The 56,429-nt window shown below is 71.6% G+C and carries 51 protein-coding genes and 1 pseudogene (2 of these 52 running past the window's edge); 23 read left to right on the top strand and 29 right to left on the bottom strand.

Annotated elements, in window-relative coordinates; all coding sequences use genetic code 11:
• A protein-coding gene (locus OG959_RS34275) for a GntR family transcriptional regulator (RefSeq protein WP_326664739.1) crosses the window boundary here: on the bottom strand, window positions 1-92 show its start. 676 nt of this gene lie to the left of the window's left edge; 92 of the gene's 768 nt are visible here — the first part of the coding sequence; the start codon lies at window positions 90-92; its stop codon lies off the left edge, out of view.
• A 621-nt stretch (window positions 93-713) separates the two neighbouring features.
• On the opposite strand from OG959_RS34275, the gene OG959_RS34270 reads away from it, so the two are divergent.
• Complete coding sequence (locus OG959_RS34270) at window positions 714-1,544, top strand: alpha/beta fold hydrolase (protein ID WP_326664738.1); 831 nt, start codon at window positions 714-716, stop codon at window positions 1,542-1,544.
• A gap of 489 nt (window positions 1,545-2,033) precedes the next feature.
• On the opposite strand, the pseudogene OG959_RS38785 reads toward OG959_RS34270, so the two are convergent.
• Window positions 2,034-2,450, bottom strand: a pseudogene (locus OG959_RS38785) (EamA family transporter); the annotation flags it as partial.
• A gap of 47 nt (window positions 2,451-2,497) precedes the next feature.
• Between OG959_RS38785 and pdxR the strand changes: the two are divergent.
• From pdxR to OG959_RS34250, 3 genes are all read left to right on the top strand, one after another.
• Window positions 2,498-3,955 (top strand): MocR-like pyridoxine biosynthesis transcription factor PdxR, encoded by a 1,458-nt coding sequence (gene pdxR, locus OG959_RS34260; RefSeq protein ID WP_326664736.1) that lies wholly within the window; start codon window positions 2,498-2,500, stop codon window positions 3,953-3,955.
• A gap of 164 nt (window positions 3,956-4,119) precedes the next feature.
• Window positions 4,120-5,700, top strand: a complete 1,581-nt coding sequence (locus tag OG959_RS34255) for an alkaline phosphatase D family protein (protein ID WP_326664734.1) — start codon at window positions 4,120-4,122, stop codon at window positions 5,698-5,700.
• Between the two features lie 190 nt (window positions 5,701-5,890).
• Window positions 5,891-7,285 (top strand): GNAT family N-acetyltransferase, encoded by a 1,395-nt coding sequence (locus OG959_RS34250; protein ID WP_326664732.1) that lies wholly within the window; start codon window positions 5,891-5,893, stop codon window positions 7,283-7,285.
• Here OG959_RS34250 and OG959_RS34245 read toward each other — a convergent pair.
• Window positions 7,221-8,462 carry a trans-sulfuration enzyme family protein gene (locus tag OG959_RS34245; RefSeq protein WP_326664730.1) on the bottom strand — a complete coding sequence of 414 codons (1,242 nt, stop codon included), beginning with the start codon at window positions 8,460-8,462 and terminating at the stop codon, window positions 7,221-7,223. The genes OG959_RS34250 and OG959_RS34245 overlap by 65 nt on opposite strands.
• 59 nt (window positions 8,463-8,521) lie before the next feature.
• Between OG959_RS34245 and OG959_RS34240 the strand changes: the two genes are divergently transcribed.
• Window positions 8,522-9,043 carry an Lrp/AsnC family transcriptional regulator gene (locus OG959_RS34240; RefSeq protein ID WP_148015214.1) on the top strand — a complete coding sequence of 174 codons (522 nt, stop codon included), beginning with the start codon at window positions 8,522-8,524 and terminating at the stop codon, window positions 9,041-9,043.
• A gap of 35 nt (window positions 9,044-9,078) precedes the next feature.
• Window positions 9,079-10,764: a DUF885 domain-containing protein gene (locus OG959_RS34235; protein ID WP_326664726.1), complete on the top strand. Its 1,686-nt coding sequence runs from the start codon at window positions 9,079-9,081 to the stop codon at window positions 10,762-10,764.
• 51 nt (window positions 10,765-10,815) lie between these two features.
• Here the strand turns inward: OG959_RS34235 and OG959_RS34230 are convergent, their stop codons facing one another.
• Window positions 10,816-11,307, bottom strand: a complete 492-nt coding sequence (locus tag OG959_RS34230; RefSeq protein WP_326664725.1) for a rhodanese-like domain-containing protein — start codon at window positions 11,305-11,307, stop codon at window positions 10,816-10,818.
• A gap of 93 nt (window positions 11,308-11,400) precedes the next feature.
• Between OG959_RS34230 and OG959_RS34225 the strand changes: the two genes are divergently transcribed.
• Complete coding sequence (locus OG959_RS34225; RefSeq protein WP_326664724.1) at window positions 11,401-11,847, top strand: Lrp/AsnC family transcriptional regulator; 447 nt, start codon at window positions 11,401-11,403, stop codon at window positions 11,845-11,847.
• Here OG959_RS34225 and OG959_RS34220 read toward each other — a convergent pair.
• The 3 genes from OG959_RS34220 to OG959_RS34210 all read right to left on the bottom strand — a co-directional run bounded on the left by OG959_RS34220 (window position 11,837) and on the right by OG959_RS34210 (window position 16,889).
• Window positions 11,837-14,884 (bottom strand): SMC family ATPase, encoded by a 3,048-nt coding sequence (locus OG959_RS34220; protein ID WP_326664723.1) that lies wholly within the window; start codon window positions 14,882-14,884, stop codon window positions 11,837-11,839. The two genes, OG959_RS34225 and OG959_RS34220, sit on opposite strands and share 11 nt — an antisense overlap.
• Complete coding sequence (locus OG959_RS34215; RefSeq protein ID WP_326664721.1) at window positions 14,881-16,047, bottom strand: exonuclease SbcCD subunit D; 1,167 nt, start codon at window positions 16,045-16,047, stop codon at window positions 14,881-14,883. Before OG959_RS34215 ends, OG959_RS34220 begins: the two co-directional genes overlap by 4 nt.
• Before the next feature lie 215 nt (window positions 16,048-16,262).
• Window positions 16,263-16,889, bottom strand: a complete 627-nt coding sequence (locus tag OG959_RS34210; protein ID WP_326664719.1) for a YigZ family protein — start codon at window positions 16,887-16,889, stop codon at window positions 16,263-16,265.
• A 59-nt stretch (window positions 16,890-16,948) separates the two neighbouring features.
• Here OG959_RS34210 and OG959_RS34205 point away from each other — a divergent pair, with 59 nt between their 5' ends.
• The 3 genes from OG959_RS34205 (at window position 16,949) to OG959_RS34195 (ending at window position 19,228) form a co-directional block, all read left to right on the top strand.
• A complete protein-coding gene (locus OG959_RS34205; protein WP_326664716.1) occupies window positions 16,949-17,359 on the top strand; it encodes a CoA-binding protein in 411 nt (136 codons plus the stop codon).
• Window positions 17,360-17,448: 89 nt separating this feature from the next.
• The gene (locus OG959_RS34200; RefSeq protein WP_326664714.1) at window positions 17,449-18,258 is read left to right on the top strand and encodes an aminoglycoside N(3)-acetyltransferase; all 810 of its coding nucleotides are present in this window, start codon (window positions 17,449-17,451) and stop codon (window positions 18,256-18,258) included.
• 106 nt (window positions 18,259-18,364) lie between these two features.
• Window positions 18,365-19,228: an alpha/beta fold hydrolase gene (locus tag OG959_RS34195; protein ID WP_219570146.1), complete on the top strand. Its 864-nt coding sequence runs from the start codon at window positions 18,365-18,367 to the stop codon at window positions 19,226-19,228.
• Window positions 19,229-19,297: 69 nt separating this feature from the next.
• On the opposite strand, the gene fxsT is transcribed toward OG959_RS34195, so the two are convergent.
• The 5 genes from fxsT to OG959_RS34170 all read right to left on the bottom strand — a co-directional run bounded on the left by fxsT (window position 19,298) and on the right by OG959_RS34170 (window position 28,900).
• Entirely contained in the window at window positions 19,298-23,257 is a 3,960-nt protein-coding gene (gene fxsT, locus OG959_RS34190) for an FxSxx-COOH system tetratricopeptide repeat protein (protein ID WP_326664712.1), read from the bottom strand.
• Complete coding sequence (locus OG959_RS34185; RefSeq protein ID WP_326664710.1) at window positions 23,241-24,611, bottom strand: TIR-like protein FxsC; 1,371 nt, start codon at window positions 24,609-24,611, stop codon at window positions 23,241-23,243. The genes fxsT and OG959_RS34185 overlap by 17 nt, the downstream gene beginning before the upstream one ends.
• 149 nt (window positions 24,612-24,760) lie before the next feature.
• On the bottom strand, window positions 24,761-27,190 hold the full coding sequence (locus OG959_RS34180) for an FxsB family cyclophane-forming radical SAM/SPASM peptide maturase (RefSeq protein ID WP_326664708.1): 2,430 nt from the start codon (window positions 27,188-27,190) through the stop codon (window positions 24,761-24,763).
• A gap of 538 nt (window positions 27,191-27,728) precedes the next feature.
• Window positions 27,729-28,283: a YbaK/EbsC family protein gene (locus tag OG959_RS34175; protein ID WP_326664706.1), complete on the bottom strand. Its 555-nt coding sequence runs from the start codon at window positions 28,281-28,283 to the stop codon at window positions 27,729-27,731.
• 44 nt (window positions 28,284-28,327) lie between these two features.
• Window positions 28,328-28,900, bottom strand: coding sequence for a helix-turn-helix domain-containing protein (locus OG959_RS34170; protein ID WP_326664704.1), 573 nt, complete (start codon window positions 28,898-28,900; stop codon window positions 28,328-28,330).
• A 93-nt stretch (window positions 28,901-28,993) separates the two neighbouring features.
• Here OG959_RS34170 and OG959_RS34165 point away from each other — a divergent pair, with 93 nt between their 5' ends.
• A complete protein-coding gene (locus OG959_RS34165; RefSeq protein ID WP_326664702.1) occupies window positions 28,994-29,860 on the top strand; it encodes an EamA family transporter in 867 nt (288 codons plus the stop codon).
• A gap of 34 nt (window positions 29,861-29,894) precedes the next feature.
• Here the strand turns inward: OG959_RS34165 and OG959_RS34160 are convergent, their stop codons facing one another.
• Complete coding sequence (locus OG959_RS34160) at window positions 29,895-30,632, bottom strand: acyltransferase (RefSeq protein ID WP_326664701.1); 738 nt, start codon at window positions 30,630-30,632, stop codon at window positions 29,895-29,897.
• Between the two features lie 169 nt (window positions 30,633-30,801).
• Between OG959_RS34160 and OG959_RS34155 the strand changes: the two genes are divergently transcribed.
• Window positions 30,802-31,332 (top strand): gamma carbonic anhydrase family protein, encoded by a 531-nt coding sequence (locus OG959_RS34155; protein WP_326664700.1) that lies wholly within the window; start codon window positions 30,802-30,804, stop codon window positions 31,330-31,332.
• A gap of 132 nt (window positions 31,333-31,464) precedes the next feature.
• On the opposite strand, the gene OG959_RS34150 is transcribed toward OG959_RS34155, so the two are convergent.
• The gene (locus tag OG959_RS34150; protein WP_326664699.1) at window positions 31,465-32,115 is read right to left on the bottom strand and encodes a DedA family protein; all 651 of its coding nucleotides are present in this window, start codon (window positions 32,113-32,115) and stop codon (window positions 31,465-31,467) included.
• A gap of 181 nt (window positions 32,116-32,296) precedes the next feature.
• Window positions 32,297-32,734, bottom strand: coding sequence for a DUF4442 domain-containing protein (locus tag OG959_RS34145; RefSeq protein ID WP_326666792.1), 438 nt, complete (start codon window positions 32,732-32,734; stop codon window positions 32,297-32,299).
• Between the two features lie 155 nt (window positions 32,735-32,889).
• On the opposite strand from OG959_RS34145, the gene OG959_RS34140 reads away from it, so the two are divergent.
• A complete protein-coding gene (locus OG959_RS34140; protein ID WP_326664697.1) occupies window positions 32,890-33,999 on the top strand; it encodes a hypothetical protein in 1,110 nt (369 codons plus the stop codon).
• A 51-nt stretch (window positions 34,000-34,050) separates the two neighbouring features.
• Window positions 34,051-35,358: an MFS transporter gene (locus tag OG959_RS34135; protein ID WP_326664695.1), complete on the top strand. Its 1,308-nt coding sequence runs from the start codon at window positions 34,051-34,053 to the stop codon at window positions 35,356-35,358.
• Here OG959_RS34135 and OG959_RS34130 read toward each other — a convergent pair.
• The 4 genes from OG959_RS34130 to OG959_RS34115 all read right to left on the bottom strand — a co-directional run bounded on the left by OG959_RS34130 (window position 35,320) and on the right by OG959_RS34115 (window position 39,321).
• Window positions 35,320-36,165, bottom strand: coding sequence for a spermidine synthase (locus tag OG959_RS34130; protein ID WP_326664694.1), 846 nt, complete (start codon window positions 36,163-36,165; stop codon window positions 35,320-35,322). The genes OG959_RS34135 and OG959_RS34130 overlap by 39 nt on opposite strands.
• Before the next feature lie 22 nt (window positions 36,166-36,187).
• Complete coding sequence (locus OG959_RS34125) at window positions 36,188-37,033, bottom strand: patatin-like phospholipase family protein (protein ID WP_326664693.1); 846 nt, start codon at window positions 37,031-37,033, stop codon at window positions 36,188-36,190.
• A 76-nt stretch (window positions 37,034-37,109) separates the two neighbouring features.
• Entirely contained in the window at window positions 37,110-38,279 is a 1,170-nt protein-coding gene (gene tuf / locus OG959_RS34120) for an elongation factor Tu (RefSeq protein WP_326664692.1), read from the bottom strand.
• A 304-nt stretch (window positions 38,280-38,583) separates the two neighbouring features.
• On the bottom strand, window positions 38,584-39,321 hold the full coding sequence (locus OG959_RS34115; RefSeq protein ID WP_326664690.1) for a DNA alkylation repair protein: 738 nt from the start codon (window positions 39,319-39,321) through the stop codon (window positions 38,584-38,586).
• Window positions 39,322-39,370: 49 nt separating this feature from the next.
• On the opposite strand from OG959_RS34115, the gene OG959_RS34110 reads away from it, so the two are divergent.
• The 3 genes from OG959_RS34110 to OG959_RS34100 all read left to right on the top strand — a co-directional run bounded on the left by OG959_RS34110 (window position 39,371) and on the right by OG959_RS34100 (window position 43,646).
• Window positions 39,371-40,090 carry a TVP38/TMEM64 family protein gene (locus tag OG959_RS34110; protein ID WP_326664689.1) on the top strand — a complete coding sequence of 240 codons (720 nt, stop codon included), beginning with the start codon at window positions 39,371-39,373 and terminating at the stop codon, window positions 40,088-40,090.
• 181 nt (window positions 40,091-40,271) lie between these two features.
• Window positions 40,272-41,144 (top strand): undecaprenyl-diphosphate phosphatase, encoded by an 873-nt coding sequence (locus OG959_RS34105; RefSeq protein WP_326664687.1) that lies wholly within the window; start codon window positions 40,272-40,274, stop codon window positions 41,142-41,144.
• A 579-nt stretch (window positions 41,145-41,723) separates the two neighbouring features.
• The gene (locus OG959_RS34100) at window positions 41,724-43,646 is read left to right on the top strand and encodes a pentapeptide repeat-containing protein (protein ID WP_326664685.1); all 1,923 of its coding nucleotides are present in this window, start codon (window positions 41,724-41,726) and stop codon (window positions 43,644-43,646) included.
• 125 nt (window positions 43,647-43,771) lie between these two features.
• On the opposite strand, the gene OG959_RS34095 is transcribed toward OG959_RS34100, so the two are convergent.
• Window positions 43,772-44,227: a hypothetical protein gene (locus OG959_RS34095; protein ID WP_326664684.1), complete on the bottom strand. Its 456-nt coding sequence runs from the start codon at window positions 44,225-44,227 to the stop codon at window positions 43,772-43,774.
• A gap of 266 nt (window positions 44,228-44,493) precedes the next feature.
• Between OG959_RS34095 and OG959_RS34090 the strand changes: the two genes are divergently transcribed.
• Window positions 44,494-44,718 carry a hypothetical protein gene (locus tag OG959_RS34090; RefSeq protein WP_136326307.1) on the top strand — a complete coding sequence of 75 codons (225 nt, stop codon included), beginning with the start codon at window positions 44,494-44,496 and terminating at the stop codon, window positions 44,716-44,718.
• A gap of 101 nt (window positions 44,719-44,819) precedes the next feature.
• Here the strand turns inward: OG959_RS34090 and OG959_RS34085 are convergent, their stop codons facing one another.
• The 3 genes from OG959_RS34085 to OG959_RS34075 all read right to left on the bottom strand — a co-directional run bounded on the left by OG959_RS34085 (window position 44,820) and on the right by OG959_RS34075 (window position 46,275).
• Window positions 44,820-44,978 (bottom strand): hypothetical protein, encoded by a 159-nt coding sequence (locus tag OG959_RS34085; protein ID WP_187284883.1) that lies wholly within the window; start codon window positions 44,976-44,978, stop codon window positions 44,820-44,822.
• A 211-nt stretch (window positions 44,979-45,189) separates the two neighbouring features.
• On the bottom strand, window positions 45,190-45,810 hold the full coding sequence (locus OG959_RS34080; protein ID WP_326664681.1) for a flavin reductase family protein: 621 nt from the start codon (window positions 45,808-45,810) through the stop codon (window positions 45,190-45,192).
• Between the two features lie 78 nt (window positions 45,811-45,888).
• Window positions 45,889-46,275, bottom strand: coding sequence for a hypothetical protein (locus OG959_RS34075; protein WP_326664679.1), 387 nt, complete (start codon window positions 46,273-46,275; stop codon window positions 45,889-45,891).
• A gap of 231 nt (window positions 46,276-46,506) precedes the next feature.
• On the opposite strand from OG959_RS34075, the gene OG959_RS34070 reads away from it, so the two are divergent.
• The 3 genes from OG959_RS34070 (at window position 46,507) to lnt (ending at window position 49,762) form a co-directional block, all read left to right on the top strand.
• Window positions 46,507-47,373, top strand: a complete 867-nt coding sequence (locus OG959_RS34070; protein ID WP_326664678.1) for a universal stress protein — start codon at window positions 46,507-46,509, stop codon at window positions 47,371-47,373.
• 122 nt (window positions 47,374-47,495) lie between these two features.
• Window positions 47,496-48,005: a nuclear transport factor 2 family protein gene (locus tag OG959_RS34065; protein WP_326664676.1), complete on the top strand. Its 510-nt coding sequence runs from the start codon at window positions 47,496-47,498 to the stop codon at window positions 48,003-48,005.
• 122 nt (window positions 48,006-48,127) lie between these two features.
• Entirely contained in the window at window positions 48,128-49,762 is a 1,635-nt protein-coding gene (lnt, locus tag OG959_RS34060) for an apolipoprotein N-acyltransferase (RefSeq protein WP_326664674.1), read from the top strand.
• A gap of 9 nt (window positions 49,763-49,771) precedes the next feature.
• Here lnt and OG959_RS34055 read toward each other — a convergent pair whose 3' ends face one another.
• From OG959_RS34055 to OG959_RS34045, 3 genes are all read right to left on the bottom strand, one after another.
• Complete coding sequence (locus OG959_RS34055; protein ID WP_326664672.1) at window positions 49,772-50,131, bottom strand: hypothetical protein; 360 nt, start codon at window positions 50,129-50,131, stop codon at window positions 49,772-49,774.
• Between the two features lie 154 nt (window positions 50,132-50,285).
• Window positions 50,286-51,185, bottom strand: coding sequence for a Gfo/Idh/MocA family protein (locus tag OG959_RS34050; RefSeq protein ID WP_326664671.1), 900 nt, complete (start codon window positions 51,183-51,185; stop codon window positions 50,286-50,288).
• A gap of 19 nt (window positions 51,186-51,204) precedes the next feature.
• Window positions 51,205-52,449, bottom strand: a complete 1,245-nt coding sequence (locus tag OG959_RS34045; protein ID WP_326664669.1) for an FAD-dependent monooxygenase — start codon at window positions 52,447-52,449, stop codon at window positions 51,205-51,207.
• An 84-nt stretch (window positions 52,450-52,533) separates the two neighbouring features.
• On the opposite strand from OG959_RS34045, the gene OG959_RS34040 reads away from it, so the two are divergent.
• Together OG959_RS34040 and OG959_RS34035 are read left to right on the top strand one after the other, a co-directional pair.
• Window positions 52,534-53,184, top strand: coding sequence for a TetR/AcrR family transcriptional regulator (locus OG959_RS34040; protein ID WP_326664667.1), 651 nt, complete (start codon window positions 52,534-52,536; stop codon window positions 53,182-53,184).
• Window positions 53,185-53,303: 119 nt separating this feature from the next.
• The gene (locus tag OG959_RS34035; RefSeq protein ID WP_326664666.1) at window positions 53,304-53,747 is read left to right on the top strand and encodes a hypothetical protein; all 444 of its coding nucleotides are present in this window, start codon (window positions 53,304-53,306) and stop codon (window positions 53,745-53,747) included.
• 95 nt (window positions 53,748-53,842) lie between these two features.
• Here the strand turns inward: OG959_RS34035 and OG959_RS34030 are convergent, their stop codons facing one another.
• The 3 genes from OG959_RS34030 to OG959_RS34020 all read right to left on the bottom strand — a co-directional run.
• A complete protein-coding gene (locus OG959_RS34030) occupies window positions 53,843-54,328 on the bottom strand; it encodes a hypothetical protein (RefSeq protein ID WP_326664664.1) in 486 nt (161 codons plus the stop codon).
• 163 nt (window positions 54,329-54,491) lie between these two features.
• A complete protein-coding gene (locus tag OG959_RS34025) occupies window positions 54,492-55,175 on the bottom strand; it encodes a uracil-DNA glycosylase (RefSeq protein WP_326664661.1) in 684 nt (227 codons plus the stop codon).
• A 114-nt stretch (window positions 55,176-55,289) separates the two neighbouring features.
• On the bottom strand, window positions 55,290-56,429 hold the 3' portion of the coding sequence (locus tag OG959_RS34020) for an ABC transporter substrate-binding protein (RefSeq protein WP_326664659.1). Its footprint extends 441 nt past the window's final position; only the last 1,140 of its 1,581 coding nucleotides appear in the window; its start codon lies beyond the right edge, outside the window; its stop codon occupies window positions 55,290-55,292.

The following is a 56,429-nucleotide window of genomic DNA, read 5'->3' as shown; positions in this document are numbered from 1 at the left end:
ACCGCAAAGTCCGAGTCGAGTGCCTCACTGAGCACGGTCTTGAGGTGCCAGTACTTCGGCTCCTGCACCGATTCCAGCTGCGTGGTCCCCACCCTGTCCTCCGCAATCGCCCAGCGGCTTTTCCGCGACGTTATTTATTAAAGGTTCCTGTCTTAACGTTGAGACCATAGGACGGCGCACCCCCTTGGTCAAGACCAATCCTCGGGCCACGGGGCCGCGAAGCGGCGATCCGCCGTGCAGCGTTCACAGGACGTTCGCGGAAGGCGAGGCGCAGGACAGCACAAAGCCCCACGTCCGGGAGGGTGCGCGGGGCTTCCTTGCCTGACTTGGCGACGCTCCGGCGCGGGCGGCCGGGAACGCCGCCCGCGGAATCCAGCCCATCGGCTGCTCGGCAAGCAATGCGGAGATTTCATTAACAATACTGACTATATGTTCATATCGGGCAACTCCGTCCCGATATGCATATCGGTCGACACCGTCCCACGCATCCATCCGGAAGGCGAGGCACCGGCCGCCCTGTCGCCACGCATCCATCCGGAAGGCGAGGGGCCGGCCGGCCTGTCGCCACGCATCCAGCCCGCCGGCCCACCCACGTGTCCGGTTCGCGCCCCCGCCCTCTTGAACTGCAAGCTACCTGACGGTAATTGTTGCTGACGGAATGTCTAAGCCGCTTGGCACGGGCCCCTCGTGTCGCCTCACCCGGGAGCAACTCCATGGCCACCACGGTCTCGTTCACCGTCGAGTCACCCCGAGGACCGCGGACCGTGTCCGTGGCGTACGAGCGGTCGGGTTCCGGTGAGCCCCTGCTGCTGCTCCACGGCATAGGCCACCACCGGCAGGCCTGGGACCCGGTGATCCCGGTCCTGGCCCTGGAGCGGGATGTCATCGCCGTGGACCTGCCCGGTTTCGGCGCCTCTCCGGGATTGCCCGATGACGTGGCGTACGACCTGGCGACCGTGGCGCCGCTGCTCGGGACCTTCTGCGAGGCGATCGGGGTGGAGCGCCCCCATGTGGCGGGGAACTCGCTCGGCGGGCTGCTGGCCCTGGAGCTGGGCCGCGAGAAGCTCGTACGCTCGGTGACCGCGCTCTCGCCCGCCGGCTTCTGGACGGATCCCGAACGCCGGTACGCGTTCGGCACGCTCCGCGCGATGCGGCTCGCTGCGGAGTCGATGCCGCTGCCCCTCATCGAGCGGCTGTCCCGTACCGCCGCCGGTCGCACCGTCCTGACCAGCACCATCTATGCCCGGCCCGGACGGCGCTCACCGGAGGCGGCCGTGTCCGAAACCCTCGCCCTGCGACGGGCGACCGGCTTCCACCGGACGCTGACCGCCGGAAGGACCGTCCGGTTCGCCGACAACGTGCCGGGGCTACCGGTGACCATCGCCTGGGGCGGCCATGACCGGCTCCTCCTGCGGCGCCAGGGCATCCGGGCCAAGCACACCGTCCCCGGTGCCCGGCTGGTCCGGCTCCCCGGCTGCGGTCACGTCCCCATGAACGACGACCCGGCTCTGGTGGCCCGGGTGATTCTCGACACCAGCCGCTGAATCCGCCATCCGCTCGCGGCTCCGCCGGCTCAGGACCCCCGAGCCGATCGCCACGCCGGCCCCGACCAGGCAGCTGCCCGCCGCCTGTGCGATGCCGTACGAGCCGGAGCCGACGAGCGGGGCGGTGAGCGCGGCGGCCACGGGGATCAGCCCGAGGAACAGCGTGGCGCGCTCCGCTCCGATGCGCTGCATCCCCCGGTACCAGCAGACGAAACCGATCACCGTCACCACAGCGGCCTGCCAGAGCAGCGCGGCCGCCTCACCTGTCGTCGGCACCCGCACGAATCCCGCACCGTCGACCAGCAGCCCCAGAACCGTGGACTCCGCCGCGGCGATCGCGCACACCGTGGCAGACAGGAGCTTGGGTCCCAGCGGGCGCAGCACCGGCACGGCGATGACCGCGAAGCCCACCTCACCGGCCAGCGCACCGACGGAGAAGATAATGCCGGCCGTGTCGGTCTGTCCCCAGCCCTGAACGGTGAACGCGCCGACCGCGACCAGCGCCGCGGCGCTGAGAACGGCGCGGGTCGGCCTGCGCCCGGCCGCCAGTGGCACGAGGACGGCAACGAGAATCGGTGCGCACCCGACGAACACGCCCGGAACCGCCGGCTCCGCGGACCGTTCGGCTGCCAGGACGGCGAGGTTGAAGCCGACCATCCCCACAGCGGCGAGCAGGGCCAGCCTGCCCCATTGCCTGGCGGTGAGCCCACGGAGCACGTCGGCCGGCCGGGGCTCACCGGCCCGGCTCAGCAGGGGCAGGAGCAGCAGGGCGGCGAGGCCGTAGCGCAGCGCCTGCCCGCCGGCGTACGGATAGTCGCCGAGGACACTGTTGGCGGTGAAGGAGGCACCTACGAGGACGGAGGCGAAGGCGGCAAAAAACGCGCCACGCAGATAGGTCACATTCATGGTTTCGACGCTAGGCGCCCGGGCGGTCCGGTTTAAGGTCCACATTTATGACGTCTTCGGGGACCACTTCGACGCCCGGCGCGGAAAGCGGTGCGCGGGAGTCCGTCTCGGCCGCCTGGGAGCTGCTCCTCCCGGCCGCTTCGGCTCCGGCACGTGGACGCGGGCGGGCGCTGCAGTCCGCGCTGCGTGACGCGGTCCGTTCCGGCCGCCTGGCGCCGGGGACACGACTCCCGTCGAGCCGCGCGCTCGCCGCGGATCTCGGTGTCTCGCGCGGCCTGGTCACCGAGGCCTACGAGCAGCTGACCGCCGAGAGCTATCTGCGCAGCGGGCACGGGGCGGGCACATGGGTGAGCGGCTCGGTGCGGGCGGCCAGGGGCGGTGCCCGCGATCTCGCTCCCCGCGCCCCCGGCACACGTGTCGACTTCAGACCGGGTACGCCCGACCTCTCGCTCTTCCCGCGCAGCGCCTGGGCAGCCACCCACCGTTCGGTTCTCGGCCGGCTGCCGCACAGCGCACTGGGCTATCCGGACCCGCGCGGGCTGCCGGAACTACGTGACGCGCTGGCCGCGCTGCTGACCCGGCGCCGCGGGGTGGTGGCTGACCCGGAGCGCCTGCTGGTCTGTTCCGGCGTGGCCCAGGCAAGCACCCTGCTCGGTTTCGTCCTGCACGGACGGGGACTGACCACCGTCGGTGTCGAGGATCCCGGGAGTCCGGAGCACGCCGCCCTCTTCTCGTCGGCCGGCCTTGCCACGGCGCGGCTGCCGCTCGATGACGAAGGGCTGTCGATCGGGCCCCTCGTGCGCTCCGGCATACGAGCCGTCGTGACCACTCCGGCCCATCAGTTCCCCACCGGAATCGCATACTCCGCGGCCCGTCGCAGCCGGCTGCTGGACTGGGCCCGGGAGGCGGACGGCGTCATCGTGGAGGACGACTACGACGGCGACTTCCGCTACGACCGCGCGCCCGTCGGCGCCCTCCAGGGCCTCGACCCCGAGCATGTCGCGTACACCGGCTCGGTGAGCAAGTCCCTGGCTCCCGGGCTGCGGCTCGGCTGGCTGCTGGCACCGGCCTCGATGACGGACGAGATCGTCGACCGCAAGCGGACCATGGACATGGGTAATCCGTCCGTCGACCAGGCCGTGCTCGCCGACTTCATCGTCCGGGGAGGATACGACCGGCAGTTGCGCCGCTGTCAGCGCGCCTACCGGGAGCGCCGTGACGTCCTGACGACCGCACTCGCCGAGCACTTCCCGGGCGCCGAGGTCAGTGGTATCGCGGCGGGACTGCACGTCATCGCCCGGCTGCCCGAACGGTACGGCCCCGAGGACGAGTTCGTGCGCCGCGCGGCCGAGGCCGGAATCGCCCTGAGGCCCCTCGACGACTGCCGCGACGTACGGTCCGCCGACGCCTCCGTGAGCCTGGTGATCGGCTACGCGCACCTGCCACCGGCCGACATCTCACACGGCGTCCGCCTGCTCGCGGCATGCCGGCGGGACGGACGCTGACCGGACTCCGGGGCAGGCGTGGGCCGGGCTCCGGTGCGGGCGCGAACGGACTCCGGGGCAGGCGGGCCCGGTATTCACCTGGTGTTGGTGTGTCCGCCTCCGTCGGGCGCGAGGGTGGGCCGGTCGCTCAGCAGTCCGTACGCCCGACCCGCCGGAGGCTCCCGATGCCGTACCGTCCGCGAATCCCGTCCCCCGACCGCCGTACCGTGCTGCGCGGTTCGCTGGTGGCCACGGCCGCTCTCACCCTCCCCCTGGCGGGCGCGGCCGCTCCGGCCTTCGCGCGGTCCGGCCGCCCGGACGCGGCCTGGGGTGTACAGGTCGGCGATGTCACCGCGTCCTCCGCTCTGGTGTGGGTGCGTTCGGACCGGCCGGCCCGGATGGTGGTGGAGACGTCAGCGACCGAGTCGTTCCGGCGCGCCCGTACCTGGCACGGCCCGCTGCTGGGTGCGGGGATGGACTTCACCGGAACGACGCCTCTGTACGGGCTGCCGCCCGGCGAGCAGGTGCACTACCGGGTGACGCTCGCCGCCCCGGACGACCCCCGCCGTACCGGCGAACCGGTGTACGGCACGTTCCGGACCGCGCCCGCACGCCGGCGCGACGGTGTGCGGTTCCTGTGGTCCGGCGACATCGCGGGCCAGGGGTGGGGCATCAACCCGGACATCGGGGGCTACCGGGTCTACGACGAGATGCGTCGCCTCGACCCCGACTTCTTCCTCTGCAGCGGGGACAACATCTACGCCGACGGGGTCATCGAGCCGAGTGTGACGCTGCCCGACGGGCGTGTCTGGCACAACGTCACCACCGAGGAGAAGGCGAAGGTCGCCGAGACACTCGCCGAGTACCGGGGGAACTTCCGCTACAACCTGCTGGACGACAACGTCCGCAGGTTCAACGCACAGGTGCCGTCGGTGATCCAGTGGGACGACCACGAGGTGCGCAACAACTGGTACCCCGGGCAGATCCTCGACGACGCCCGGTACACCGAGAAGAACGTGGACCTGCTGGCGGCACGCTCGATGCGGGCGTTCGGGGAGTACTTCCCGGTGTCGACCCTGCACGGCTCCGCGGGCGGCGACAGGGTCCACCGGGTGGTGCGGCACGGTCCGCTGCTCGACCTGTTCGTCCTGGACATGCGGACGTTCCGCAACGCCAACTCCCCCGGCAGGCAGCCCGACGACAGCACCGGAATCCTGGGCGCCGAACAGTTGGCCTGGCTCGAGCGGGAGCTGTCCAGGTCCCGGGCGGTGTGGAAGGTGATCGCCGCGGACATGCCGTTGGGACTGGTGGTCGCCGACGGTACGACGGACTTCGAGGCCGTGGCACAGGGCGACCCCGGGGCCCCGCTCGGCCGCGAACTGCAGATCGCCGAACTTCTGCGGTTCATCAAGCGCCGCAGGATCACCGGCACGGTGTGGCTGACGGCGGACGTGCACTACACCTCGGCCCAGCACTACACCCCCGAGCGGGCGGCGTTCAAGGACTTCGCGCCGTTCTGGGAGTTCGTCACGGGACCGCTGGCGGCCGGCCAGTTCCCGTCGAACGCGCTCGACGGCACGTTCGGGCCCGATCAGGTGTTCGTCCAGGCTCCCGACCGGGCGAACGTCTCGCCGATGGAGACACCTGCGCTGTTCGGTGAGGTGGACATCGACGGCGACAGCGGGGAGTTGACCGTACGCCTCCGGGAACAGGGCGGATCCGTCCTGTTCAGCAAGGTGCTCCAGCCGGGGCGCGTGGGGCAGTGAGCGGGGCGGCTCGGCCCGACGGCGTCGCAGGGCCGAAGTGCGGTGTCCCGCGATCGTTCCCGGCCCGAACCTCGCTCGAAATCGACTTGCCAACCGACCAAAAACAGACGATAGGCGACTAGATCCACACTTAACCCATCGGTCACAAGGCGTTCGTGATCAGGCAACACCGCTCGGTCACAGTGAAGCCATGACTGATGTGACCTCCGCGAAGAGCGCCCGCCGCCCCCACCACTGGCGGCGGGACCTCATTGAGCTTGCCGCCCTGTTCACCGCGGTCGCCGTCGCCGACGCGATCGCCAACCTGATCGGGCACCAGCCCGACGGTCCGTATCTGCTCATCGCCTCGGCGGTGGCGCTGACCGCCACCGCCGCGTTCCACACCTGGTGGGCACGCCGGCACAGTCACGCGCCACCGCCGGATGCGGAGGGCTTCACGGCCTCGGACGCTCCGGCCGTGCAGGCCGACGCGTCGCCGGACTCCGCCGCCGCCGAGACGGTGCTGTGGCGGATGCGGACCACGGTGCGGGACGCTCCCGGCAGCCTGGCCGCACTCTGCATCGTGCTGGCGCGCCACCGGATCGACATCCTGACCCTGCAGACCCACCCGCTGGCCGAAGGAACCGTCGACGAGTTCCTGCTGCGCGCCCCCGCCTCGCTGCCCGCCGCCCAGCTGACCCGCGCCATCTCGGACGCCGGCGGCAGCTCCACCTGGATCGAGCGCGCCGACGCCCACGATCTGGTGGACGCTCCGACCCGGGTGCTCGGCCTCGCGACCCGCACCGCCCTGGACGCGGCCGAACTCCCCCTCGCTCTGCGCCAGCTTCTCGGCCGCTGCACCATCCACTCGCTGCCCGCCGTGTCCATCACCGGACGCGCCACCGGTGAGACCGCGCCCGTGGAAGGAGTGCTGGAGGAGACGGTGATGCGGCTGCGCGATCCGTCGGGCGGCGTCATCACCGTCGAGCGCCCCTATCTGCCCTTCACACCCACGGAGTTCGCCAGGGCGCGCGCCCTCGTCGAGCTCGATGCGCGGCTCGGCCCCCGCATCCCGCGCAGCGAGCACGTGCTCACCCTGCCCGAGGGCAACGCGATCACCGTGCGCCGGGCGGACGGGGGCGACCTGGAAGCGGCCCGGGCCATGCACGACCGCTGCTCGGAGCAGACCCTGCGGCTGCGCTACCACGGACCGGTCCGCGATGCCGACCGCTATCTCGAACACCTGCTGAGCCCGCGCTTCGGGCGCACCCTCGCCGTGCAGACGGCCTCCGGCCGCACCGTGGCTCTCGGCCATCTCCTCTGGGACGGCAACGAGACCGAGGTCGCCCTGCTCGTCGAGGACGACTGGCAGCAACGGGGCATCGGCTCCGAACTTCTGGGCCGCCTGGTGGCCCTCGCCATCAAGGCGGGCTGCGAGAGCGTCTACGCCGTCACCCAGGCGTCGAACACCGGGATGGTCGCCGCCATGCGCGCGCTCTCGCTGCCGCTCGACTACCAGATCGAGGAGGGCACGCTCGTGATCACAGCCCGGCTGAGCTCGGCCGCGGCGCGCTCCCTGCCGCCGCACGAGCGGGCGAAGCGCTGACCGTCCGACGTACGGGCTGCTCGCCGCTCAACGCCTGACACAGGTCGGCCCACAGGTCCTCGACGTCCTCCAGCCCGACCGACAAGCGAAGCAGCCGGTCGCCGACGCCCGAGGACCGGCGGTCTCCCTCATCCACAATGCGGTGGCTGATGGAGGCCGGGTGCTGGATCAGGGTGTCCACACTGCCGAGACTGACCGCGGGCGTGATCAGCCGTACGGCGGCGATCACCCGGTGCGGGTCCCCGTACACCTCGAAGGAGACCATCGCGCCGCCCAGCGCCGGGTAGTGGACGCGGGCGATCCGCGGGTCGGCGGAGAGCCGGCGGGCGAGTTCCGCGGCGTTCGCGGACGCGGCCCGGACGCGCACCGGCAGCGTGGCGAGACCGCGCAGCAGCAAGTAGCCCGCCATCGGGTGGAGCACCCCGCCGGTGGCGAAGCGCACCTGCCGCAGCCGGGCCGCGAACTCCTCGTCGCAGGCGACGACTCCGCCCATCACATCCCCGTGGCCCCCCAGGTACTTCGTCGCGCTGTGCAGCACGATCCGCGCCCCGTGCTCGACGGGCCGCTGGAGAACCGGCGTGGCGAAGGTGTTGTCGACCAGCAGCGGCACCGAGCCGCAGGAGTGGGCGACCGCCCGGATGTCGACCTCGGCAAGGGTCGGGTTGGCGGGCGTCTCGACGATCACCAGCCCGGTGTCGGGACGGATCGCCTCGGCGATCCCCGCAGGATCCGTCCAGGTCACCTCCGTACCGAGGAGCCCGGCACCCAGGAGGTGGTCGCTGCAGCCGTACAGCGGGCGGACGGCCACCACATGACGCAGCCCCATGCTCGCGCGGGCCAGCAGAACGGCGGTGAGCGCCGCCATCCCACTGGCGAACGCCACGGCGCTCGCGGTCCCTTCGAGCCGTGCCAGGGCCGTTTCGAACCGGGCGTTGGTCGGGTTGTCGAGCCGGGCGTAGACCGGCGGCCCGTCGAGCCGGGCGCCCGTCGCGGCGAAGGAGTCGATCCGTTCCGCCTCGGCCCTGGAGTCGTACGAGGGGTAGGTGGTGGACAGGTCGATCGGCGGGGCGTGCAGACCGAGGGCAGCGAGGTCGTCGCGCCCGGCGTGCACGGCTTCGGTGGCCTGCGCCCGGTACGGGAGTGTCGTCGGGGGCGCCGTCGAGGATTCGTTGTCCATGGGCTCACTCTGAACAACGGCCGGGGCAGGCTGGAGAATGTCCGTGCTACGTTCGGCGAATGACCGATTCTGTCGCTCTCGACACGGTGGATCTGCATATTCTGCGGCTCCTGCAGAACGATGCCCGGACCACGTACCGAGAGCTCGCCGCCGAGGTCGGGGTGGCCCCGTCGACGTGCCTGGACCGGGTCACCAGGCTTCGCCGCACAGGCGTGATTCTCGGCCATCAGCTGCGCCTGGACCCGGCCAGGCTGGGCCGCGGTCTGGAGGCACTGCTGTCCGTACAGGTCCGGCCGCACCGCCGGGAGCTCATCGGCCCGTTCGTCGACCGGATCAGGACGCTGCCCGAGTCGCGTGCGCTCTTCCATCTGACCGGCCCCGACGACTATCTGGTCCATGTGGCCGTGACCGACACAGCCGATCTCCAGCGTCTGGTCCTGGACGAGTTCACCTCGCGGCGTGAAGTGGCCCGTGTGGAGACGCGGTTGATATTCCAGCAGTGGGAATGCGGTCCGCTGCTGCCGCCCCCGTCCCGGACGGCCGAGGACGGTCGAGGTCAGGCCCATACTGCCGATCGGTAGTGACGCGGAGGCCCTCCCCGTACGAGGATGTCCACATGTCAGACACTCCGAGCAGCGCGCTGCCCCGCCAGGTCGCCGACACCTATGTCGACGCTTTTATCGAACTCGACCCGATCTCCGGCACGTATCTGGGTGTCGCGGAGAGCTCGCGCCGCCTTCCCGACTTCTCCCCCGCCGGCCAGGAAGCCCTGGCCGCACTGGCCCGCACCACGCTCGCGCGGCTCGACCGCGCGGAGCAGCTTCCCGGCGCGGCCGAGGACGCCGAACGTCGTTGCGGCCGTCTCCTGCGTGAGCGCCTGACGGCCGAACTCGCCGTGCACGAGGCCGACGAGGCGTTGCGGGCCGTTTCCAACCTGCACTCCCCGGCCCACTCGATCCGTGAGGTGTTCACGGTGACGCCCACCGAGACGGACGAGGACTGGGCGGCCGTCGTGGAGCGGCTCCAGGCGGTTCCGGGCGCCCTGTCCGGCTACCGCGAGTCGCTGGCGCTCGGTCTGGAGCGGAAGCTGTACGGCGGTCCGCGCGCCACCACCACCTTCATCGGCCAGCTCGACGAGTGGGTCGGGGACGGGACGAAGGGGTTCTTCCTGGACTTCGCCGCCGCCGGGCCGGGGGCGCTGCGCACCGAGCTGGACGCCGCCGCGGCACAGGCCACCCGGTCGCTGGAGGAACTGCGGGACTGGATGCGGGAGGTGTACGCCCCCGCGATCGAGGGTGAGCCGGACACGGTGGGCCGCGAGCGTTACGCCCGCTGGTCGCGCTACTTCAACGGAACCGACCTGGATCTCGACGAGGCGTACGCGTACGGCTGGTCGGAGTACCACCGGCTGCTCGCCGAGATGCGGACCGAGGCCGAGAAGGTACTGCCGGGCGCGGGCCCCTGGGAGGCGCTGGCCCACCTCGACGTCCACGGCAAGCACATCGAGGGCGTCGACGAGGTCCAGGCGTGGCTGCAGGGCCTGATGGACGAGGCGATCGAGTCCCTGGACGGCACGCACTTCGAACTCGCCGAGCGGGTCCGCAGGGTGGAGTCCCGGATCGCCCCTCCCGGCGGTGCCGCCGCGCCGTACTACACGGGTCCGTCCGAGGACTTCTCGCGTCCCGGCCGCACCTGGCTGCCGACGATGGGCGAGACCCGTTTCCCGGTGTACGACCTGGTCTCCACCTGGTACCACGAGGGCGTACCCGGCCATCACCTCCAGCTGGCCCAGTGGGCCCATGTCGCCGAGAGCCTCTCCCGCTACCAGGCCTCCATCGGCATGGTCAGCGCCAACGCCGAGGGCTGGGCGCTGTACGCGGAGCGGCTGATGGACGAGCTGGGCTTCCTGCCCGACGCCGAGCGCCGGCTGGGTTACCTGGACGCCCAGATGATGCGGGCCTGCCGGGTGATCGTGGACATCGGCATGCACGCGGAACTGGACATCCCGGCCGACTCGCCGTTCCACCCCGGTGAGCGGTGGACGCCGGAGCTGGCCCAGGAGTTCTTCGGCAACCACAGCGGCCGGCCCGCCGACTTCGTGGAGAGCGAGCTGACCCGCTATCTCTCGATGCCGGGTCAGGCCATCGGCTACAAGCTGGGAGAGCGTGCCTGGCTGCTCGGCCGGGAGAACGCCCGCGCCGCGCACGGGGACGCCTTCGACCTCAAGTCCTGGCACATGGCCGCACTGTCCCAGGGGCCGCTGGGTCTGGACGACCTGGTCGACGAGCTGTCGAAGCTCTGACCGTGACGCCGGCCGGTCCCGGGGATGGTGCCCGGTGCCGGCCGGCCGGTGTCAGCACCCGCAGTCGCCGGATGCGTCCGGCGCGGTGAGCGGATCGGCGGTGCGCCGCTCGCTCCCCTGCCAGGTCTCGAATTCGAAGCCCTCGCGCACCCAGTACTCGAACCCGCCGAGCATCTCCTTGACCTGATAGCCCAGTTCGGCGAGGGCGAACGCGGCACGGGTGGCGCCGTTGCAGCCGGGGCCCCAGCAGTAGGTGACCACGGGCACGGCGGGATCGAGCAGGTGACGTGCCTGCCCGGCGATGAGCGCCGTCGGCAGGTGGACGGCCCCGGGGACGTGCCCCTGGTCCCAGGACGCGGTGGAGCGGGAGTCGAGGAGGACGAAGCCGGTGTCGTCGTCGGATGCGAGTGCCGCGGCGACGTCCGAGACGTCGGCGTGGAAGGCGAGCGAGGCGCCGAAATAGGCGGCGGCCACGGCCGGAGCGGCGGGCGGAACGCGCAGTACGGCGTTGGTGACGGTCGTGGCGGTGGGCTGAGTGGTCATGGGGAAGAATCTACGAGCGCCGATCGCACTCCGGAAGATGAGATCCCCGGCACACCTCTTGATCCTCCGGGGAATCCCCTGTTTCCTCTTCCCATGACCGAATATTCCCCGGACGACACGGACTGGCGGATTCTCGACGTCCTTCAGCGCGAGGGGCGCGCGACGTTCGCCGAGCTGGCGCGGGCCGTCTCGATGTCGTCGAGCGCCGTGACCGAGCGCGTGCGCCGGCTGGAGGAGGCCGGGATCATCAGCGGCTACGCGGCTGTGGTCGATCCGGAACGGCTCGGCCTGCCCGTGCTCGCCTTCGTGCGGCTGCGCTATCCGAACGGCAACTACAAGCCGTTCCACGACCTCCTCGACGGCACTCCGGAGATCGTGGAGGCCCATCACGTGACCGGCGACGACTGCTTCGTGCTGAAGGTGACCGCCCGTTCCATGCGGCACCTGGAGGCGGTCTCGGGGAAGATCGGCGCCCTCGGATCCGTCACCACCAGCGTCGTCTACTCCTCGCCGCTGCCGAGGCGGGCGGTCAGTCGCTGAACCCTTCGGTCACCCGGTGCCGTACCGCCGACCCGCCCCGCTCCTTCACCACTTCGAGCTGGGCGGGGATACGGCGGCGCAGATCGCCGACGTGACTGACGATGCCGACGCTGCGGTCCCGCTCGCGCAGCGAGTCCAGCACGTCGAGCACCTCGTCGAGGGTCTGCTCGTCGAGACTGCCGAACCCCTCGTCGATGAACAGGGTGTCCAGCCGTACGCCGCCCGCCTCGTCGGTGACCACGTCGGCGAGGCCGAGTGCGAGAGCGAGCGAGGCGAAGAACGTCTCGCCGCCGGAGAGCGTGGCCGTGTCGCGTTCGCGTCCCGTCCAGGCGTCGATGACGTGCAGGCCGAGGCCGGCCCGGCGGCCTCCCGTCCGGGCATCGGAGTGGACCAGCTCGTAGCGGCCGGACGACATCCTCCGGAGGCGGGCGGTGGCGGCCGCCGCCACCTGTTCGAGACGGGCCGCGAGCACGTACGACTCCAGCCGCATCTTGCGTTCGTTGTCCGCCGAGGTCCCTGCGGTGAGACCGGCGAGCCGCGCGACCCGCTCGTGCTCCTCGCGCACGGGGCCCAGGCCACGGACCTCCTCGGCTGCGCGGCGCGAGAGCCTGCCGAGCTCGGCGCAGCGTTCACGTGCCGAAGCGAGGGCCGCCGAAGCGTCCCGCAGCAGGCGCTCCGCCCTGTCGTGCGCCTGCTGCGCGGCATCCGGCGCGGCAGGAGCGCGCTCCGCGGCGGCTCGGGCGCCGGTCTCGGCGAGCCGGTCGGCCACCGCGGCCGCCTCGGCCTGCCAGGCGTCGATACGGTGCTGGAGCGCTCGCTGTCCCGAGTCGCCGAGCAGCGTGTCCGCGGCGGCCTGCGGCGTGTCGAAGCCGGCCCGGAACGCGGCGTCGGCGAGCCGGTCGTCGGCCTCCTTGAGCCGCGCCGCCGCGCTCTCCTCCTCCCGCACGGTCGTGGCCGCCTCGGCGAGCAGGACGACCCTGTTCTGCAACAGGGCAGCGTGCTCCGTGACGCTGTCCGACCCCCCGCGCGCCTGTACCAACACCTCTTCCAGGGAGGCCTGTTCCGTGTCGAGTCCCTCGCGACGGGACATGCGGGCCGATACCCGCCGCTCGGCCTGCTGACGGTCCTCGGCGCGCTGCGCCTGCTCCCGTTCGGCCGTGGTCAGGGCCTCGCGCGCGGTGTGCGTCCCTGCCGCGGTCCGGTACGCCTGGGCGTGCTCCCGGGTCAGGGTGTCCACGAGGGCGGCGAGCGCGGCGACCGACGGGTCCGCCGCCGCACCCTCGGCGCCGGCCACGTCCGCGTCCTCCAGGGCCTCCGCGCGGGCTGCCGCGTACCGCTCGCGTACGGCTCCGAGCGCGCGCTCCGCCTCGGTACGCGCGTGCTCGGCGCGCCGATGGGCGGCCTCCGCGACGTCCTCCGCCGCCTGGTCGACGTGTCCGTCCCCGGCACGGGCCGGCCGCGGGTGGTCGGCCGATCCGCAGACCGCGCAGGCCTCGCCCTCGACGAGTTCCCGCGCGAGTTCGGCCGCGATGTCACGCAGCCGCCGCTCACGCACGTCGAGCCAGTGCTCACGGGTGCCCAGGGCATGCTCGCGGGCCTCGCCGAGCCGGTCATCGGCGCCCGCCGCCTCGGCCGCCAGCGCGTCCCGCCGACGGGCCGCGTCCAGGCGTCGCCGGGCGGGGTCCAGCCGGCCGGCCAGCGACTCGGCCCGGGTCGCCGCCTCCTGCGCCGCCTCGATCCGGGCCAGCAGACCGGTTCGGGTGTCCTCCCAGCCCGCCAGCCAGCCCTCGGCCTCGCGGATCAGTTCGTCGTCCGCCCGGGCCTGGCGCTCCAGCGCGGTGCGTTCGCTGTCGATCTCCGCACTGCGCCGCTCGGCACGGCGTGCGGCGTCGAGGCCACCGAGCTCCTCGCGCAGTCCGCGTTCCAGAGCCGCCAGTTGCTCGGCACCGGCGTCGGCCAGGGTGTCCGGCAGCCGGCTCCGGGAACGGTCGCGGGCCGCGCTCGCCCGTCGGTACGCCCGCTCGGCTTCGTCGCGGAGCTCCAGCGCCGGTGCGACACGGTCCGCCTTGCGGGCGCGCCTCAGCTGTTCCCGGTCCTCGTCGTGTCCGGACCGGCCCGCTTCGGACGCGGCGGCCCTGCGCCGGGTCTCGGCGTAGCGCTGCTGGAGCGCGGCCAGTTCCCGTTCGGAGTCCAGCGCGGACCTGGCGGCGGCGTGGCGGCTCTCGGCCGCCGTCAGGACCTGGGCCGCGATGTCGAGCCGTTCCCGGGAGCTGCTGCGGGCCGTCGCGGCCCAGGCGAGTACGGCGTCCGCCAGCCCCGGCTCGCCCGGCTGGACCTGTGGCATCGGGTATTCCGCCCCGGCCGGGCCGGCGGCCTGGGCGATCCGCTGGGCGAGGGCGAGGATCTGGTCGTCCCCGGCCCTGACCTGGTTCTCGGCAAGGCGGCGGAGGTCGGCGAGGCGCTCCTCGACGGCGGCGAAACGACGGGTGTCGAAGAGCCTGCCGAGCAGCTTGCCCCGTGCCTCCGCGTCGGCCCGCAGGAAGCGGGCGAAGTCACCCTGCGGCAGGAGCACCACCTGGCAGAACTGCTCCCGGCTCATTCCGATGAGCTGGGTGATCTCCTCACCGATCTCCTGGTGCGAGCGGCTCTGCGCCTGCCAGCCATGCTCGGGGTGGTACACGCGCAGCAGGCTCTGCGCCTTCTCCGTGGTGTGGCCACCGCCCCGCTTCTTGGGGCGGGGCTGAGCCGGGCGGCGGGTGATCTCCAGGCGGCGCCCGCCGACGGTGAGTTCGAGCCGGACCTCCGTGGGCAGGTCCGCGGGTGCGTGGTCGCTGCGCAGCGAGGTGCCGGGGCTCTGCCGGGCTCCTGGCACGGCCCCGTACAGGGCGTAGCAGACGGCGTCCAGCACCGAGGTCTTGCCGGCGCCGGTCGGGCCGTGCAGGAGGAAGAGTCCGGCTGCGGAGAGCGCGTCGAAGTCGATCTCCTGGGTCGCGCCGAACGGGCCGAAGGCGGTGATGTCGAGCCGGTGGAGTCTCATCGGTTCACCTCGCGCACGGTGTCGTCGACCCGTACGTGGTCGAAGGCGCTGCGCAGCACCGTGCGCTCCTGTTCGTCGGTGCCGTACCCGCCCCGGACGTGGGCCACGAAGTCCTCCGCGATGCTCTGGTCGTCGCGTCCCCGCAGCCGCTCGGCATAGGAGGTGTGCGGGTCGTCGGGTGCCCGGTCCGGTTCGAGGACGAGGCTGAGCGTGTGCGGGAAGCGTTCGACGAGCCGGGCCATCGGCTCGGCCGGGCGGACCGGGTCGGTGAGGGTCGCCTCGACCCAGGAGTGCTCGTGCCGGTCGAGGGCGGGGTCGTCGAGGAGGGCGTCGAGCCGGCCGCGGAGCCGGGCCAGAGGGCGGGGCACCGGGCAGTCGATCCGCTCCGCGCTGATCGCACCCGCGGCGTCGAGGTCGATCAGCCACATCGTCTTGCGGTGGTGGACCTCCGAGAAGGAGTACGCCAGCGGGGAGCCGGAGTACCGGACGCGCTCGGCGACGGTCTGGCAGCCGTGGAGGTGGCCCAGCGCCACGTAGTCCACGCCGTCGAAGACCCCGGCGGGAACGGCCGCGACGCCGCCGACGGTGATGTCGCGTTCGCTGTCGCTGGGCTCGCCGCCCGCGACGAAGGCGTGGGCGAGGACCACGGACCGGGTGGCGTCCGGCCGCTCGGCGAGATCGGCACGCACGCGGTCCATGGCGGCGGACAGCACGGCCTCGTGTCCGGCCCGTTCCGTCTTGAACACGTCCTTGACCAGGGCGGGTTCGAGGTACGGGAGGCCGTAGAACGCCACGTCACCGTGCGCGTCCGGGATAAGGACGGGGGTGGCGCAATGGGCGGGGTCGGTCCGCAGGTGGATGCCGGCCCGCCCGATGAGCCCCGCGCCGACACCCAGGCGCCGGGCCGAGTCGTGGTTGCCGGAGATCATCACGGTGGGCACACCGGCGGCGGCGAGCCGGTGCAGTGCCTCGTCGAAGAGCTCCACGGCGAAGAGCGGCGGCACCGCCCTGTCGTACACGTCACCCGCCACGAGCACGACGTCGACCTCGTGCTCGCGGACGGTGGCCACCAGGTGGTCGAGGTAGGCGGCCTGCGCCTCGCGCAGGGAGACCCGGTGAAGGGAGCGGCCCAGGTGCCAGTCCGATGTGTGCAAAATCCTCAAGAGCCGGCTCCGACCTGCATGTTTCGCTTCCTCGTCCCCCGAGCCCTGTGCGGCCGTGCGCCGGCCCTGCCCGGGGCCCCGGTGCCGGTGTCCGCCCCACCTGCGCGCCCCTGCCCCTGTTCCCTCACGCACCACAGTCTCCCACCACCGGGGACTCCCCCGGGGCCGCAGCCGGGAAGACGCCCCCGGGCGGCCCGCCGGGGCCGTTCCGCCACTCAGGCGTCCCCGTACGCCTCGTCGCCCAGTTCCAGTTCCGCCTCGCCCGCCGTGGCGTCGGCCAGCCAGCGGCGGAAGTCCTCGACCTCGGCGTCCGGCAGCCCGATCTCGATGCGCACGGCCTCCGCGTACCGGACCTCGCGCACGGTGCGTCCGGTGGCCCGCAACTCGTTCTCCAGCCGGCCGGCGCGCTGATGTCCGACGGTGACCGTCACGATCCGGAACCGCTGCCGGGTGAGCGTGCCGAGGGCGTCCAGGGCCTCGCCGACCGCACCCCCGTAGGCCCGGATCAGTCCGCCGGCGCCGAGCTTCACGCCACCGTAGTAGCGGGTGACGACGGCGACGACGTACCGCATCTCGCGGCGCGTGAGCATCTGCAGCATGGGGACGCCGGCGGTGCCCCCCGGCTCGCCGTCGTCACTGGCCTTCTGTACGGAGGCGTCGGCGCCGATCACGTACGCGAAGCAGTTGTGCGTGGCGGTCGGGTGCTCCCTGCGAACGCGTGCGACGAAGTCCTGGGCGTCCTGCTCGGTGGCGGCGGGGGCGAGCGCGCAGATGAAGCGCGATCGGTTGATCTCGGTCTCGTGCTCGCCCGCGCGGGCGACTGTCCGGTACTGCTCCTGCATCCGGCCAGCCTATGCGCAGCCGCGGGAATGGTCCGGGGCGGCCGCCCGTTGTGCGGATCATGTACGCAGACACGGAGACGATCCGCAGGATTCTCAAGGACACGGGCGACACCTGGGCGGTGGTGGGCCTGTCCGGCAACCGTTCGCGCGCCGCCTATGGGGTGGCCGAGGTGCTCCAGCGCTTCGGCAAGCGGGTGGTGCCCGTCCATCCCAAGGCGGAGCGGGTGCACGGCGAGGAGGGCTACGCCTCGCTGGCCGACATCCCCTTCCCGGTCGACGTGGTGGACGTCTTCGTCAACAGCGAGCTGGCCGGTGCGGTGGCGGACGAAGCGGTGACGATCGGCGCCTCGGCGGTCTGGTTCCAGCTCGGCGTGATCGACGAGAAGGCGTACGAACGCACCAGGGCGGCCGGGCTCGACATGGTCATGGACCGCTGCCCCGCCATCGAGATACCCGCGCTGAACGGCTGAGCGCGCCGGGGCGGCCGTATGTGCGGGGTATCACGCGCCGCTACGGGCTGGGATGATGGCCCGCTGTGAGTACTGCCCACGCCACGAGCGTGTCCGCTGCCCCCCACAGCCGCGTCCGTCTGTCCGGACAGCTTGCCGCGCTCGGCGTCGAGCGCGGCGGCGTCCTGATGGTGCACGCGTCACTGAGCGCCGTGGGAACGGTGGACGGGGGTGCGGACACGGTCGCCGCCGCACTGCGGGAGGTGCTGGGTCCGGAGGGCACGCTGGTCGTCCCGTCCTTCACCCCGGAGAACTCCGACACCTCCCCCCAGTACCACGCCCGGGTCCGCGGCCTCGACGAGCGGGAGCGGGCGGCCGTCCGGGCGGCGATGCCGGCGTTCGACCCGGTGACCACGGCGGCCCCGTCGATGGGCCGGCTCTCCGAAACGGTGCGCCGGTCCCCCGGCGCCGCCCGCAGCGCGCACCCGCAGACCTCCTTCGCCGCCGTGGGGCCGCTGGCCGGCCATGTGGTGGCGGACCATCACCCCGACTGCCACCTGGGCGAGGACTCCCCCCTCGCCCGCCTGCACGGGCTGCGGGCCCAGATCCTGCTGCTCGGCACCGGATTCGGCCGCTGCACCGCGTTCCACCTGGCCGAGTACCGCGTGCCGTCCCCGCCCCGCCGCGCCTACCGCTGCGTGGTGCGGGACGGCGGCAGGCGCCGGTGGTGGCAGTACGAGGACGTGGCGCTGGACGACAGCGACTTCACGGAGCTGGGCGCGGACTTCGAGCGCTCGGCCCGCGGTGCGGCGGTCCGCGCCGCCCCGGTGGGCTCCGCCACGGGCCGTCTGTTCCGCTTCCCGGCAGCCGTTTCGTTCGCCACGGGGTGGCTGACGGCGCACAGGGGGGCGCACTCCTGACGGCGCTTCGCGCCTGCGCGGCAACCTCCTGGCCGGTGCATCTATATCCAACTTCCCTTGTGGCACTCATACTTACCGCGTATCGGCCCCGAGGGGAAGGCACCGGATGGAGCAGCTGATCCGCACGGAGGACGGCCGGGACCTGGCCGTGGAAAGCTTCGGAAATCCGCACGGCAGACCGGTGTTCCTGCTCCACGGCACCCCGGGCAGCCGGCTCGGTCCGGCCCCGCGCGGGTCCGTTCTGTACCGGCTGGGCATCCGCCTCATCGCGTACGACCGCCCCGGCTACGGCGCGTCCGACCGGCTGCCCGGCCGTTCCGTGGCCCATGTCGCCGCCGACGTCGTGACCATCGCCGACGCCCTCGGCATCGGCGAGTTCGCGGTGGTGGGGCGGTCGGGCGGGGCCCCGCACGCACTCGCGTGCGCCGCTCTGCTACGGGGCCGCGCCGCCCGCACGGCGGCGCTGGTGGGTCTGGCGCCCCGTGACGCGCAGGGGCTCGACTGGTTCGAGGGCATGACCGAGTCCAATGTCCGTGAGTACATCAACGCCGCAGCGGGGCGGGGCAGACTGACCGCCGCCCTGGAACGCAGGTCGGCGTCGATCCGGGCGGACCCGATGGGCTCGGTCGTCGACATGCACCGAGGGCTGTCGGCGTCCGACCGAGGAATCGTCTCCGACACCGGCATCCGCGCCATGCTGGTGCGCAACTTCGCCGAGGGACTGCGCAGTTCGGCGGACGGCTGGGTCGACGACGTCATGTCCTTCAGCAGCGACTGGGGGTTCCGGCCCGAGGACATCGCCTCGCCCGTGCTCCTGTGGCACGGCGAGGACGACGTGTTCGCACCGGCACAGCACACCCGTTGGCTCGGCGAGCGCATTCCCGGGGCGGAGACGGTGGTGGAGCGCGGGGCCGCGCACTTCGGCGCGCTGCGCGTCCTCACCCGCGTACTCGGCTGGGTCACCAGATGACCGGACGGCCGCGCCCACCGCGGGCGGGGAGGCCGGCCCGTACCGGCCGGCCTCCCCGCCCGAGCGGACTCAGACCGGCTGCGGTTCCAGATCACGGTTGATGCGCCGCCAGGCGCGGGCCGCCACGGCGATCGGATGGTCCATGCCCAGGTGCTCGACGGCCAGCGGGACGACTTCGGCCCGCAGCCGCTCGGCCTCCCTCTCGCGGTCCATGGAGCGCAGGGTGACGGCCAGGTTGGAGCGGCAGGCCAGTACGTCGGGGTGCGCCGGACCGTACCGGTCCAGCAGACCTTCGAGAGCGGCCCGTTCCCAGCGCTCCGCCAGTTGCAGCCGGTTCAGGTCGCCGTAGGCGTTGGCCAGGTTGATGGCGGCACAGAGCGTGAAGGGGTGCTGGGCGCCCAGGCTGCTCTCCAGTGCGGCCCTGACCTCTTCGCCGGCCTCCGCCGCCGACCGGGCCGCGCCCATGCCCCGCAGATAGATGGCGACGTTGTTGCGGCAGGCCAGGGTGAACGGATGGTCCTCGCCCAGCGTGGCCCGGTAGCCGTCCAGGGACTGCTGGGCCAGGTCCAGAGCCGCCTGCTTGTCGCCGACCGCGGAGAAGTCCGCCGCGAGGTTCAGCCCGCACGCGAGCGCGTCGGGCACCTTGGTGCCGTACCGCTCCCGGTAGCGGTTGTACGTCTCCTCCGTCAGGAGCTTCGCCTCGTGCGGGTGGCCCGCCTTGCGCAGCGACACGGCGAGGCTCTTGGCGGTACGCAGCGCTTCGGGCACGTCCGCGTTGAGGACCCGCTCGAAGGAGGCCTTCACCTCACGGAGGATCTGCACCGAGGACTCGTACTCCCCGGTCTCCCGCAGGTCGCGCCCCAGGTGCCCCTTGGTGGTCAGCGTGTACGGGTGGTCCTCGCCGAGCAGCGTACTGCGGCGCTCCACGGTGAGGTCGTCGAGCCTGCGCGCCGCTTCGCTGTCGCCGGTCAGCCGGTAGTCGATGGCGAGGTTGTGGGCGGCGACGAGGGTGCGCGGGTGGTTGTCCCCGAAGGTCTCGCGCATCACGTGGTGGATCTTCTGGTCCCGTTCCAGCGCCTCGTCGAACCGGCCCAGGGCCCGCAGGTCCGCCGCCAGACTGCCCGTGGTGATCAGCAGGCTGGGATGGTCCCTGCGCAGCAGGCGGGTCTGCCGGGCGAGGGTGTCCTCGTCCATCCGGCGGGCGTCCTGGTACCTGCCCTGGGCGCGCAGGGCGTTGGCCAGCTCGAAGCGCAGGTTCAGTGTCTGCAGATCGTCCTCGCCGAGTTCCTGGGTCCAGGTCTTGTTGAGCTGGGTGCCCAGCGCCCTGGCACCCTCCAGTTCGCCGCGCTTGAGGAGGTAGCGGATGCGGTCGACCATCAGCTGACGGGCCTCGGCCTCGTCGCAGTCGGCGACACCCGACGGCCCCAGGTGCGGCCAGATCAGTTCGAAGGCCGGCCAGCTCCGGGGGTCGTTCACCGGATTGTCCTGGTCCGCGCCCTGCGGGGGGCGGGCCTCGGCGAGGATGCGGTGCACCTCGTGGACGGCCGTGTCCCGTTCCTCGGGCGACAGCCCGGCACGGACCGCGGCCTGGACGAGCCGGTGGACCTGGATACTGTTGTCGGCCGGTTCCACCTTGGCCAGCGCGAAGCGGTTGAGCGCCTGGATGACCCGCCCCAGCATGTACCGCTCGCGGAGATCCGAGTCGTAGGGCAGGAGCGACCGGAACATCGAGTCGCTGCCGATGAGTGTCATCGATATCGGTTCTGCGGAGAAGAAGGAGCACAGTTCCAGCAGCCGGACCGCGGCCTTGGACTCCTTGCGCAGCCGGGCGATGGAGATGTTCCAGGTGGCGCCGATCTGGAGGGCGTAGTCCTCGGGCCGGCCGAGGGAGAGAACCTTGGTGCTCTGCTCCCTGAGCTGTTCGACGTAGGCGTCGACGGGGGTCGCGGTCTCGGCCAGCCAGGCGGCGGCGACCTCCACCGCCAGCGGCAGGTCGCCGACGGCCTCGGCCACCCGCTCCGCGTCCCTGGCCGGCAGCTTGCGCACTCTGCGGCACAGGTGCTCCACGCTCTCCGAGCGGGTGAAGACCTCGACCTCCACCGGCTCCACGCGGCCGGAGATCGGCTTGTTGCGGCAGGTGGCGAGAATGTGACCGTAGAGACCGGTCATCAGCGGTCCGGTCTCGTCGGGGAAGAGCTCCAGCGCCTTGTCGAGGTCCTCGACGTTGTCGAAGATGAGCAGCCAGCGCGCGTACGGCGTGCCGCCGCGCAGCGCCTGGAGCGCCGCCCTGGCCGCCTCGGCGACCACCTCGCCGGCGCGCAGGCCCATCTTCTCCGCGAGTTCCGCCAGGGAGGACACGACCCGGTCGGGCTGCTCGGCCTCGACCCACCACACCAGGTCGTAGTCGGCCCGGAACCGGTGCGCGTACTCCCGGGCCACCTGTGTCTTCCCGACCCCGCCGAGCCCGTAGAGGACCTGCGGGAGATGCTGTGCGGACCGGCTGCTGCCCCGTAACTGGTCGCGCAGCCGCACCAGTACGGATCCACGGCCGGTGAACTCGGTGTGCCGGGGCCGTACGTTCCACACTCCGGGGACCGTGCCGGGGAATCGCGGGCCTCCGGGCGCGGCCGGCATCGTGTCGAGGGCTTCGGGCCGGTCCAGCGCCGTCAGCACGGCGGCGGTGGCCTCCCGTTCGTCCAGCCGGGCGACGTCGACGATGCCCCTGCTGTTGAGCGGCATCGTCAGCCGCACGTCGCTGACCCGCACCGGGACGAGCTGGCGCCTGCTGCCCGACGGATCGAGCCCCAGCGCGGACTCCCACAGGCTGCGGGCGCGCCGCGAGTTCTGGTAGGCCTGGGAGACGACGGGGACGACGCGGAAGGCACCGGCCGCCGCCCATTCGGCGTCGTTCCAGGCCTTGTGGGAGCTGCGTACGTCCACGGGCATGACGTGGAAGCCGGCGCGGGTGAGGACCGACTCCAGCCAGTCCGCCCACATCTGGTCCTCCGCCACATGGGTGAGGACGATGTTGGACGGCGGAACGGGCCTGCGCCGGGTGTAGGCCGCCACGTAGGCCAGCCGTTCCGCCTCGTCCATCGCGGGCAGCGCGGTGACCCGGCCCTCGGTGAGTACCGCGGTCAGCCGTTCGCAGGAGGTGAGCATGGAACTCGATATGTTCGGGGCGTCACCGAACGTGGCGAGGATCTCCTCGTAGGCGTAGAAGGGCCGGTAGGGGATCTCCACCGTGCCCCAGTAGTTGGCCAGTTCGTCGTTGGAAAGACCACTGGGGAAGCCGGGGAAACTCTCTCTGGCCAGCGCGCGTCCCGCGTCCGCCTTCTCCTTCTCCCCGTCGTCGATGCGCATCGGCACGGGCAGGATCCGGATGTGCTGATCGTGGAACCGCTCCTCGATGTCGCGGGCCACGGCGGACGCGCCTTCGATGCTCTGGTCGCTGAGGGTGAAGCAGACCACCAGCACCTGGGGCATCTGGACGGTACAGATATCGGCGATGTCACTCAGCCCGGTCCGGCTGTCGATCAAGGTGAAGTCATAGTGTTTCTGCATGTCGGCCCGCATGGCGTCAAAGAAGTGACCGCCGCCGTAGCGTTCGTAGAAGTCGTCCCAGTCCATCCGGCCCACGGTCGAGGAATAGTCCCGGTTTCGGCGTCCGGCGGACAGGAAATCGAGGCTTCCGCCTCGTGGGAACGACCAGTTCAGTGAGGTGGCGTGCGGCCTCACGCGGGCGTATTCGCGGTGCCATTCCGGATCACGCGCCGCGGGCCTGCGGGCTTCTTCCTGGTATTCGGTGATCAGATTGATCAGCCCGGGCGTGGCGGCCAGGTCGGAAAGATCGAGAAAAGGGTGGAAGAAGCGGTGCAGACCGGGGGCTTCGAGGTCCCAGTCGACGGCGAGTACGCGATAGCCGTTCGCGGCAAGGATCCAGGCGGTGTTGGCCAGCGCCATGGTGCGGCCGGTTCCGCCTTTGTAGGAGTAGAAGGTGACGACGGTACCGTCACGGTTCTCGGTCATCTGCTGGGTCCTCCCCCTCGGGGGCGTCACCGTCGCCGGGATCGCCCGTGTCATGGTCCGTACCGGTGACGGGTGGAGCGGGATTGCTGGGTCCGTAGCCGACGCCGTCGATCAGCAGTCGCGGCAGGGCGCCGCTCGAACCCGCGGGCGGGAAGGTCTCGGCGTGGGCGGCGTAGTGGCGCTCCGCGGCCTTCACCGCTCCGGGGAGTTCCTGGCTGAAGGCCTCCAGGGTCGGGACGCCTCCGCTGTGCGACCGATGGCCGAATTCGGCCGCGGGCCCGGATTCGAGCACCCCCTCCAGCACGGCACGGAGGTCGGCCTCACGCTGGCCGGAGTCGGGGTCGTCCCTGTTCCACGGGACCATGACGCTGATCCAGGGCCTGCTGTTCTCACTCAGCCGTCTCAGCAGCTCCTGGCGGTGCGGGGTGTCCAGGGCCCACCGGTCCAGCAGCAGCAGCCCCGGCCCCTGGGGCCGCTCGGTGCCGAGCAGGCGCTCGGACTCCGCCTCGAACTCCCCCACCCGCACCTGGTAGTCGAGATTGCGTACGAGGTCGACGGCGTGGTCGGCCAGCGGCCTGGACGATTTGGGGTGGTACGGATTCCAGTCGCGCTGGGCCGGCCCGTAGCAGTCCGGCGCACGGCCCGGGGGCAGATCGGAGCGGGAGCAGGCGAGGACGGAGATCTCCATCTGTCTCGCTCTGCCGGGCGGCCCGAAGGCACTCGGCACCGCCGCGTAGTCCTGCTGCGGGTCCCCTTCGGGCATCCGGCTCTGCTCCGCCACCTTCACTATCCGCTTGGCCAGCAGATACACGGCTCTTTCGTACTGGTCCCGCAGATAGCGCAGTTTGATCAGCCCGTAGAAGCCCTCGTCGGCGTACTCCTCACCGAAGGCGGCGTGATTGAACTGCAGCCGCTCCGCGGGCTGCGGCAGCTGCCGGGGCGGTACGGGTACCCAGAGCGCGGGCACGATGCCGGACATCTGGCCGCCGTTGCTGCGGGCCGCCTGATAGTGCACCGCGCGGCTGGAGAAGGCGTACCACTCCCGGCCGCACTGCTCGCTCAGGAAATAGCGCGGCGAGTAGAGCGGTACGAAGACCTTGCAGTACGCCAGGGATTCGGAGAGGCGCTCCTGCCACCCCTCCCCGGGCTGCATCTGCTGATCCAGGAACCCGGCCGGAACCCCGGCGGGCAGGGACGTCAACTGCAGAACGTGGGCGCACAGGTCCCGGTAGAATCTCTCGACCCAGAGATTCGGATCTTTGTCCTTCGGATCATTCCTGGGTGTATGCGCATAGCTGAGGAAGAAGTACGGTCTCGGCTCATCTCCCTGTGCTCCGGCAGCTTCAAGATCCAACGTCTCCCCCGGTCCACGTGTGGGACCTCAGTCTAGGAAGTATCGAATCTTCGACGGAACGGCAGGAACGCGCCTATTTATTGAGCCTGCTCCTCCGTTTTCGGTACGGGACAATCAATTGCTGCCATAACCGCCAATTCCGAAAAGGATCAAGGGCCGAGCTGCGCAGCGTGCACCGGATTGCGAGCCGTCCAGTCGGCGCGGTGCCGTTCGGCCGAACTCCGCGCCCGGTCCAGGGCCGCGGCAGAGACCTCTTCCGCCTCCCACGCCTCGGCCGTATGGCCCATTCCGGCCACGAACCGTTCACCGAGAGGCGTCAGCAGCCCCGATCCGGCCAGCACCCGCACGGCCCGGGTCGTCTGCTCGCGCCACCGGGCGAACTGCGCCTCGGCGGTGTCCGCCGCCGCGCCGCGCGCGGAGTGCCGGCGCACGCGCCAGAAGTCCGTGACGGCGATGTGGGCGTACGTGCCCTGGAGCAGGCCGTCCAGGGGGCGTGGATCTGGGCGCCAGGGTGCGTAGAACAGCCTGCCGTCGACGACGGGTTGATGCAGGTCGAAGCTGTCCATGACCGCGCCCAGCTTCACGTGCTGGAACTCGTGGACGATCAACAGGGCCAGCAGTTCGGGGGTTTCGGGCCGGGCCGCCCCGATCGCCCCGAACGCGTCACGGGAGGCCGCACTGACATCGCTGCCGCCCGGCGCGTGCAGCGGTGTGACGACCCGGAGACCGGCCGACACTCCGGGGGCGTATGCCGGGAGTTCGTCCTGGACCAGCGCCCAGGCCTGGGCCAGGTCCTGCGCCCACAGCTTGGCCTCGCCCGCGGAGAGCCGCCCGGTGACGGGCCACTGATGGCGGTCGCGCAGGGGGTCGGTGTCCTCCAGCGCGACCGACCAGCCCGGAGGTTCGACCACCCGCACCGGATGCCAGTGCGGAGTGAGCCCGTCCACCCCTTCCTCCCGGTCGATCCGCACATGGCGGCCCGCAGCCCGTACCGAGAACCCCTCGGCGTCCGCGGACACCTCAGCGAGTGCCGCGTCCCCGGGCAGGATCACCGCGCCGAGGCCGGGAAGGCGGAGCAGCCCTTCCCGCACGGGGACGGCGACGGTGTCACCCCGGCCGGCCCGCACCGCGGCGGCGGCCGCGATCTCGGCCAGTCCCGTGGCGGCGGACCACTGCGGCCCGCCTTCGAGCACACGCAGCGCCCAGGGGCGGGTGTACGGGTGCGCCAGCACCGCGTCCAGCGCCTCGGGGGCTCCGGTGTCGAGGTCGATGAGCAGTTCCCAGGCCTGCATCGCCGTACGGTCGCCGCGCGGGGCGCGTTCGCCGACGGCGGCCAGCAGTTCGTGGTTGATCTCGGCCTGGGCCGCGACGAGCCGGCCCACGGTCGCGGCGCCGCCGAAGCCCCGGGCCAGCTCGTCGAGTCCGGCCGCGTCGAGCGGTTCCGGGGCACTCACCATGGGCACCGCCGCCTCCCGGTCACGGATGTTCGTGATCAGTTCCATCAGATCGGGACAGAAGACCGAGGGGTTGAGGAAGCCGCTTCCGGTCCGGTAGCGATGTGCATAGAGACCGCCTCCGCAGGAGCTGACCACCGGACAGGCCCGGCACTCGTCACTGAGCTGCTCCAGCCCTTGCTGGCGGGCGAGCATGCCCGGATGGGCGAGCACGTCGTCGAGGCTGTGATCGACGAGGTTCATCCCCGTGGCGGGTGCCGCGTCGTAGGCCGTCTTGAGGCTGTCGGCCTGTTCGAACGTACCGTCCGTCTCGATGACCACGAGGTCCGCCGGTGCCAGGCCCAGCGACTCGGTGAGGCTGCTCTCGCCGCGCAGCGTCCGCAGCACGGAGTCGAAGATCCGTACCGGCACCGGCCGCCCGGCCGCGGTCCATCGCCGGTGGATCACGTCGAGCCAGTCGGCGTAGGGCGTCGCGGATCCGTGCGGACGGGGCGGGGGCACGTCCCAGGTCGCGTGCGGGAGCAGGAAGTCGATGCGCGGCGGGTCGAGGGCCACGAGGGCGTCGTACACGGCGACCGGATCGTTCTCGACATCGATGGTGCAGAGCAGTCCGGCGAAGAGTCTTCGGTAGCCCGGACGGTTGAGCAGCGAGACCGCGCGCAGGACCTGGGGGTGACTGGTGCGTCCGTCCGCGTAGCGGCGATGCCGGTCGTTGGATGCCCGGTCGCCGTCGAGCGACACCCCGACCTTGATGCCCAGTTCGGCGAAGAGCTCGCAGAACTCCTCGTTGAGCAGAACGCCGTTGGTGTGGATGCGCAGATCGAGTGCGCTGATCCCGTCGAGTGCGCGCGTGAGCTCCTCGGCCGCGCATCGGATCCTCCCGGGGCCCGCGAGCAGCGGCTCGCCGCCGTGCAGGACCACGTGGACCATGGGAAGACCGTGTGCCAGGGCGTGTTCGGCGATGCGATCCGCCGCCCTGGCCAGGGTCTGCTCGGTGACTGCCCGGGGCCGGCCACGCCAGCTCGTGTCCGCGTGCTCGTACACGTAGCAGTGATCGCAGGCGAGATCACAGCGGCTGTGCATCTTCAGCACGAATTGGCTCAAAGAAGGGGGTGGCCGGTCCATGACGAGTATCTGTTCGGCTACTCAGACGGACGACTGAAAGGCTGCGATCACCAACGGACTCGCCCCGGCGTCGGTCGACAGGAGTCGACTGATCGAAGCGGGCAGGGCCCCGCCGCCCTGGACAGCGGCTCGCTGAGCGAGCGGCACCCGGGGCACGGCCTGGCTGCGGGGAAGGATCCCCGGCCGGACGGCCGCCGAGACGAGAGTAGTTTTCATTTAAAGCCCTTCATGTTGAGGACGTCCACGATCGCTGCGAACCCCGATATGGACAGGGATGGAAAATCCCTAGCTTTCCTTATAAATAGGACAAACCATCAGAGATGGCCACTCGGACACGCGAGGGAGCGCCGCGCTCCAGGAACGCGCGTGCCTGCCTCGCGGTTTCGGCCGTGTTCACGCACACCCCCCGGATGGGCTAAGGCATGACCCGCCCGGCCCAGCCGGGGCCTGCTCGGGCATGCCGCAGCCAGCCTCCCGCAGAGCGGGGGCCTGAGCCAGGAAATGCACAAAGAGAGCCGACACCCGAGACACGATTCGGTCAAACCCCGAGACCGTCGACCACGACCGCCCCGGGCAGCGCCGCCAGCGCCTTGCCCGGCATGATCAGCTTGCCCCGGCGGGTACCACTGCCGATCAGGACCCACTCCTCGTCGACCACGGCGGAGTCGATCAACAGGGGCCAGCCGGTGGGGAGTCCGACCGGGGTGATGCCGCCGTACTCCATTCCCGTCTCGCCGACCGCCGTCTCCATCGGGGCGAACGAGGCCTTGCGGGCGCCGAGATGCTTGCGTACGGCACCGTTCACGTCGACGCGTGAGTGGGACAGTACGAGGCAGGCGGCCAGGGTGACCTCGCCCCCGCGCTTGCCCGCCACCACGACGCAGTTGGCGGACCGGCGCAGCAGATCGGCCCCGTGGTGTGCGACGAAGGCCGCCGTGTCGGCGATCTCCGGGTCCGTGTCGACGTGGATGATCTGCTCGGCGGGAACACCGCCCCAGCCCTCCCCCACCACTCGGGCCACCGGAGCCGTGAGGAGTTCGAGACGGTCGGCAGCAGGGCAGGCATCCTCGAAGGAGCCGATCGGGGCGCGCATGCGCGCAACGCTAACAGCCCCTGGCCCGTTGCTGGTTGAGTGTCTCACCTGACGGGCGGGATCGACACGGCCATCGTGATGCGGACGGGCTCGGAGCCCTCGTTGCGGTAGGCGTGCGGGTGGTGCGCCTCGAAGGCGGCGGAGGCCCCGGCGGGCACGGCGTACGGAGCGTCGTCGACCTCCAGGGTGAGTGTGCCCGCGGTGACGTGGAGGAGCTCCACGGTGCCTTCGGGGTGCGGGTCGGACGTGCTCGACTCGCCGGGCATCAGCTGCCAGGACCAGAGCTCCAGCGGGCCCCGGGCCTCGGTTCCGACCAGCAGGGTGGTGGAACTGCCCGCTTCGGTGGACCACATGCGGACGGCCTGGCTCTCGGGGACCAGACGGACTGGCGCGCCCCGTTCGTAGTCGAGCAGCGTCGTGATGCTGACCCCGAGGGCGTCGGCGAGCTTGACCGTGGTGCCGACGCTCGGGTTGGTGCGGGCCTGCTCGATCTGGATGATCATTCCGCGGCTGACCCCGGCACGGGCGGCCAGCGCGTCCAGGGTGAAACCCCGCTCGCCGCGCCAACGCTTGAGGTTCCGGGCGAGGGACTGGGTCAGCTGGTCGAGATCCGTCACATTCCGTCCAATATTTTGGATGCCTCGGTAGCGAATACTGCACTACGGTGTGCTGTACTCACCGTTCACCGCACTGTACTGCGAGGCCCGCCCATGACCGCACTGTTCGCCCTGGCCACCAGCCTGCTGTGGGGACTGGCCGACTTCGGCGGCGGGGTACTGACCCGGCGCGCCCCCGCGCTCACCGTGGTGGTCGTCTCGCAGGTGATCGCCGCGGTCGTGCTCGGCGTGATCGTGATGGCGACCGGCGGCTGGAGCGAGGCCGGCCCACAACTCTGGTTCGCCGTCGCGGCAGGTGCGGTGGGTCCGGTGGCGATGCTGAGCTTCTACAAGGCCCTGGCACTCGGCCCGATGGGTGTGGTCTCGCCGCTCGGTTCGCTGGGGGTCGCCGTGCCCGTGAGCATCGGGCTGGTCGTCGGCGAGCGTCCCGGTCTGCTGCAGTGCGCCGGGGTGGCCGTCGCCGTGGCCGGCATCGTGATGGCGGGCGGACCGCAGTTGCGCGGCGCCCCGGTGCAGCGTCAGGCGGTCCTGCTCACCCTCGTCGCGGCGTTCGGCTTCGGGGCCGTGATGGCCCTCATCGCCGAGGCGTCCACGACGGTGACCGGACTGTTCCTGGCGCTCTTCGTCCAGCGGATCACGAATGTGGCGGTGGGCGGCGCGGCCCTGTACGCCTCCGTGCGGCGCGGCGCACGCGCCCTGCCCGCGGAGGGCGGCGCCGCCGTGGTGCTCGCCGCACTGCCGGCGCTGACCTTCGTGGGTCTCGCCGACGTCGCCGCCAACGGCACCTACTCGATCGCCGCGCAGCACGGGCCGGTGACCGTGGCAGCCGTGCTGGCCTCGCTCTACCCGGTGGTCACGGCCCTGGCGGCGCGCGGACTCCTCGGGGAGCGGCTGCGCGGGGTACAGGCCGCGGGGGCCGGGCTCGCGCTGCTGGGCACGGTGCTGCTCGCTACCGGTTGACGGCCGCGGGGCCCGGCCCGGTGGCAGGCGGGTCTCAGCTCTCGTCGAGCTCCGCCACGGCCAGGAGCTGTTCGGGGGTCACGCCCTCCGGGATCGGCACCGGCGCCGGTGTCCGCAGGGGCGGCTGCCACCCCTTCTCGGGGTCCCAGCTCCGTACGACACGAGCGGGGGCCCCCGCCACAACCGCGTGGTCGGGCACCTCTCCGCGTACCACCGCGCCCGCGGCCACCACCACGTTGCGGCCGAGCCGGGCGCCCGGAAGGATCACCGCTCCGGTGCCGATCCAGCAGCCCGGGCCGATGGTCACCGGCTCCATCCGCGGCCACTGCTTGCCGACGGGCTGCTGCGGGTCGTCGTAGCTGTGGTTGGTCGAGGTGATGTAGACGTACGGCCCGCAGTACGTGTCCGAGCCGATCGTCACCGTGGTGTCCGCGACGACATGGCTGCCGCGCCCCAGCACCACTCCGTCGCCGAGCGTCAGCACGGTGTCGGACCCGAGGTCGAGATCGGGCATGAGCCCCGCCGTCAGGGTGACCTGCTCGCCGATGATGCAGTGGGCGCCCAGCTCGATCCACGGCTCGCCGAACACCGTGCCCTGCGGGAAGGCCAGCCGGGTGCCCTCGCCGATCCGGCGGAAGCGCAGCCCGCCGGGGTGCGCCGCCGTGACCGCACCGGTCTTCTGGACCCATCGCCAGCAGCGGTGGACGGCCCCGGAGAGGGCGCGCCGACGCCAGGCGGTCACGGAGGAGAACGTGTTTCTGTTCTTCGGCACTCGCTCACGGTAGTCGGCCGCTCCACGGGCGATCGCCGCGCCTCCCTGTGATCTTCACCCCACCCGGCCGCGAAGCGCCCGGCCCGTCGCATACCGTTTCCCGGGCGGGACCACCGGCCGGCGACCGGACGGCCGCGCCCCACGGCACGGGAGAACGAGAGGACGCGCGATGGCAGAGCAGGCGTTGATCACGGCCATGGGCGGCAAGGAGCCGGTCATCGACGCGGATGCCTTCACCGCACCGACCTCGGTCGCGATCGGTGAGATCACGATGGCCGCGGGCTCCAGCCTCTGGTACCACGCGGTGCTGCGGGCCGACTGCGGCCCGATCGTCATCGGGGCCGACTCCAACATCCAGGACAACTGCAGCGTCCACGTCGACCCCGGTTTCCCCGTCACGGTCGGCGAGCGCGTGTCGGTCGGACACAACGCCGTACTGCACGGCTGCACGATCGAGGACGACGTCCTGGTCGGCATGGGTGCCACCGTGCTCAACGGCGCCCACATCGGTACCGGTTCGCTGATCGCCGCCCAGGCCCTCGTCCCGCAGGGAATGCGCGTGCCCCCGGGCTCCCTGGTCGCGGGTGTGCCCGCCAAGGTGAAGCGGCAGCTGACCGAGGAGGAGCTCGAAGGCATCAGGTTCAACGCGGTCGGTTACGTGGAGCTGGCCAAGGCGCACCGGCAGGCGTACGAGGACTGAACCTGCCCCCACGTCGCCGGCCGGCGGGCGGCGCGGCCTTCCGTCGCCGGCCGGCGGGCGGCGCGGCCTTCCGTCGCCGGCCGGCGGGCGGCGCGGCCTTCCGTCGCCGGCCGGCGGGCGGCGCGGCTTGCGTCAGTCGGCGACCGGTACGGCCTCGGGCTCGGGCGCGGTGGAGTGCGCGGCCGCCTTCTTGGCCCGGTTCTTGATGATCAGCATCGAGGCGAGACCGATCAGGACGGCGATCGCCAGTCCCAGGTACGAGAACCGCTTGAGCCACTCCTCGGCGACGACACCCACGGAGTAGATGACGGCCGTGGTGCCGCCCGCCCAGGCGATCCCGCCGAGCACGTTGGCGATCAGGAACTTCCAGTACGGCATGTGCAGGACGCCCGCGAGCGGTCCGGCGAAGATGCGCAGCAGTGCGACGAAGCGGCCGAAGAAGACCGCCCACATGCCCCACTTCTGGAACGAGCGCTCCGCCATGGCGATCTGGCCTTCACCGAAGTGCCGGGGGAACTTCCCGCCCAGCCAGGCCAGCAACGGCCGTCCGCCCCTGCGGCCGATGGCGTAGCCGATGGAGTCGCCGATCACCGCCCCGGCCGTGGCGCAGGCGCCCAGGATCCACGGGTTGATGCCGTCGTGTCCCGCGGCCAGCAGCGCCGCGCTGATCAGCACGATCTCGCCGGGCAGCGGAATGCCCAGGCTCTCCAGCCCGATGACGACGCCCACCAGGACGTACACGCTGATCGCGGGGACGGTCTCCAGCCACTCCTGGATGTGCAACGCCGGTTCCTCCGTAGTGATGTCCTCATCGCCCGCCGGACAACTCCTCGGCGCACGGCGGAAGCCTACCGGTCGCCCCGCCGGCCCCGACAGGGCGAAGGGACCGGCCGCCCCCGGACGCCCGAGGGGCCGCCCACTCCCTCCCGGGTGCGTGGCGGCCCCGCCCGGGCACGTCCGGAAATCAGGAGATCGGGCGCAGCGTCCAGAGCACGGTCATCTCGCCGGTCACCGCACCGTCGGCGCGCTCGATCCGGACGGCCACCGGGAACTCGGGGCGTTCGCCCGCGTCGAGTTCGGCGACGACGTCGGCCACCGGGCGGCCGAGCGTGGCGGTCGCGGTGACCTCGCCCATCGCCAGCTTCCTGTAGGCGATCTCCGCGTTCACCGCGAGCGGGACGGCCCGCGTCAGCTGGTCGCCGAACGCGGCCATGACGATGGCACCGCTCGCCGATTCCGCGAGGGTGAACATGGCTCCGGCGTGCGGTCCGCCGACGTGGTTGTGGAAGTCGGCCTGGTCCGGCATGCGGACCACGGCGCGTTCGGCGGTGGACTCCAGGAATTCGAGGTTGAGGGTCCGGACCATCGGAACCGACGCGGCGACCATCTCGCCCGCGGTCATCTGTTCAGCGCTCATGGAACAGATGTTACTCATGAGTAGAGATGTTTGGCCATGGCTTCACGGCCACGCGCCCGCGCCCCGGGACGCATCCTTCACCGTCCGCTCACGGGGGCGGCCGTAGCCGCCCGGGCGGCGTCCCTCTATCGTTACTCGCCATGTGGCCAGGACAGCAGCCGCCCGGGGGCGAGCAAAACCCGCAGGACCAGAACCAGAACCCGTACCAGCAGCCGGGGTACCAACAGCCGAACCCCTATCAGCAGCCGGGGCAGCAGCAGCCCGGCGCCCAGCAGCAGCCGGGGTACGGCTACCCGCAGCAGGGTCAGCCGGGGCAGCAGCCCGGGTACGGCTACCCGCAGCAGGGACAGCCGGGGTACCAGCAGCCCAATCCGTACCAGCAGCCGACCGTCCCGCAGTACGCGGTGCCCGGTCCGCCCGGTGGGCCCCAGCCCGGCAACGACAAGAAGAAGACGACCGTCATCGCCATCGTCGCGGCGACCGCGGTCGTGGTGGCCGCGGCGGTCACCGGTGTCGTCGTGCTGGGCAAGGACGACGACAAGGACGGCAAGAACGTCGCCGACGGCAAGAAGTCGTCCGCGCCCGCCAAGCCCTCCGACGCCGCGTCCTCGCCGGTGGCGAACCCGCGCGGCGAGGACGGCGACGCCAAGCCGCTCATCGCGGGCTGGAAGGTCGTGACCAACCCCAAGTGGGGCACGCAGTTCGACGTGCCCGGCGACTGGGAGGTCGGGTCCCCCGGCACGTTCTCGTACTTCGAGGACGACGCGAAGGGTGACGGCTCGCCGCTGATCGGCTTCTCCGCGCCGGCCGACCTCAAGCAGAAGTGGTGCGTCGACGACTTCGACAAGGACGGCACCAAGGAGAACTACAGCCTCGCCGGTGCCGGCACCCGCGGCGCGGAAGGCGCCACGGACGCCGCTCTGAACGCCAGGAACGAGGCGGGCACCTGGGCCTGGGGCGCCTACGCCCAGCACATGCCGAAGAAGACCATCAAGATCAGCAAGGCCAAGCAGTACACCACCACATCGGGCCTGACGGGCAGCCTGGTCACGGCCACCGCCCCGAACGTCACCAAGAAGAAGAAGTGTGACAGCGACGGCAAGACCTACGCCTTCACCTTCAAGAACAGCAGCGGCGCCTTCTCCTCCTGGGTGCTGTACGCCGCGGCCGGCGTCGAGGGCGAACTGCCGGACGCCACGGTGCAGAAGATCCTCAGCACCGTGCGGCTGGTGAAGATCACCGAGTCCTGACCGGCACAAACGCATTTGGCACAACGGGGCCGTTGCCGCGATAGTCCCTGAGTGACTGACGCAGCCGACCCCGCACCCCGCCCGGACCGCCCCACCCCGGCGGGCCGCAACTACCGGCTGCTGACCGCCGCCGCGATCATCACCGGCCTGGGTACCCATGGCGCGCTGATCGCGGCGGCGTTCGCGGTCCTGCAGTCCGGCGGCGACGCCGGGGACGTCGGTCTGGTGGCCGCCGCCAGGACCGCGCCACTGGTGCTCTTCCTGCTGATCGGCGGGGCGATAGCCGACCGGCTGCCGCGCCATCGTGTGATGGTCGCGGCCAACACCCTGAACTGTGTCTCCCAGGGCGTCTTCGCCTGGCTGGTCCTGGCCGGTGATCCGCAGCTCTGGCAGATGATGCTGCTGACCGCTCTGTGCGGGACCGGACAGGCCTTCTTCAGCCCCGCGGCCGAGGGCATGCTGATGTCCAGCGTCAGCGGTGAACAGGCGAGCCGTGCCTTCGCCCTGTTCAGGATGGCCATGCAGGGCGCGGCCATCGGCGGCGCGGCGCTCGGCGGAGCGATGATCGCCGCGATGGATCCGGGCTGGGTGCTGGCCGTCGATGCCGCCGCCTTCGCCCTGGCGGGTGCGCTGCGCGCCTTCCTCGACGTCAGCCACATCCCCGCCCGGGAGCCGGGTGGCGGCCTCCTCGCCGATCTGCGGGACGGCTGGCAGGAGTTCATCGGGCGTCCCTGGCTCTGGGCCGTGGTGGCGCAGTTCTCCGTGGTCGTCGCCGCGGTCGGGGCCGCGGAGGCGGTCTACGGGCCGCTGGTCGCCCAGGAGGAGCTCGGGGGCGCCCGCCCCTGGGGTTTCGCGCTCGCCGCGTTCGGTGTCGGCACCGTGGCCGGGGGGCTCCTCATGGTCCGGTGGAAGCCGCGGCGACTGCTGCTCGCCGGAACGCTCTGCGTCTTCCCGCTCGCCCTGCCCTCGGCGGGGCTCGCCGTCCCGCTGCCGGTGGAGGGGCTCTGCCTGGTGATGTTCGTCAGCGGGGCGGCCATCGAGGTGTTCGGCGTCTCCTGGATGACGGCCATGCACCAGGAGATCCCGGAGGAGAAGCTGTCCCGCGTCGCGGCGTACGACTGGTTCGGCTCGGTCGCCATGGTGCCGCTCGCCACCGCCCTCGCCGGGCCGGTGGAGTCGCTCGTCGGCCGCAGTCAGGCGCTGTGGGGCTGTGCGGGCCTGGTCGTCCTGGTCACCGGCGCGGTGCTGTTCGTACCGGACGTACGCAACCTGACCCGCCGGGCCACGTCCACCGAGGTGCTCGCCAAGGTCCCGCCGGCGTCAGCCGATGCCGAAAGCCCCGTCGGGCGGCTCGGGTGAGGCGACCGCCTCGTCGTCGCCCACCGGCCGCGCGCCCTTGAGGAGCGCGGCGACCGCGTCTCCGTACTCGACCCTGGCCGCGAACGCGTCGGCGGCGCAGCGGCGGGTGAGCGCGGCCGTGTCGAAGGGCTCCCGTGACGCGACGAGGACCATGTTGCCGAAGCGCCTCCCGCGCAGCACGGCGGGCTCGGCGATCAGGGCGAGCTCCCCGAAAACGGTCGCGAAGGTCGCCAGTTGCGAGCGCAGGAACCCGAAGGGCGCCCCGTCTGCCAGGTTGGCCGCGTAGATCCCGTCCGCGCGCAGGGCCCTTGCCGCGGCCCGGGCGTAGGGCACGGACGTCAGGTGGGCCGGCACCCGCGAGCCGCCGAAGACGTCCGCGATCACCAGGTCCACCGAGCCGGGGGCCGTCTCCTCCAACTGCTTGCGGGCGTCCACCGCGTGCACGGTGATTCCGCTGCGCTCGGGCAGCGGCAGATGTTCCGTGACGAGGCCCAGCAGCGCGCGGTCCGCCTCGGCAACGTCCTGACGGGAGCCGGGCCGGGTCGCGGCGACGTAGCGGGGCAGGGTGAGGGCGCCGCCGCCGAGGTGCAGGACATCCAGCGGCGCGCCCGCTCCGGCCGCGCAGTCCACGATGTGGGCCAGCCGTCGCGCGTACTCGAACTCGAGGTGCTCCGGCGCGTCCAGATCGACGTACGACTGGGGTGCGCCGTCGACCGTGAGCAGCCAGGCCCGCTCCCGGTCCACGTCGGGGAGCAGCCTGGCGGTGCCGTGGTCCACGTCGCGGATGACGGGTATCGACTCGTTCACGACACCATTGTGCGGCGTGGGATCAGCTGTTCCTGACCGCGGCGACGGCCTCGGTGTGCGCTGCCGACTGGGCGAGTCCGGCGCGGGCGGCCGCGGCCCTGCTGCTGGGGTCGAGCGGATTGCGGCCGAAGGCCTTCTTCGCCGCGGCGTCCGGGGTGATGACGACGGTCCGGGCACCTTGGGCGGCAAGTGCGTCGGCCTGGGAGCGGGGCGACGCGATGACCTTGTTGCCGGAGGCCGTCGGCGCGATGACGACGACCCGCTCGTAGCCGGCGGCCAGGTGGGCGTTGGCCGGGGAGTGCACCCCGCCATCGATCCAGGACCGTCCGCCGAAGGAGGCGACGGGCCAGACGGCGGGGACGGCGCAGCTCGCGGTGACCGCGTCGGCCAGTGACACCTCGCCGTCCTTGTCGAACGTGTGCAGCTCACCGGTGACCGCGTCGACCGCGGTGACGCGCAGCGGACGCTCCGGCCACTCCGGCGACAGCAGCCTGCTCGCGATGACCGCGCGCCGCTCCTCCGGCGAGAGACCGACACGCGCCTCGCGGGCCATGCGGGCCAGCTTCTGCCCGTACGCCTGCGGGGTGCGCGAGCTCAGCACGGCCCGTGCGTAGCGCAGGACGGTGACGGCGCCGAGTCTGCCGCCCCGCTCGCCGCCGGCTTCGGCCAGCTGGAGTTCGTACAGTTGCGGCAGGCCGAGCAGTCCGGAGGCGAGCTGCGCTCCGACGACCGCACCGGCCGAGCTGCCGATGATCACATCGGCGGTGGACAGGTCCAGTCCCGCTTTCGCGAGGCCGTGCAGGATTCCGGTCTCCCAGGCGCTCCCGGTGATGCCGCCGGCACCGAGCACCAGTGCTGTTTCTGCCATGCCGTCAGTCTGGCGCACGGCGTCGGGCCCGCCGCCCGCGGGGGTGCGGGCGGCGGACCCTGAACAGCCGTACCTCTCAGAGCAGTCCGGTGACGGTGCCCGCGCCGACGGTGCGGCCGCCCTCACGGATGGCGAAGCCGAGGCCGGACTCCAGCGGCACGTCACGGCCGAGCTCGACGGTCATGGTGACCGTCTCGCCGGGGCGCGCGACAGCCGCCGCACCGAGGTCCACGTCGCCGACGACATCGGCGGTGCGGATGTAGAACTGCGGCCGGTAGCCGGTGGCGACCGGAGTGGTACGGCCGCCCTCGCGCCCCGACAGGACGTACACCTGCGCGGTGAAACGCCTGCTCGGTGTCACGCTGCCCGGCGCCGCGACGACGTGCCCGCGGCGCACCCGGTCGCGCTCGACACCGCGCAGGAGCAGCGCGACGTTGTCCCCGGCCTCGGCGGTCTCCATCGGCTTGCCGAAGGTCTCCAGACCGGTCACGACGGTCTCGGTGTCCGCACCGAGCACGGACACCCGGTCGCCGACGCGCACGGTGCCGCGCTCCACGGCGCCGGTGACGACCGTGCCCCGGCCGGTGATGGTCAGGACGTTCTCCACCGGCAGCAGGAACGGCGCGTCGGTGTAGCGCACCGGCATCGGTACGTACGTGTCGACGGCGTCGAGCAACGCCTCGACGGCCGCGGTCCAGCGTGGGTCGCCCTCCAGCGCCCGCAGACCCGACACCCGTACGACGGGCACGGTGTCACCGCCGTACCCGTGCGCCGACAGCAGCTCGCGCACCTCCAGCTCGACCAGGTCGGTCAGCTCGGGGTCACCCGCGTCCGCCTTGTTGAGGGCGACCACGATGTGGTCGACACCCACCTGACGGGCGAGCAGCACGTGCTCCGCGGTCTGCGGCATGATCCCGTCCAGCGCGGAGACGACGAGGATCGCCCCGTCGAGCTGGGCGGCGCCGGTGACCATGTTCTTGATGTAGTCGGCGTGTCCGGGCATGTCGACGTGCGCGTAGTGGCGGGTGCCGGTCTCGTACTCGACGTGCGCGATGTTGATGGTGATGCCGCGCTGCGCCTCCTCCGGCGCCCGGTCGATGCGGTCGAACGGGACGAACGTGCCGGTGCCCCGGTCGCTGAGGACCTTCGTGATGGCGGCGGTCAGGGTGGTCTTGCCGTGGTCGACGTGGCCCATGGTGCCGATGTTGAGGTGCGGCTTGGTGCGCACGTATGCCGTCTTGGGCATGGTGGATTCCTTGGGTGCGAAGCTGGAGAGGGGACCCCGGGGCCCGGCCGACCCTCCCCTTGCGGGGTCCGCCGGACAGTCGGGGGAGGGTCAGCTTCGGGCGCCGCCGAGGGGCGCTGCGGCAGCGGTGCACGCTGCTGCCACAACTGCTGCGAGGGGGCTCACGGCAGCCTTCGGCGTGTCCGCGACTGCGGACTGCGCTGCGAGGAAGGCGTACCGGAACATGGCCCGATCATCTCCGACGGCCGTCGGCCCGTCGAGCGAGTTTCCGCGGGCGGTACGGGGGGGGTGGGCCCGGCGCTCCTCAGAGATGCTTGGTGGCCTCTCGTACGGACAGTGGCGCCAGCCGGTCCCGGGCGCCGTCGACGAAGTCCCGTACGGCCTGCGGGTCGGTCTTCGCGTACTCGCGCAGGCACCAGCCGATCGCCTTGCGGATGAAGAAGTCGGGATGGTCCGCGCGGCGCAGGCAGTAGGCGAAGAGCCGGCGCGCGTCGGTGGCCTCCTTCAAGCGGAGCTGGTGCAGCAGCGCGGTGCGGACGATCCAGAGGTCGTCGTCCTCGATCCACTCGTCCATGGTCCGTCGCAGCTCCGGGCCTGCGGCGACCAGCGGTCCCGCGACATGGGCGGCCAGGAGGTCGACGGTGTCCCACCACGGCACGGTGGTGACCAGATGGCGCAGGACCGGAACGAACCCGGACGAGCAGCGTGCGACGTGACGGCGCAGGTAGTCGGCGGCGAAGTACTGGTACTCGCGCTCGGGCAGCGCCCAGCAGCGCAGCGCGATCGCGGCGCAGTCCGGCTCCGCGGGGCGCGCGGTGCCTTCGAGGACGGAACGGGACAGGGCGCGGCGGCGGGGCGTGGGAATGCCGAGGAACGGTGCGACCTGCTTCATGTACGCGGCGGCCGACCGGGCGCGGACGGGGTCGGCCGCCGTGGGGTACAGCAGGGTCAGCCGCTCCAGCACCGTGTCGGCGAGAACGCTGCGGGGCAGGCCGGGGACCGGTGCGGGGCGCTCCGCGGCCGGTTCGGCTCCATGGCTCATAACGGTCACATTACGGCGATCACATAAAGGATTCGGTTACTCTCCCCGAATGCTCGACCCCGTCCCCGTTCCTGCCGCCCGGCCCGCCGGTGGCCTCGCCGTGCGCTGCACGCGGGTGCTCCTGTCGCCCTGGTCCCGGCTCTCCCTGCTCGTGGCCGTCCTGCTGGCCGCCGCGTCGACGATGCTGCTCCTGGAGCCCCAGCGGCTGCTGGCCTCGGGCTGGCCGGCCCAGCTCAGCGGCGGCGCCGCCGCGGTCGTGCTCTTCGGCCTCGCGTACGGCGTCTGCACGGTGGCCTTCGTACCGAGACCGCTGCTCAACCTGGCCGCCGGTGCGCTGTTCGGCTCGCAGGCGGGGCTGGCGGCGGCCCTGGCGGGCACGGTGCTGGGCGCGGGCATCTCGTTCATGCTCGGCCGGGTACTGGGCCAGGAGGCGCTGCGTACGCTGCTGCGCGGGCGCTGGATGCGCGCGGCGGACGGCCAGCTGAGCAGGCACGGCTTCCGCTCGATGCTGGCGCTGCGCCTGTTCCCCGGGGTGCCGTTCGCCGCGGCCAACTACTGCGCGGCCGTCTCTCGCATGGGCTACCCGCCGTTCCTCGTCGCGACGGGCCTCGGGTCGATCCCGAACACGGCGGCGTACGTCGTGGCGGGGAGCGAGGCCGCCTCGCCCACGTCACCGGCCTTCCTGGCCGCCATGGGCTTCATCGTGCTGACGGGCGCCGGCGGGGCGGTCGTCGCCTGGCGGCGGCGCCACCGGCTGGGCTCGGAGTGATGCGACGGGCTGCGCGGGGGCGGTCGTCCTTCCGTTCATCCGGGGGCGATACGCTGCCCGCGACCGACTGACGATCTCCGGGCCCGGTGCGGCCCTGTCATCGCACGACCGCAATCCGCACGCCGCCGACGGCTCGACGCCGTCGGCCGATGCATGATCACTCCGGGATGGCCCAAGCCCCATGAGCTGGTTCGAATCGTTCGTCCTCGGCCTCGTTCAAGGACTGACCGAGTTCCTGCCGATCTCCTCCAGCGCGCATCTGCGGCTCACCGCGGCATTCGCCGGCTGGCACGATCCTGGCGCGGCGTTCACCGCGATCACCCAGATCGGCACGGAGGCCGCAGTCCTCATCTACTTCCGCAAGGACATCGTCCGCATCGTCTCGGCGTGGTTCAAGTCGCTGACGGACCGTTCGATGCGTGGCGACCACGACGCGCAGATGGGCTGGCTGGTCATCGTCGGCTCGATTCCCATCGGCGTGCTCGGTGTGACGTTCAAGGACCAGATCGAGGGCCCGTTCCGCGATCTGCGGCTGATCGCCACCACGCTGATCGTGATGGGCATCGTCCTCGGCATCGCCGACCGCCTGGCCGCACGCGACGAGGCCGGCGGCAAGCACCGGGCCGTCAAGGAGCGCAAGTCGCTCAAGGAGCTCGGCGTCAAGGACGGCCTGATCTTCGGCTTCTGCCAGGCGATGGCCCTCATCCCGGGCGTCTCCCGCTCGGGTGCGACGATCAGCGGCGGTCTGCTCATGGGGTACACCCGTGAGGCAGCGGCACGTTACTCGTTCCTGCTCGCGATCCCGGCCGTGCTCGCCTCCGGTGTCTTCGAGCTGAAGGACGCGGGCGAGGGGCATGTGTCCTGGGGCCCGACGATCTTCGCGACGTTCATCGCGTTCGGCGTGGGTTACGTGGTCATCGCCTGGTTCATGAAGTTCATCACGACCAAGAGCTTCATGCCGTTCGTGATCTACCGGATCGTCCTGGGCATCGTGCTGTTCATCCTGGTCGGCGCGGGGTCGCTGAGCCCGCACGCGGGTGAATCCGCGGGCTGATCAAGTGGGCATCGCTCGGAGCACGCCGCTCCGTGGCGGTTCACCACCAGGACCGACGCGGCTCATCCCGTTCAAGGGCCTGCCGCGACCGGCCGTCGCCCTGCGGAAGGACGGGATCACCCTCGTCCACACCGCGGTACGGGGGTGTTGGCGTGGCCATCGAGCCATTGAAGCCTCCGCGACCTTCCTGCGTCCGCTGCAGCCCATCACTGGCGGCAGGCGTCCGGCACCGGCGCCCCGCCGCAACAGCACGCCCCGGCGGCACTTCGGGCACTCCACACGAGGCAACTTCATCACCGGTTCAGGCCGGCCGAGACCTCCAGCGGTGTGACGGCCGTCCCTGCCCCGACAGCGAGCGGCCCGAAGAGGCCGACGGAGTCACCAAGCTGTAGTCCCCTGCTCCAAAAGCAAGTTGGAGTCGATTCGCTACGCTCGGCTGGTCAGGGGATCGGCACTCGGACAGTCCTCCTGTCCATCGTGAGTCGACAAGGGGTCGCTGTCATGAGTCCTGCACCAGGGAGCACCTGCTCCAGCGGCGATTGCTCGGGCGTCCGCATCCCGGATCAAGCCTATTGCCTTATGCACGTCGCCGAAGAGGGTCGCGCAGCCTACTTCGCCGGGCTGACCCCCGGCTCCAGCATCGATCACCGGTACACCCCCTTCCCCGACTACCTCCTCGATCGTCTCCTGCAGTCCCTCTACGATCCCGAAGCCAGTTGCGCCCGAATCGGCGAAGCAGACTTCAGAGGGGCGGAGTTCAACGAGGCCAACTTCGACAGGGCAATTTTCTCCGGGACCGTCAGGCTCAGTGAGGCAAAATTCTACGAAAGAGCCTCATTTACCGAGGTGCAGTTCCTTGGCGATGCCTGGTTCGATGGAGTTCATTTTCATAAGGTCGTCGGATTCGCCGAGGCGCAGTTCTCCAGGCAAGCCGGGTTCAGCAAGGCGAGGTTCGACGCCCGGGCAACGTACGACCAGGTACAGTTCGCCGGCGTCTCCGCATTCGACGACGCGCAGTTCGCCGACGCAGCCAGATTCTACGGCGCAAAGTTCGACGGACAGACCATGTTCATCGGGGCCAGGTTCTCCGGCAGCGCCGGGTACACTGCGGCGCAGTTCTCCAGTTACACCGAATTCGGGGGCGCAGAGTTCGCAGGCGACGTCGGATTCAACTCGGCAATTTTCCATACGCAAGCCGGGTTCGCCCGGGCCCAGTTCTCCGGCCCTGCACATTTCGTCATGGCAAAATTCTCCAGCGATGCCAACTTCAGTGCGGCCATATTCTCCGGTGAAACCAAATTCGACGGGACGCAGTTCTCCAGCGCCAACTTCGGCGGCGCCCTCTTCGCACTGACGAGCCGGTTCGGGCCGATGGAGTGTGCCAAGGAGATCGATCTGTCCGGTGCGGTTTTCGAGGTTCCGGTATCACTGGAGATCGCGGCCCTTGCAGTGCGCTTCGAGAGAACCCGTTGGGAATCGACGGCAACCCTTCGCCTTCGCCACGCCACGGTGAACCTGAGTCATGCGGTGCTGACCAACCCAGTGGCGGTCACGGCCCATCCGACGCTCTTCCGCGGCGGGGGCGGATCCGAGATGGGCGAGAACCTGCTTCAGGGCGCCCCAAGCGGGGTGCGGGTGTCCTCGGTGCGTGGGGTGGATGCCGCACACCTGGTCCTGACGGACATCGATCTTGTCGACTGCCTGTTCGCCGGGGCGTTCCATCTGGACCAGCTCCGTCTGGAGGGCCGCTGCACCTTCGCCTCCACTCCCACCGGCCTGCACCGCCGCTACCTCATCTGTCCGTACCGGTGGAGCAGTCGACGCGCCCTGGCCGAGGAACACCACTGGCGCGCTCAACTCGCCGGCCAACCCGCGCTGCCGGACGGCCGGCCCCCCTCCCCCCGTGTCTGGCGCACCGGACCGAACCACCCCAGCCCGAACCTCACCCCTGACCCGGAAGACGTGGCAACCCTCTACCGGCAGTTGCGCAAGGCGTTCGAGGACGGCAAGAACGAGCCCGGGGCAGCCGATTTCTACTACGGCGAGATGGAGATGCGCCGCCACGACCGCGTCGATACGACGACCGGCGAGCGCTTCCTTCTCCGAGGGTACTGGCTGCTCTCCGGCTACGGCTTGCGCGCATCCCGTGCCATCGGCTGGCTGCTCGCGGCGATGGCAGTCACCATCGTGCTCATGGTGGGCCTCGGGCTCCCCGACTCGTCACCCGAGCAAGTTGCCACAGGTACTGTCCCCGCCGGCGGGGGGCAGGTGACGCTGGTCGTGGACAAGGACGACCCACGGCTGACCTTGCCTGTCGCCGATCGGTTCACCGGGGAGCGCTTCGACAAGGCCGTGCAGGTGGTCCTCAACTCCGTCGTGTTCCGCACCAGCGGCCAGGACCTCACCACCTGGGGCACCTACACGGAGATGATCAGCCGCTTCCTGGAGCCCATCCTGCTCGCGCTGGCCGCCCTCGCCATTCGTGGCCGCATCAAACGCTGACCGAGTGGTGTCTGCCGGCCCGTGGGGCCCGGCCCGCTGCACCCGGCCGGCTTCTCGGCCGGTCGCTGGGGCATCTGTGTCGCGTCCATCCTTGTCCGGGCGCGTCACCGACATGACTGCGGAAGCTACAGGCCCAAGCTCGAGACGAAGCCCGAGAAAGTAGGTGCGACGACCCGCCACTGGCACAGAAGGGGGTCCGCCCAGAAGTCACTGCCGACGACGCGGGGATCTGAGGGGTCCGACCGGTAGTCGAGAGCCAAAGCCCCATCATCACCGGGCCTGCGAGTGATGGCGATCAGCACTGCCTGTTCAACGTCGAGCCAAGGAAGTTCGAGCGGGGCGACGCTCCTGCTTCCGCGTGCCTGGCGAAAGAAGGCGGAGTGCGGATCATCGGCGAACATATCCATCGATTGGGACGCGTACGCCATCTGCTCGGGGTTCGACACCAAGCGAAGTGGGTCCTTGAACCACGGGATGGCCTTCGCCAGCACCGCATCGCCCGGGTCACGCCAGAGGTCGCGATCGACGAGCGAGGTCAGCAGGGCAGGCAGAGCAAGTCCACGGACCGTATAAGGCGCCATGGCGCACAGCTTCGCACGGCGGACAACTCCCAGGAGACACGCTCCGGTGCGGCAGCGGTCTACAGCAGCTCAGTCAGCCCGCTCGTAGTGCGGACAAGCCCGACCTCACACGGTTCGGTGCGGGAGCGGGAGCAGGAGAACGCGCAGCCGCACGCGGAAGCGTTGGCCGGGCCCCGGGAGGCCGTGTTCCCGTCCTCCGGCCACCGCTCCGGTGCCCGCATCCGGTTTCGGATGCGGGCGCGGGCGCCTGGGGCCACGCTGGAGGTATGGCTACTCCCCCGATTGTCATCCATCGACCGACACCGTCAGGCGCCCGGCTCGTCACCGTGCACATCGCCGGCCGCGAGGAGCGGCTCGGGCTCGCGCACAGCGATCACGATGTCATCGTGTTCCTCGCCGACGCTGGGATGGCGGACCCCGCACGGGCTCTGGACACCCCGTCGCTCGTCGAGTGGCAGGGCGCCGCCGCCCACGACTTCGCAGCGGCCTGAGCGCGCCGGGCGCTGCCTGTACGAGGTGCCCCGGAAGCCGCGCTGCCCCCGCACCCGCCGGAGCGGGTGCGGGGGCAGCGCGGGCCTCGACGCGGGTGGTGTCACTCGGTCTCGGCGAAGGGCGGAAGATCGGGTTCGACGAACAGCCCCTGGTAGCGCGGTGTCGGTACGGCCTCGGCCCGGCCAGGGGCCTCGGACACCGAGCCCGCCGCGCTCTCGTCCGAGCGCCGCTGAACCTGGCGGGGCGGGGTATCAGCCATCGGGGTCTCCTGTTGCTTCGCAGTTGCTCTGAGGGCCCCGGGACGCCGTCCGGTCCTGCGGGACGCGGCGGCGACGGGGTGTGGCACCGTCCCGGCCCCACACCCACCAGGGCACCGGTATCCGACGAGGCATGCTGAGAGTATCCGTTGTCCCGGGCCCGGCCGTAGCCGCCGTCGCCCGGTCAGCCCGCCATTCGCCTGCACAGCCGTGTCAGCGGGCGTCGCGGTCCTCCTGCCAGCGGGTGTACGGGATGCGGGAGATCTCCCGTACACCTCCGAAGGTGCCCCATTCGTCCTTGCCCAGCCGGGTCAGCGGGCGGAGTGCGGTGACTTCCGGATGCCCGTCCGTCATGACGTCCTCGTCGACCGCGGCGTGCACCACCCGCCCGAACACGACGGTGGAGTCGCCGAGCAGGACGGTGCTGTGCAGCACGCACTCGAGCGCGACCGGAGCCCCCGCCACGCGCGGCGGCTTCACCCGCAGGCTGGGCTCCCGCTCGACGCCCACGGCCTCGAACTCGCTGATGCCGCGCGGGAAGTCGGTCGCGGTGGCGTTGATCTGCTCGAAGAGGTGTTCCGGGGCGAAGTTCACGACGAAGGAACCCGTCGCCTCGATGTTGCGCAGGGTGTCCTTGCGCCCGACCGACGTGAACTGCACGACGGGCGGGCTGACGCACGCGATCGTGAAGAAGGAGTGGGGAGCCAGGTTGGCCGTCTCGCCGTCCGGGGTGATCGTGGAGACCCACGCGATGGGCCGGGGAACAACCACGGCGGTGAGCAGCCGGTAGAACGTGCCGGTGTCGGTGGCGCCGGGATCGAAGTCGATACGCATGACGCCGAGTATGCCGAGTACGGCGTCCGGCTCTCCCGTGGTTCCGCGCCTCCGCGTCCCCCCGGCCCTCCCGCCGCTCTACACCTCCGTGTCCCCCGGGCCTCCCGGCCCCTCGGAACCGAACTGCTCTGCCCTCAGGGCCAGGTCCTGGAGCACATCGGCGGACGACACGTCCGTCTGCCCCGAGTCGTGCACCTGCGCCAGCATCGCGAACGCCAGGGTGAAGGCCCCGACGAGTTGCTCCACCGCCCCGCCGACCTCCCGGCCGACCAGCGCCACCACGTCCTCGATCGTGGCGTCCTCGGGGATCGCGATCCGTGGCATCGTCTCGTTGAGAAGGGCGGTCACCACGGTCGAATCGGTGCTGGGGTCGTCACGGTCCGGGTCCTCCTCCAAGAGGCGGCGCATCTCGCCCGCTTCGGTGAGGATGCCGATCACACGTTTCACGACTTCGCTCTGCTCCATCCCGCGAGCATAGGTGCAGGCGCACCGGCCGACGAGGACAACCGGCGTCCGTCGTCAGCCGTGCCGGACCGGCGTACACCGGCCCCCGTCGCGTCTCCCCTGCGACAGGGGCCGACCGGCCGTAGCGTACGAGGCAGGCCGACCGGGTCCGGAGAACGGGCCGGGGGGCCTGCGGGCGCCACGCGGGCGTGCGCGGGCCGGGGCAGGCACCACCGCACTCAGGAGGCACGCATGACCGGCACCGAGCTTCCCGTGATCGCCGCGGTCGACGGGTCCACGCACAGCGACGACGCGCTGGACTGGGCGGCGCGTGAGGCGTCCGGGCGGGTGCTTCCGCTGACGATCGTGCATGTCCGCCTCCTGACCCGGCGTACCGGCCAGGAGGCGCAGCAGCGCGAGGCGGAGGAACTCCTCGCCCGGTCCGTACAGCGCGTGGAACGCATCGCCCCCGGGCTGCGCCCCGCGACGCTCGCACCGCTCGACTTCCCCTCGGCCGCGCTGGTCTCGCTCAGCCGCGACGCGTCGTTGGTGGTGGTCGGCTCCCGCGGGCTGGGCGGGTTCCGTTCCCTGATGCTGGGCTCCAACAGTCTGGCGACCGCCGCGATGGCCACGTGCCCCGTGGTCGTCATCAACGGCGGGCGGCCGGACGAGGAGCCGGACGGGAGCGCCCCGGATGCCTTCCGGGACATCGTCGCGGGGGTGGCCGCGGACGAGAGCAGCGAGGCGGTGCTGGAGTTCGCCTTCGAGACGGCGGCGGCCCGCCCCGGTGCGCGGCTGCGGATCGTGCACGGCTGGACGATGTTCTCGTCGATGCTCTCCGGCGGCCCCGTCTTCGACCGGGAGGCGGCGGCCGGCTCGGCGCAGCGGTCGCTCGCCGAGCTGACAGCGGGCCGGAGCGAGCAGTATCCGCAGGTCGAGGTCGTGAAGGAACCCGTCCACGGCTCCGCTTCGCGCACCCTGGTCACCGCGTCAGCGACCGCGGCCCTGACGGTGATCGGCCGGCGCAAGGGCGGCGAGTCCCTCGGGCTCGGGCTCTCCCCGGTCGCGCAGACCACGCTCACGCACGCGCTGGGGCCGGTGGCCGTGGTGCCTTGCTGACCTGTTGCGCGGCGGCGCCACCGAGCCCTCGGAAGGGCCGCTCCCGGCCGGATCCCGCCGTTCGCGGGCCACTACGGTGCACGGCACTTGGCCCCTGGCGCCCAGGGGCCCACACTGACCCGATGACGCAGCGTGTGGATCTCTCGACCGTGATGGACCGGCTCTCCATCGATGCAGTGATCACCGGCTACGCCGTGGCGGTGGACGACGGTGCGTGGACGGACTACCGGGCCCTGTTCACCGCGGACGGCCGCGCCGACTACCGCACCGCGGGCGGCATCGAGGGCCCCGCAGCCGAGGTCGCGGAGTGGCTCTCGGAAACGATGCTGCTCTTTCCCGTACGGCAGCACCTCATCGTCAACCGGCGCCTGGACCTTCAGGACCTCGGGGGCTATCCGGGCGACCGTGCCCGGCTGCAGGCCGACTACATGAACCCGATGCGGCTCGTGAGCGGACCGGAGGAGGAGCGGCGGGCGGACACCGGCTCGGCGGACCGTCCGACCGCCCCGAACTTCGTCTCCGGCGGGCGCTACGCCTTCGAGCTGCTGCGTACCGACGACGGCTGGCGCATCCAGGGCGTGACCGTCCATGAGAAGTGGCGGGATCTGTCGGGCTCCCTCGCCGCCGGATGATCCGGCGGGCGAACCGCCTGGTGAACCGCCCCGACCCGGGCCCGCTGCCCCACACTGGGGGCACGACGGAGGAAACGGATTCCGGATACTGCCTGCCACCCGGCAGGCCGAGGAGGCGCGGTATGCCGAGCGGGGTCGTGGGGCGCGCACGGGGCGGCCGGATACTCGCCTCGTCCTGGTGGCGCGGTGGCGCCGCGCTCCTGGCCGGTGCGCTGCCCGCGCTCGCCTTCCCCGCACCGGGACTGTGGTGGTTCGCGTACGTCGCACTGGTCCCGTTGCTGCTGCTGATCCGGTCGGCCGGCACGGGGCGCCGAGCGGCGCTCGACGGCTGGCTCGGCGGGGCGGGCTACATGCTGGCCGTCCACCACTGGCTGATGCCGAGCCTGCATGTGTTCATCGTGGTGCTGGCGGCCCTGCTGGGTCTGCTGTGGGCTCCATGGGGGCTGCTGGTCTCCCGGCTCCTGCGTGGACCGGTCTCCGGTGCGCGCGTCGTGGCGGCCGTGATCGTGGTGCCGTGCGGCTGGCTGATGATCGAGACGGCCCGGTCCTGGGAGGGGCTCGGAGGCCCCTGGGGGCTGCTCGGCGCCAGCCAGTGGCAGGTGCCGCCGGCGCTCCGGCTGGCGTCGGTGGGCGGGGTGTGGCTGGTGAGCCTGCTGGTGGTCGCGGTGAACACGGCTCTCGCCCTGCTGCTCACGGCTCCCGCCGCCCGCGCGGTGGCCGTCGCCACGCTCGTGGCGGGCTCCGTGGCCGTGGGTGCGGTGTGGGTGTGGGCTCCACAGCCCGAACCGTCCGGGACGGCACGGATCGCCGTCGTGCAGCCCGGTGTCGTCGAGGGGCCCGGCAGCGTGCAGCGGCGGTTCGCGCGCAGCGAGGAACTGACGCGCTCGCTGGCGGGCCGGGATCTCGACCTGGTCGTGTGGGGTGAGAGCAGTGTCGGCGCCGATCCGGCCCGGCGGCCCGACGTCACCGCCAGGATCGCCGCGCTGTCGCGCCTGGTGGGCGCGGATGTGCTGGTGAACGTGGATGCCCGGCAGACCGATGCGTCGGGGCGGACCGGAATCTTCAAGAGCGCTGTGCTGGTGGGTCCGCAGGGGCTGACCGGGGACCGTTACGACAAGATGCGCCTGGTTCCCTTCGGGGAGTACATCCCCGCCCGCTCGGCGCTCGGGTGGGCCACGTCGATGGGCAAGGCGGCGGGCGAGGACCGGCTGCGCGGCACGGGCCCCGTGACGATGACGCCGCCGGGCGCGCACGGTCTGCGCATCGGTCCGCTGGTCTGCTTCGAGTCCGCGTTCCCCGACATGAGCCGGCGGCTGACCCGTGACGGCGCCCGGCTCCTGATCGCCCAGTCGTCCACGTCGTCCTTCCAGCACGGCTGGGCTCCCGGCCAGCACGCGTCGCTGGGGGCGCTGCGGGCCGCCGAGAACGGCCGTCCGATGGTGCACGCCACGCTCACGGGTGTGAGTGCGGTCTACGGCCCTAAGGGGCAGCGCGTCGGGTCTCCGCTCGGTACGGACACGAGCGGTGCGGCGGTGTACGGCGTGCCGCTGGCCCGGGGCACGACGCTGTACGTCCGGCTGGGCGACTGGCCGCTGTACGGCGCACTGGGAGTGCTGGCCGCCTTCTGTGCCTTCGAAGGTCTGCGGGCGGTGCGCGGGCGGGGTCGGGCCGAGCCGGTCGTCCCGGCAGGTGGTGCGGGGCCGGTGGGCTCCGTCGGTACGGCCGGGCAGGCCCCGGCGGAAACGGCGCCCCAGTGAGCCCGGGCCTCAGACCGTGGCGCGGCCCGGTCCGTGCACCGTGACGATGTCGCCCATGGCGTCCACGGTGAGCGCGACCCGTTCGACCTTGCTGGTCACGCCGATGACCAGCCACACCGCGCCCCAGAGGAAGCAGGTGAGGGCCGTCAGCACGGCGTGCAGCACATGGTTGGGTGGCCGGCCCCGGACCATGACGACCTGGGTCTCGGAGCGGGACTCCACACGCCAGCCGCTCGCGATCCGCTGGTTGACCGCCCAGTCGAGGATCAGCGCACGCTGCATGGCGTCGGGCGGGCGCCCGTCGGCCGAGTAGTACCCCGGAGGCGGCTGGAGCGCGCCCCAGCCCTCCGGCTCGCGGTGGGACTTCATGAGGTCACCTCCACGGGCCGACGGTCCATCCACCCAGCCTGCATCGGTGCCGTCGCGCACGCATCCGGAGCCGTTCCGGGGGGCGTGACCCGGTTCGGGTCCAGGCGACCGTGTGCGCCGAGAACCGGATACCTGCGGGACGCAGTCGTACGGGCTACGCGCAGTCGAGGTCCCGCAGCACGCGCTCGCACAGCTCGTGCGTCTCCAGGGCGTCCCGGGCGCTCAGCAGCTGCCCGGCCCGGACGGCGTCCAGGAACGACAGGACGCTCTGCTCGATGCCCCGCTGGCGGGCCACCGGCACCCAGTCGCCGCGCCGCCGCAGGCTCGGCTGCCCCTTGTGGTCGATGATCTCGGCGAGGTTGACCACTTCGCGCTTGGAGTCCTGGCCCGAGACCTCCAGCCGTTCCTCGGTCGAGCCGCTGAGCCGGTTCATCGCCCCGATGGCGGTGAAACCGTCCCCCGAGAGCTGGAGCACGACGTGGTGCATGAGGCCGTCACGGATCCTGGCCCGGACGACCGTGTGCTCGACCGGCCCGGGAGCAAGGAAACGCAGCGTGTCGACCACGTGGATGAAGTCGTCGAGGACCATGGTCCTCGGCTCCTCCGGCAGCCCGACCCGGTTCTTCTGCATGAGGATCAGTTCGCGCGGGTGCTCGACGCATTGCGCGTAGCCGGGCGCCACCCGTCGGTTGAAGCCGACCGCGAGGCTGACCCCGCGCGCCTCGGCGAGCTCCACCAGGCGCTCGGACTCGGCGAGTTCGTAGGCCAGCGGCTTGTCGACGTAGGTGGGGACACCCGCTTCGAGCAGCCGTCCGGCGATCTCGGGGTGCGCGGAGGTCGGGGCGTGCACGAACGCCGCGTCCAGGCCCTGGGCCAGCAGCGAGTCGAGGCCGGTGTGGCACTGGGCGGCCGGGACGCGGTGGGCGGCGGCGACCGAGGCGAGGGTCGCGGGGGTGCGGGTCTGCAGATGCAGTTCGACCCCCGGCAGGGTGGTGAGTACCGGCAGATACGCCTTCTGCGCGATGTCGCCGAGCCCGATGCAGCCGACCTTCACAGGGTCTCCTTCTCGCTGTTCAGCGCCGCACGTCGCGGTCCTCCTCCGTGGAGGCCGACCGCGGCCGGGCCTGCGCTTCCTTCGTCCCGGCAGCATACGTGTGCTGCGGGGGCCGCCAGTCGGCGATGCCGTCGAAGGGGCGCAGGACGAGCCCCGGTCCGAGCCGGGAGAGGGTGGACATCACGAAGTCCCGTACGGCGACGGCCGGGGCGGAGCTCAGCCGCATCAGGCGGGTGACCCGTGCGGCCTTGCGGACGACGGCGGTGGTCCGCGGCAGCCGGTCGGCGGTGTACCCGGCCAGACCCGCGCCGAGGTCCCTGCCCGGCGCCACGTGGTGCGCGAGCACGATGCCGTCCTCGATGGCCTGGTTGCCGCCCTGGCCCAGGGTTGGCGCCATCGCGTGGGCGGAGTCCCCCACGAGGACGGTGCGCCCTCGGTGGAAGGCGGGCAGAGGGCGGTTCATCTGGTACACGTCGTTGCGCAGCACGCCCTCGGGCGGGGCGGCGGCGATGATCTCCGGGACGGGGGTGTGCCAGGCGCCGAAGCGGCGGAGCAGTTCCGCCCGTTCGTCGTCGGCGCGCTCCCCCGCCGGGGCGGCGGCCGCGGCGTACGCGTAGATGCGGCCGTCCTTGAGCGGCTGGGTGCCCCACAGGGCGCCGCGGCCCCAGGTCTCGTGCGGGGCGAAGGGCTCGGGCGGTGCGGGGACGACGACGCGCCAGGTGGTGAATCCGGCGTAGGACGGGCCGGGGTGGTCCGGGAACAGGGCGCCGCGCACGGCGGAGTGGATGCCGTCGGCGCCGACGACGAGATCCGCTTCGATCGTCCCGTCCGCCGTCCGGATCATGGCGCGCCTGCCCCCTGCGACGCCCGGGTCCACGAGGTACGCGGGGCAGTGGGTACGGATGGCGGACGCGGGCAGTCGGGCGGCGATGCGGTCGATCAGGGTGGCCCGGTGGACCAGGACGAGCGGACCGCCGAACCGCTCGGCGGCGGCGGTGCTGTCCGTCCGGGAGAGCCAGCGGCCGTCCGGGCCGCGCATGCCTCCCTCGCCCTGCCAGGCCGCCAGGGACCTGATCTCGTCGCCGATACCGATGACGTCCAGGGCGCGCTGGGCGTTGGGGGCCAGACCGATGCCGGCCCCGACGGGCTGGAGCGAACGGGCCCGTTCCAGGACCGTGACCTGCCAGCCGGAGCGATGCAGCGCCACCGCTGCCGTGAGGCCACCGATTCCGCTGCCGATGACGACCGCGCGGGGAGCGTCCATGGCTCCTCCTCACCCCTCGGGAACTACACCTGTAGTGACTCGACCAAGCTACTACAGGTGTAGTGATAGCGGTAGGTTGATCCCATGGCCACACGCACCGCCGCCGGTTCCTCCCGGGCCGCGCTCATCGCCGACGCCGCACTCGCACTCCTCACCGAACGCGGCATGCGGGGTCTGACCCACCGCGCGGTGGACGAGCGCGCGGGCCTTCCGCAGGGGTCGACGTCCAACTACGCCCGTACGCGGCAGTCCCTGCTGGAGGCGACGGTGCGACGGCTGGCCGAACGCGAGGCCCGGGTCCTCGCACCGGGTGAACTCCCGATGCCCGGCACGACACCGGGAGGGGGCACGGAAGGCGGCGGGGCCACGCCGGCCGTTCCGCCCGGCCCCGACGCCCTGATCGCGGGTCTCGCGGCGGCCCTCCACCGCTACCTGACCCGCCACCCGGACCTGCTCGTCTGCCGCTACGAACTCGCCCTGGAGGCCACCCGCCGCCCCGAACTGCGCGCGTTCTACGACGCGACGGGCCGGCAGTTCCGCGAACCGCTGGAGGCCCTGATGGCGGCGGTCGGATCGCCTCAACCGGAACGGCACGCCCTGTCGCTGGTGGCCTGGTGCGAAGGGCTGATGTTCTCGTGCGCGGCGGGCTCCTACCACCGCTCCGTCCCGACCGAGGCGGAACTGCGCACCGGCTTCGGCGAACTGCTGCGCGGGATGCTGGGCACAGTGGAATAGGGCGGGGCCGCCGGTCACCGGCGACACGCGGGGGCGTCATGCTGACCGGGTCACTCGTGCGGGCCAATCCGGGCCTCGCGGTGCCCGCGACGGGCCTCCCGCACCGCAGAGTTGATCAGGTGCATCGAACCAGAACCACCGTGAAACTCCTGGTCGGCGTGGCTGTCACGGCCCTGTCCGGGTGTGTGTCCGTACAACCGGAGCCGAGCGCACCGGCGCGCCCGGAGAGCAGCCGGCCGGCGCAGCACCTGGCCCCGCAGATCATCCGGCCCCCGGTACGCGACACGCTGGAGGCGCTGCCGGATCCGAAGCCCTCCGCCAGGGCTTCCCGCCGGACCGCTCCGGCGCCTCCGGCGGCGCGCCGCGAGGACCCGAGGCCTCCGCAGCAGCGCCGTCCCGCCCAGGCCCGTCCGCAGCAGCGCCGGGCCGCTCCGCCCGCCCCCGCCCCCGCCTTGCCGGCGCCCGTCACCGGGGCGGACGTGTGCGCGCTCGGCCGGGGATACGGGCACTGGCCCGCGGGCAGCCCGCAGTCGCGGATCTGCGACGACGCCTACGGCCGCTGAGGCTGCGGCCCCGCAGCAGGACCGGTGGCCCGCCCTGGCGGGCCGCCGGAAACCGCGCCCTCCCGGCCACCGGAGACATGTCCGGGGGCGGGCGGTCAGAACTCCCGCAGTCGCCGCTCCAGCCGTCCGATGGCGGCCCGGACGGCTCCTCCGTACCCGTCGTCCATACCGTCGTCGGCGAGGACGCCCGAGGCCTGCCTCGCCCGGTCCAGATGGATCCGGGCGGCGGCGGGGCGCTCGAGTTTCACGTAGTCCGCCGCGAGGTTGAGGTGCAGCGAGGGACGGAAGGCACGCACGGCGAGCGCGTCCCGGTGCCCGGCCGCGCCCTCGCCGGTCAGCGTCTGTGCGGCGGTGAGGGCCCGCAGGTCCCAGACCAGTTCGTCGCCGGGATCGTCCTGGGTGTCGGCCATGTAGTGCGCGAGGGTGCACCGGTGCCAGGCGTCACCGCCCTCGCCGATCTCCGCCCAGAGGGCGCCGAAGCGATTGCGGGCCTCCTCCCGGTCACCACCGTGGAGCAACATGACCGCCTGGCCGATTCTGGTCATGACGACGTCCTGCGACGCCTCCTGCTGCTCCGTCACCGCGGTCTCCCTCGCACCTGTCCGCCCACGCCCGGCCGATCGGTCCCGGCACACTCCGGCTGCCCCCGACGGAACCTGCCGGTCTCTGCCGGTTCCCTCCGGTTGCAGCCGGTTCGACGCTAGTCGCCGTGGCGGACATTCGCACTCAGGCTCCGGCGCGCCCTCAGCCCAGGTCGGGGATGCGCCAGTCGATGGGCGGGTGGCCCTGCGCGGCGACCGCCTCGTTGATCTGGGTGAACGGACGCGAGCCGAAGAACTTCTTCGCCGAGAGCGGTGAGGGGTGCGCCCCCTTCACCACCACGTGGCGCTCCGCGTCGATCAGCGGAAGCTTCTTCTGCGCGTAGTTGCCCCAGAGCACGAAGACCGCCGGGTCGGGCCGTGCGGCGACGGCGCGGATGACTGCGTCGGTGACCTTCTCCCAGCCCTTGCCCTTGTGGGAGTTGGCCTCACCGGCACGTACCGTCAGTACCGCGTTGAGGAGGAGCACGCCCTGCTCGGCCCACGGCATCAGATACCCGTTGTCCGGGACCGGCAGGCCGAGCTCCTCCTTCATCTCCTTGTAGATGTTGCGCAGGGAGGGCGGCGTCTTCACGCCCGGCCGCACGGAGAAGCACAGACCGTGCCCCTGGCCCTCGCCGTGGTACGGGTCCTGGCCGAGGACCAGGACCTTCACCTTGTCGTACGGGGTCGCCTCCAGAGCCGCGAACACCTGCTCCCGGGGCGGATAGACCGGCCCGTCGGCCCGCTCCTTCTCGACGAATTCCGTCAGCTCCCTGAAATAGGGACTGTCGAGCTCATCGCCGAGGACGCCGCGCCAGGACTCGGGCAGCGGGTAGGTGTCGGTCACGTCAACAACCTCCGGTAAGCAATTCGGTTCTTGATCCCAGAACCTACCGGGGGCCACTGACAACGGACCCCGGGGAGCCCTCCGAGGCCCCGGGGTCCGTGGTCAGCGGGCCGGTTACCAGCTGGCCTTGCGGTACAGCTCCCACATCTGCATGACCGTCTGCGGGTCCAGCGCGCGCTCGCCGCCGCCGATGTCCTCGCCCGCGGCGACATAGAGCTTGCCCTGCCACAGCGGCAGCAGCCGGACATCGTCGACGAGGATCTCCTGGGCGCGCTCGAACTGCTTGCTGACCGCGCCGCGGTCGCTCTCCTTGCGGGACTGGGGCAGCAGCTCGTTCGTGATCTCGTTCTTCACGTAGGGCATGCCGGTGACGCTGTCCTTGCCGACGAACGGGGCGATGAAGTTGTCGGGGTCCGGGAAGTCCGGGAACCAGCCGCGCCCGAAGACGGGGTACTGGCCCTTGGTGAAGCCCTCCTGGAAGGTCTTCCAGGGCTTGCTCTTCAGGGTGATCCTGAACAGTCCGGACGCTTCCAGCTGACGCTTGAGCTCGGCGAACTCGGGGGCCGTCGACGATCCGTAGCGGTCGGTCGTGAACCAGAACGTCATCGCGACCGGCTCGGTGATGCCCGCCTTGGTGAGGATCTTCTCGGCCTTCTTCCTGTCCGGGTCGCCGAACGTGTCGAAGAAGCTGGTCGTGTGACCCGCGATGCCCTTGGGAACCATGGAGTAGAGCGGCTCGGCCGTACCCCGGTAGACCTTGGCCACCAGGGCGTCACGGTCCACGAGCTGGGCTATCGCACGCCGGACGGCCGGGTTCCCGGCCGCCGGGTCCTGCGGGTTGAAGACCAGGAAGCGGATGTCGGCGCCGACCGTCTCGACGATCTGCAGGTCGCTGTTCGCGTCCTTGTTGTCCTCGAGGTTCACGACCTCCTCGGCGCCCAGGCCGCGGTACGTGGCGTCGATCTCGTTCTTCCTGAGCGCCGCGACCATGGAGCCGGACTCCTCGAAGTACCGGATGGTCACCGCGTCGTTCTTGCGGTCCGCGAAGCCCTTGTAGTCGGGGTTCCGCACCAGCTCGGCACGGTCCCCCTGCTTGTAGCCGTCGAGGAGGTAGGGGCCGGACCCGGTCACCTTGCCGTCGTCGCGGATCTTGTGCTTCGAGTACTCGCTGGGCGCCACGAGCGACATGGCCGGCGTGGCCAGCACGAACGGGAAGGTGGCGTCGGGCTTCGTCAGGTGGAAGATGACGATGTC

The organism is Streptomyces sp. NBC_00385 (assembly GCF_035917155.1).
Classification (GTDB): Bacteria; Actinomycetota; Actinomycetes; order Streptomycetales; family Streptomycetaceae; genus Streptomyces; species Streptomyces poriferorum.
Note: the sequence above shows the minus strand (reverse complement) of the source record. Positions and strands in the feature narration are given on the sequence as shown.

Coding starts and splice junctions, on each gene's coding strand:
- OG959_RS34210 (WP_326664719.1), bottom strand. CDS start 16,889: ATGCAGGAGCAGTACCGGACAGTCGCCCGCGCGGGCGAGCACGAGACC.
- OG959_RS34125 (WP_326664693.1), bottom strand. CDS start 37,033: ATGGCAGAAACAGCACTGGTGCTCGGTGCCGGCGGCATCACCGGGAGC.
- OG959_RS34205 (WP_326664716.1), top strand. CDS start 16,949: ATGTACGCAGACACGGAGACGATCCGCAGGATTCTCAAGGACACGGGC.
- OG959_RS34090 (WP_136326307.1), top strand. CDS start 44,494: ATGGCTACTCCCCCGATTGTCATCCATCGACCGACACCGTCAGGCGCC.
- OG959_RS34235 (WP_326664726.1), top strand. CDS start 9,079: ATGTCAGACACTCCGAGCAGCGCGCTGCCCCGCCAGGTCGCCGACACC.
- OG959_RS34105 (WP_326664687.1), top strand. CDS start 40,272: ATGAGCTGGTTCGAATCGTTCGTCCTCGGCCTCGTTCAAGGACTGACC.
- OG959_RS34140 (WP_326664697.1), top strand. CDS start 32,890: ATGTGGCCAGGACAGCAGCCGCCCGGGGGCGAGCAAAACCCGCAGGAC.
- OG959_RS34145 (WP_326666792.1), bottom strand. CDS start 32,734: ATGACCGCGGGCGAGATGGTCGCCGCGTCGGTTCCGATGGTCCGGACC.
- OG959_RS34175 (WP_326664706.1), bottom strand. CDS start 28,283: ATGCGCGCCCCGATCGGCTCCTTCGAGGATGCCTGCCCTGCTGCCGAC.
- fxsT (WP_326664712.1), bottom strand. CDS start 23,257: ATGACCGAGAACCGTGACGGTACCGTCGTCACCTTCTACTCCTACAAA.
- OG959_RS34225 (WP_326664724.1), top strand. CDS start 11,401: ATGACCGAATATTCCCCGGACGACACGGACTGGCGGATTCTCGACGTC.
- OG959_RS34075 (WP_326664679.1), bottom strand. CDS start 46,275: ATGGAGCAGAGCGAAGTCGTGAAACGTGTGATCGGCATCCTCACCGAA.
- OG959_RS34195 (WP_219570146.1), top strand. CDS start 18,365: ATGGAGCAGCTGATCCGCACGGAGGACGGCCGGGACCTGGCCGTGGAA.
- OG959_RS34095 (WP_326664684.1), bottom strand. CDS start 44,227: ATGGCGCCTTATACGGTCCGTGGACTTGCTCTGCCTGCCCTGCTGACC.
- OG959_RS34065 (WP_326664676.1), top strand. CDS start 47,496: ATGACGCAGCGTGTGGATCTCTCGACCGTGATGGACCGGCTCTCCATC.
- OG959_RS34045 (WP_326664669.1), bottom strand. CDS start 52,449: ATGGACGCTCCCCGCGCGGTCGTCATCGGCAGCGGAATCGGTGGCCTC.
- OG959_RS34085 (WP_187284883.1), bottom strand. CDS start 44,978: ATGGCTGATACCCCGCCCCGCCAGGTTCAGCGGCGCTCGGACGAGAGC.
- OG959_RS34220 (WP_326664723.1), bottom strand. CDS start 14,884: ATGAGACTCCACCGGCTCGACATCACCGCCTTCGGCCCGTTCGGCGCG.
- OG959_RS34240 (WP_148015214.1), top strand. CDS start 8,522: ATGACCGATTCTGTCGCTCTCGACACGGTGGATCTGCATATTCTGCGG.
- OG959_RS34070 (WP_326664678.1), top strand. CDS start 46,507: ATGACCGGCACCGAGCTTCCCGTGATCGCCGCGGTCGACGGGTCCACG.
- OG959_RS34230 (WP_326664725.1), bottom strand. CDS start 11,307: ATGACCACTCAGCCCACCGCCACGACCGTCACCAACGCCGTACTGCGC.
- lnt (WP_326664674.1), top strand. CDS start 48,128: ATGCCGAGCGGGGTCGTGGGGCGCGCACGGGGCGGCCGGATACTCGCC.
- OG959_RS34055 (WP_326664672.1), bottom strand. CDS start 50,131: ATGAAGTCCCACCGCGAGCCGGAGGGCTGGGGCGCGCTCCAGCCGCCT.
- tuf (WP_326664692.1), bottom strand. CDS start 38,279: ATGCCCAAGACGGCATACGTGCGCACCAAGCCGCACCTCAACATCGGC.
- OG959_RS34245 (WP_326664730.1), bottom strand. CDS start 8,462: ATGGACAACGAATCCTCGACGGCGCCCCCGACGACACTCCCGTACCGG.
- OG959_RS34180 (WP_326664708.1), bottom strand. CDS start 27,190: ATGGACCGGCCACCCCCTTCTTTGAGCCAATTCGTGCTGAAGATGCAC.
- OG959_RS34040 (WP_326664667.1), top strand. CDS start 52,534: ATGGCCACACGCACCGCCGCCGGTTCCTCCCGGGCCGCGCTCATCGCC.
- OG959_RS34115 (WP_326664690.1), bottom strand. CDS start 39,321: ATGAGCCATGGAGCCGAACCGGCCGCGGAGCGCCCCGCACCGGTCCCC.
- OG959_RS34155 (WP_326664700.1), top strand. CDS start 30,802: ATGGCAGAGCAGGCGTTGATCACGGCCATGGGCGGCAAGGAGCCGGTC.
- OG959_RS34080 (WP_326664681.1), bottom strand. CDS start 45,810: ATGCGTATCGACTTCGATCCCGGCGCCACCGACACCGGCACGTTCTAC.
- OG959_RS34250 (WP_326664732.1), top strand. CDS start 5,891: ATGACTGATGTGACCTCCGCGAAGAGCGCCCGCCGCCCCCACCACTGG.
- OG959_RS34165 (WP_326664702.1), top strand. CDS start 28,994: ATGACCGCACTGTTCGCCCTGGCCACCAGCCTGCTGTGGGGACTGGCC.
- OG959_RS34270 (WP_326664738.1), top strand. CDS start 714: ATGGCCACCACGGTCTCGTTCACCGTCGAGTCACCCCGAGGACCGCGG.
- OG959_RS34100 (WP_326664685.1), top strand. CDS start 41,724: ATGCACGTCGCCGAAGAGGGTCGCGCAGCCTACTTCGCCGGGCTGACC.
- OG959_RS34255 (WP_326664734.1), top strand. CDS start 4,120: ATGCCGTACCGTCCGCGAATCCCGTCCCCCGACCGCCGTACCGTGCTG.
- OG959_RS34110 (WP_326664689.1), top strand. CDS start 39,371: ATGCTCGACCCCGTCCCCGTTCCTGCCGCCCGGCCCGCCGGTGGCCTC.
- pdxR (WP_326664736.1), top strand. CDS start 2,498: ATGACGTCTTCGGGGACCACTTCGACGCCCGGCGCGGAAAGCGGTGCG.